53 protein-coding genes (1 of these 53 cut by a window edge) are annotated in these 56,616 nt (G+C 70.7%); 22 read left to right on the top strand and 31 right to left on the bottom strand.

Annotation, left to right across the window (positions count from 1 at the left end; all coding sequences use genetic code 11):
• Positions 1-1,429: the 3' portion of a GMP reductase gene (gene guaB1, locus CFN78_RS08895; RefSeq protein ID WP_094862151.1), read on the top strand. It extends 11 nt beyond the left edge of the window; 1,429 of the gene's 1,440 nt are visible here — the last part of the coding sequence; its start codon lies off the left edge, out of view; its stop codon occupies positions 1,427-1,429.
• A 214-nt stretch (positions 1,430-1,643) separates the two neighbouring features.
• Here guaB1 and CFN78_RS08890 read toward each other — a convergent pair whose 3' ends face one another.
• Both CFN78_RS08890 and CFN78_RS08885 read right to left on the bottom strand, forming a co-directional pair.
• A complete protein-coding gene (locus CFN78_RS08890) occupies positions 1,644-3,053 on the bottom strand; it encodes a PhoH family protein (protein WP_094862150.1) in 1,410 nt (469 codons plus the stop codon).
• A 492-nt stretch (positions 3,054-3,545) separates the two neighbouring features.
• Positions 3,546-4,325, bottom strand: a complete 780-nt coding sequence (locus CFN78_RS08885; RefSeq protein ID WP_094862149.1) for an isoprenyl transferase — start codon at positions 4,323-4,325, stop codon at positions 3,546-3,548.
• 86 nt (positions 4,326-4,411) lie between these two features.
• Between CFN78_RS08885 and trhA the strand changes: the two genes are divergently transcribed.
• A complete protein-coding gene (gene trhA, locus CFN78_RS08880; protein WP_420807864.1) occupies positions 4,412-5,089 on the top strand; it encodes a PAQR family membrane homeostasis protein TrhA in 678 nt (225 codons plus the stop codon).
• Here the strand turns inward: trhA and CFN78_RS08875 are convergent.
• A complete protein-coding gene (locus CFN78_RS08875; protein ID WP_094862147.1) occupies positions 5,086-5,358 on the bottom strand; it encodes an AMED_5909 family protein in 273 nt (90 codons plus the stop codon). The two genes, trhA and CFN78_RS08875, sit on opposite strands and share 4 nt — an antisense overlap.
• Entirely contained in the window at positions 5,358-5,624 is a 267-nt protein-coding gene (locus tag CFN78_RS08870; protein WP_094862146.1) for a hypothetical protein, read from the bottom strand. The genes CFN78_RS08875 and CFN78_RS08870 overlap by 1 nt, the downstream gene beginning before the upstream one ends.
• Positions 5,625-5,855: 231 nt before the next feature.
• Here CFN78_RS08870 and CFN78_RS08865 point away from each other — a divergent pair, with 231 nt between their 5' ends.
• From CFN78_RS08865 to CFN78_RS08845, 5 genes are all read left to right on the top strand, one after another.
• Positions 5,856-6,599, top strand: coding sequence for a DUF5919 domain-containing protein (locus CFN78_RS08865; protein WP_094862145.1), 744 nt, complete (start codon positions 5,856-5,858; stop codon positions 6,597-6,599).
• Positions 6,600-6,607: 8 nt separating this feature from the next.
• Positions 6,608-7,078 (top strand): NUDIX hydrolase, encoded by a 471-nt coding sequence (locus tag CFN78_RS08860; protein ID WP_094862144.1) that lies wholly within the window; start codon positions 6,608-6,610, stop codon positions 7,076-7,078.
• Positions 7,079-7,235: 157 nt separating this feature from the next.
• Positions 7,236-7,556: an FIG domain-containing protein gene (locus CFN78_RS08855; protein WP_094862143.1), complete on the top strand. Its 321-nt coding sequence runs from the start codon at positions 7,236-7,238 to the stop codon at positions 7,554-7,556.
• A gap of 38 nt (positions 7,557-7,594) precedes the next feature.
• The gene (locus CFN78_RS08850) at positions 7,595-7,846 is read left to right on the top strand and encodes a hypothetical protein (RefSeq protein WP_094862142.1); all 252 of its coding nucleotides are present in this window, start codon (positions 7,595-7,597) and stop codon (positions 7,844-7,846) included.
• A 111-nt stretch (positions 7,847-7,957) separates the two neighbouring features.
• Positions 7,958-8,422 (top strand): hypothetical protein, encoded by a 465-nt coding sequence (locus CFN78_RS08845; RefSeq protein WP_094862141.1) that lies wholly within the window; start codon positions 7,958-7,960, stop codon positions 8,420-8,422.
• 13 nt (positions 8,423-8,435) lie between these two features.
• On the opposite strand, the gene CFN78_RS08840 is transcribed toward CFN78_RS08845, so the two are convergent.
• A complete protein-coding gene (locus CFN78_RS08840) occupies positions 8,436-9,029 on the bottom strand; it encodes a TetR/AcrR family transcriptional regulator (RefSeq protein ID WP_094862140.1) in 594 nt (197 codons plus the stop codon).
• A 125-nt stretch (positions 9,030-9,154) separates the two neighbouring features.
• Here CFN78_RS08840 and CFN78_RS08835 point away from each other — a divergent pair, with 125 nt between their 5' ends.
• Complete coding sequence (locus CFN78_RS08835; protein ID WP_133116309.1) at positions 9,155-9,805, top strand: hypothetical protein; 651 nt, start codon at positions 9,155-9,157, stop codon at positions 9,803-9,805.
• A 15-nt stretch (positions 9,806-9,820) separates the two neighbouring features.
• On the opposite strand, the gene CFN78_RS08830 is transcribed toward CFN78_RS08835, so the two are convergent.
• From CFN78_RS08830 to mca, 6 genes are all read right to left on the bottom strand, one after another.
• A complete protein-coding gene (locus CFN78_RS08830) occupies positions 9,821-10,819 on the bottom strand; it encodes a CPBP family intramembrane glutamic endopeptidase (protein ID WP_094862138.1) in 999 nt (332 codons plus the stop codon).
• A 2-nt stretch (positions 10,820-10,821) separates the two neighbouring features.
• Positions 10,822-12,810: an acyl-CoA dehydrogenase family protein gene (locus CFN78_RS08825; protein ID WP_165777491.1), complete on the bottom strand. Its 1,989-nt coding sequence runs from the start codon at positions 12,808-12,810 to the stop codon at positions 10,822-10,824.
• A 76-nt stretch (positions 12,811-12,886) separates the two neighbouring features.
• The gene (locus tag CFN78_RS08820) at positions 12,887-13,462 is read right to left on the bottom strand and encodes a hypothetical protein (RefSeq protein WP_094862137.1); all 576 of its coding nucleotides are present in this window, start codon (positions 13,460-13,462) and stop codon (positions 12,887-12,889) included.
• A gap of 110 nt (positions 13,463-13,572) precedes the next feature.
• Positions 13,573-15,576 (bottom strand): thioredoxin domain-containing protein, encoded by a 2,004-nt coding sequence (locus CFN78_RS08815; RefSeq protein WP_094862136.1) that lies wholly within the window; start codon positions 15,574-15,576, stop codon positions 13,573-13,575.
• A gap of 38 nt (positions 15,577-15,614) precedes the next feature.
• Positions 15,615-15,944 carry a hypothetical protein gene (locus CFN78_RS08810; protein ID WP_094862135.1) on the bottom strand — a complete coding sequence of 110 codons (330 nt, stop codon included), beginning with the start codon at positions 15,942-15,944 and terminating at the stop codon, positions 15,615-15,617.
• Entirely contained in the window at positions 15,941-16,840 is a 900-nt protein-coding gene (mca, locus tag CFN78_RS08805; protein WP_094862134.1) for a mycothiol conjugate amidase Mca, read from the bottom strand. The genes CFN78_RS08810 and mca overlap by 4 nt, the downstream gene beginning before the upstream one ends.
• Before the next feature lie 181 nt (positions 16,841-17,021).
• Here mca and CFN78_RS08800 point away from each other — a divergent pair, with 181 nt between their 5' ends.
• From CFN78_RS08800 to CFN78_RS08785, 4 genes are all read left to right on the top strand, one after another.
• Positions 17,022-17,462: a DUF4307 domain-containing protein gene (locus tag CFN78_RS08800; protein ID WP_240519346.1), complete on the top strand. Its 441-nt coding sequence runs from the start codon at positions 17,022-17,024 to the stop codon at positions 17,460-17,462.
• A gap of 197 nt (positions 17,463-17,659) precedes the next feature.
• Positions 17,660-18,157 (top strand): transcription elongation factor GreA, encoded by a 498-nt coding sequence (gene greA / locus CFN78_RS08795; protein ID WP_094862132.1) that lies wholly within the window; start codon positions 17,660-17,662, stop codon positions 18,155-18,157.
• Between the two features lie 88 nt (positions 18,158-18,245).
• Positions 18,246-19,430 (top strand): FAD-dependent oxidoreductase, encoded by a 1,185-nt coding sequence (locus CFN78_RS08790; RefSeq protein ID WP_094862131.1) that lies wholly within the window; start codon positions 18,246-18,248, stop codon positions 19,428-19,430.
• Between the two features lie 80 nt (positions 19,431-19,510).
• Positions 19,511-20,311 (top strand): MBL fold metallo-hydrolase, encoded by an 801-nt coding sequence (locus tag CFN78_RS08785; RefSeq protein WP_094862311.1) that lies wholly within the window; start codon positions 19,511-19,513, stop codon positions 20,309-20,311.
• 4 nt (positions 20,312-20,315) lie between these two features.
• Here the strand turns inward: CFN78_RS08785 and CFN78_RS08780 are convergent, their stop codons facing one another.
• Positions 20,316-20,795 carry an Lrp/AsnC family transcriptional regulator gene (locus CFN78_RS08780; protein WP_094862130.1) on the bottom strand — a complete coding sequence of 160 codons (480 nt, stop codon included), beginning with the start codon at positions 20,793-20,795 and terminating at the stop codon, positions 20,316-20,318.
• Between the two features lie 176 nt (positions 20,796-20,971).
• Between CFN78_RS08780 and hppD the strand changes: the two genes are divergently transcribed.
• Complete coding sequence (gene hppD / locus CFN78_RS08775) at positions 20,972-22,159, top strand: 4-hydroxyphenylpyruvate dioxygenase (protein WP_205660476.1); 1,188 nt, start codon at positions 20,972-20,974, stop codon at positions 22,157-22,159.
• A gap of 145 nt (positions 22,160-22,304) precedes the next feature.
• Complete coding sequence (locus CFN78_RS08770) at positions 22,305-22,580, top strand: hypothetical protein (RefSeq protein WP_094862128.1); 276 nt, start codon at positions 22,305-22,307, stop codon at positions 22,578-22,580.
• 1 nt (position 22,581) lies between these two features.
• Here the strand turns inward: CFN78_RS08770 and CFN78_RS08765 are convergent, their stop codons facing one another.
• From CFN78_RS08765 to CFN78_RS08745, 5 genes are all read right to left on the bottom strand, one after another.
• A complete protein-coding gene (locus CFN78_RS08765) occupies positions 22,582-23,739 on the bottom strand; it encodes a cystathionine gamma-synthase (protein WP_094862127.1) in 1,158 nt (385 codons plus the stop codon).
• Between the two features lie 97 nt (positions 23,740-23,836).
• Positions 23,837-24,427, bottom strand: a complete 591-nt coding sequence (locus CFN78_RS08760) for a hypothetical protein (protein WP_133116308.1) — start codon at positions 24,425-24,427, stop codon at positions 23,837-23,839.
• Between the two features lie 121 nt (positions 24,428-24,548).
• Positions 24,549-25,226: a hypothetical protein gene (locus CFN78_RS29495; RefSeq protein WP_205660468.1), complete on the bottom strand. Its 678-nt coding sequence runs from the start codon at positions 25,224-25,226 to the stop codon at positions 24,549-24,551.
• 172 nt (positions 25,227-25,398) lie between these two features.
• A complete protein-coding gene (locus tag CFN78_RS08750) occupies positions 25,399-27,090 on the bottom strand; it encodes a DUF4064 domain-containing protein (RefSeq protein ID WP_094862125.1) in 1,692 nt (563 codons plus the stop codon).
• Positions 27,091-27,326: 236 nt separating this feature from the next.
• Positions 27,327-28,697: a cystathionine beta-synthase gene (locus CFN78_RS08745; protein WP_094862124.1), complete on the bottom strand. Its 1,371-nt coding sequence runs from the start codon at positions 28,695-28,697 to the stop codon at positions 27,327-27,329.
• A gap of 190 nt (positions 28,698-28,887) precedes the next feature.
• Here CFN78_RS08745 and CFN78_RS08740 point away from each other — a divergent pair, with 190 nt between their 5' ends.
• The gene (locus tag CFN78_RS08740; protein ID WP_094862309.1) at positions 28,888-30,108 is read left to right on the top strand and encodes an acetyl-CoA C-acetyltransferase; all 1,221 of its coding nucleotides are present in this window, start codon (positions 28,888-28,890) and stop codon (positions 30,106-30,108) included.
• Positions 30,109-30,162: 54 nt separating this feature from the next.
• Here the strand turns inward: CFN78_RS08740 and CFN78_RS08735 are convergent, their stop codons facing one another.
• Entirely contained in the window at positions 30,163-31,422 is a 1,260-nt protein-coding gene (locus CFN78_RS08735) for a YeeE/YedE family protein (RefSeq protein WP_094862123.1), read from the bottom strand.
• A gap of 148 nt (positions 31,423-31,570) precedes the next feature.
• Between CFN78_RS08735 and CFN78_RS08730 the strand changes: the two genes are divergently transcribed.
• Positions 31,571-32,032, top strand: coding sequence for a hypothetical protein (locus CFN78_RS08730; RefSeq protein WP_094862122.1), 462 nt, complete (start codon positions 31,571-31,573; stop codon positions 32,030-32,032).
• Positions 32,033-32,100: 68 nt separating this feature from the next.
• Here CFN78_RS08730 and CFN78_RS08725 read toward each other — a convergent pair whose 3' ends face one another.
• Positions 32,101-32,931 (bottom strand): Bax inhibitor-1/YccA family protein, encoded by an 831-nt coding sequence (locus CFN78_RS08725; protein ID WP_094862121.1) that lies wholly within the window; start codon positions 32,929-32,931, stop codon positions 32,101-32,103.
• Between the two features lie 541 nt (positions 32,932-33,472).
• Between CFN78_RS08725 and CFN78_RS08720 the strand changes: the two genes are divergently transcribed.
• The 4 genes from CFN78_RS08720 (at position 33,473) to CFN78_RS08705 (ending at position 39,174) form a co-directional block, all read left to right on the top strand.
• On the top strand, positions 33,473-34,909 hold the full coding sequence (locus CFN78_RS08720; RefSeq protein ID WP_240519345.1) for a collagen binding domain-containing protein: 1,437 nt from the start codon (positions 33,473-33,475) through the stop codon (positions 34,907-34,909).
• A gap of 3 nt (positions 34,910-34,912) precedes the next feature.
• Positions 34,913-35,656, top strand: a complete 744-nt coding sequence (locus tag CFN78_RS08715) for a class F sortase (protein ID WP_094862120.1) — start codon at positions 34,913-34,915, stop codon at positions 35,654-35,656.
• A gap of 158 nt (positions 35,657-35,814) precedes the next feature.
• Positions 35,815-37,809 carry an SDR family oxidoreductase gene (locus tag CFN78_RS08710; RefSeq protein WP_094862119.1) on the top strand — a complete coding sequence of 665 codons (1,995 nt, stop codon included), beginning with the start codon at positions 35,815-35,817 and terminating at the stop codon, positions 37,807-37,809.
• Positions 37,810-37,959: 150 nt separating this feature from the next.
• Complete coding sequence (locus tag CFN78_RS08705; RefSeq protein ID WP_205660467.1) at positions 37,960-39,174, top strand: coiled-coil domain-containing protein; 1,215 nt, start codon at positions 37,960-37,962, stop codon at positions 39,172-39,174.
• A gap of 58 nt (positions 39,175-39,232) precedes the next feature.
• Here CFN78_RS08705 and CFN78_RS08700 read toward each other — a convergent pair whose 3' ends face one another.
• On the bottom strand, positions 39,233-40,564 hold the full coding sequence (locus CFN78_RS08700) for an amidase (RefSeq protein ID WP_094862118.1): 1,332 nt from the start codon (positions 40,562-40,564) through the stop codon (positions 39,233-39,235).
• A 127-nt stretch (positions 40,565-40,691) separates the two neighbouring features.
• Between CFN78_RS08700 and CFN78_RS08695 the strand changes: the two genes are divergently transcribed.
• A complete protein-coding gene (locus tag CFN78_RS08695; RefSeq protein WP_205660466.1) occupies positions 40,692-41,135 on the top strand; it encodes a DUF1579 family protein in 444 nt (147 codons plus the stop codon).
• Between the two features lie 105 nt (positions 41,136-41,240).
• Here CFN78_RS08695 and CFN78_RS08690 read toward each other — a convergent pair whose 3' ends face one another.
• Both CFN78_RS08690 and CFN78_RS08685 read right to left on the bottom strand, forming a co-directional pair.
• Complete coding sequence (locus CFN78_RS08690; RefSeq protein ID WP_094862116.1) at positions 41,241-42,578, bottom strand: class II 3-deoxy-7-phosphoheptulonate synthase; 1,338 nt, start codon at positions 42,576-42,578, stop codon at positions 41,241-41,243.
• 361 nt (positions 42,579-42,939) lie between these two features.
• Entirely contained in the window at positions 42,940-44,343 is a 1,404-nt protein-coding gene (locus CFN78_RS08685) for an aminotransferase-like domain-containing protein (protein WP_205660465.1), read from the bottom strand.
• A 152-nt stretch (positions 44,344-44,495) separates the two neighbouring features.
• On the opposite strand from CFN78_RS08685, the gene trpD reads away from it, so the two are divergent.
• Positions 44,496-45,590, top strand: coding sequence for an anthranilate phosphoribosyltransferase (gene trpD / locus CFN78_RS08680; RefSeq protein ID WP_338065515.1), 1,095 nt, complete (start codon positions 44,496-44,498; stop codon positions 45,588-45,590).
• Positions 45,591-45,666: 76 nt separating this feature from the next.
• Here trpD and trpA read toward each other — a convergent pair whose 3' ends face one another.
• From trpA to CFN78_RS08635, 9 genes are all read right to left on the bottom strand, one after another.
• On the bottom strand, positions 45,667-46,494 hold the full coding sequence (gene trpA / locus CFN78_RS08675; RefSeq protein ID WP_094862114.1) for a tryptophan synthase subunit alpha: 828 nt from the start codon (positions 46,492-46,494) through the stop codon (positions 45,667-45,669).
• Positions 46,491-47,765, bottom strand: a complete 1,275-nt coding sequence (trpB, locus tag CFN78_RS08670) for a tryptophan synthase subunit beta (RefSeq protein ID WP_094862113.1) — start codon at positions 47,763-47,765, stop codon at positions 46,491-46,493. The genes trpA and trpB overlap by 4 nt, the downstream gene beginning before the upstream one ends.
• Positions 47,766-47,832: 67 nt before the next feature.
• A complete protein-coding gene (locus CFN78_RS08665) occupies positions 47,833-49,227 on the bottom strand; it encodes a cation:proton antiporter (protein ID WP_094862112.1) in 1,395 nt (464 codons plus the stop codon).
• A 41-nt stretch (positions 49,228-49,268) separates the two neighbouring features.
• The gene (locus tag CFN78_RS08660; protein WP_240519344.1) at positions 49,269-49,769 is read right to left on the bottom strand and encodes a flavin reductase family protein; all 501 of its coding nucleotides are present in this window, start codon (positions 49,767-49,769) and stop codon (positions 49,269-49,271) included.
• 180 nt (positions 49,770-49,949) lie between these two features.
• Positions 49,950-51,488 (bottom strand): tryptophan halogenase family protein, encoded by a 1,539-nt coding sequence (locus CFN78_RS08655; protein WP_094862110.1) that lies wholly within the window; start codon positions 51,486-51,488, stop codon positions 49,950-49,952.
• Between the two features lie 399 nt (positions 51,489-51,887).
• Complete coding sequence (locus CFN78_RS08650) at positions 51,888-52,559, bottom strand: response regulator (RefSeq protein ID WP_094862109.1); 672 nt, start codon at positions 52,557-52,559, stop codon at positions 51,888-51,890.
• A gap of 88 nt (positions 52,560-52,647) precedes the next feature.
• The gene (locus CFN78_RS08645) at positions 52,648-53,520 is read right to left on the bottom strand and encodes an ArsR/SmtB family transcription factor (protein WP_094862108.1); all 873 of its coding nucleotides are present in this window, start codon (positions 53,518-53,520) and stop codon (positions 52,648-52,650) included.
• Between the two features lie 344 nt (positions 53,521-53,864).
• A complete protein-coding gene (locus CFN78_RS08640; protein WP_094862107.1) occupies positions 53,865-55,145 on the bottom strand; it encodes an MFS transporter in 1,281 nt (426 codons plus the stop codon).
• A gap of 120 nt (positions 55,146-55,265) precedes the next feature.
• Entirely contained in the window at positions 55,266-56,321 is a 1,056-nt protein-coding gene (locus CFN78_RS08635) for a TauD/TfdA family dioxygenase (RefSeq protein ID WP_133116307.1), read from the bottom strand.
• Between the last annotated feature and the right edge of the window lie 295 nt (positions 56,322-56,616).

Genomic DNA, 56,616 nt, shown 5'->3' with positions numbered 1-56,616 from the left:
GAATGACGACCACCCGCCGAACGACCTCACCTACGACGACGTGTTCCTCCTGCCGAACCGTTCCGCCGTGGAGTCCCGCTTCGACGTGGATCTGTCCACAGTAGACGGTACCGGCGCGACGATCCCGATCGTCGTGGCCAACATGACGGCGGTGGCGGGCAGGCGGATGGCCGAGACCGTCGCCCGGCGCGGCGGTCTGGTGGTGCTGCCGCAGGACGTCGATCCGGTGGCGGTCACCGACATCGTGGCCTGGGTGAAGGACCGGCACACCGTCTGGGACACCCCGCTGGTGCTCACCCCCGGCGACGCCGTCGCCGACGCCGTCAACCTGATCGGCAAGCGCGCCCACGGCGCCGTCGTGGTGGTCGGCGGGGACGGCAGGCCGGTCGGGATCGTCGACGACGCGGCCTGCGCGGGCGTGGACCGTTTCGCCAGGCTCGGCGAGGTCTGCGATACCTCCGTGCTCACGCTGCCACTGGACACCCCGCCGCGCGAGGTGTTCGAACGGCTGCACCAGCACGGTGGCGCGCTCGCGCTCGGCGTGGACGCCGACGGGGTGCTGCGCGGTGTCCTGACGGCCGTGGCGGCGCTGCGGGCGGACATCTACGAGCCCGCGGTGGACGCGGGCGGCAAGCTGCGCGTGGCGGCGGCCATCGGGGTCAACGGCGACGTCGGCGCGAAGGCCGAGGCGGTGCTGCGCTCCGGGGTGGACGCGCTGGTCGTGGACACCGCACACGGGCACCAGGAGAAGATGCTGTCCGCGCTGAAGGCCGTGCGCGCGGTCTCGCCGCGGGTGCCGGTCGTCGCGGGGAACGTGGTGACGGCCGAGGGCACCCGGGACCTGATCGAGGCGGGCGCCGACGTGGTGAAGGTCGGAGTCGGGCCGGGCGCGATGTGCACGACGCGGATGATGACCGGCGTCGGGCGTCCGCAGTTCTCGGCGGTGGCCGACTGTGCCGCGGCGGCGCGGGAACTCGGCAAGCACGTCTGGGCCGACGGCGGCGTTCGCCACCCCCGTGACGTCGCGCTGGCGCTGGCGGCTGGCGCCTCGGCGGCGATGGTCGGCTCCTGGTTCGCCGGTACCCACGAGTCGCCCGGCGACCTGCGCTACGACGAGCAGGGCAAGCCGTACAAGGAGTCGTTCGGCATGGCGTCGAAGCGGGCGGTCGGCGCGCGGACGCGGACGGACAACGTCTTCGAACGGGCCCGCAAGGCGCTGTTCGAGGAGGGCATCTCCTCGTCCCGGATGGCGCTCGACCCGGCACGTCCCGGGGTGGAGGATCTGCTCGACTCGATCGGCTCCGGTGTGCGTTCGGCATGCACCTACGCCGGCGCCCGCACCCTCGACGAGTTCCACGAGCGGGCGCTGCTCGGCGTGCAGTCCGCGGCCGGCTTCGCCGAAGGCCGCCCCCTCCCCACCGGCTGGTAACCCACACGCCTGGGCATGCCGTGTCGGGCGCCTGGGCATGCCGTGTCGGGCGCTTGGGCATGCCGTGTCGGGCGCCTGGGCATGCCGTGTCGGGCGCTTGGGCATGCCGTGTCGGGCGCCTGGGCATGCCGTGTCGGGCGCTTGGGCATGCCGTGTCGGGCGCCTGGGCATGGGCGGGGCGTGCCGGCGCACGCTCCCGCCCACGCCCTGAGGGTTACCCGTGGTCCTCCAGCATCTCGGTGACCAGCGCGGCGATGGGGGAACGCTCCGAGCGGGTCAGCGTGACGTGCGCGAAGAGCGGGTGGCCCTTCAGCTTCTCGATGACGGCCGAGACACCGTCGTGCCTGCCCACCCGCAGGTTGTCGCGTTGTGCGACGTCGTGGGTGAGCACCACCCGCGACGCGGTGCCCAGACGCGAGAGAACGGTCAGCAGCACGTTGCGTTCCAGCGACTGTGCCTCATCGACGATCACGAACGCGTCGTGCAGGGAACGCCCGCGGATGTGCGTCAACGGGAGCACCTCGAGCATGCCGCGGTCGAAGACCTCGTCGAGGACCTCCTGACTGACCAGGGCACCGAGGGTGTCGAAGACCGCCTGCGCCCAGGGCTGCATCTTCTCGCTCTCGGATCCCGGCAGGTAGCCGAGTTCCTGCCCGCCGACGGCGTAGACCGGCCGGAACACCACGACCTTGCGGTGCTCACGACGTTCCATCACCGATTCCAGCCCGGCACACAGCGCGAGCGCCGACTTGCCGGTGCCCGCGCGGCCACCCATCGAGATGATGCCGACGTCCGGATCGGCGAGCAGGTCGAGTGCCACCCGCTGCTCGGCGGAACGTCCGTGCAGGCCGAACGCCTCCTTGTCGCCGCGCACCAGCCGCACCTTCTTGTCCGCGGTGACCCGCCCGAGCGCGCCGGTGGTGCCGGCGAGCAGGCGGAGCCCGGTGTGGCAGGGCATCTCCGCGACGTCCGGCCTGCCGAAGTCGCCCATGTCCACGACGTTCTCGCGGAACAGCGCGTCGATCGCCTCCTGCGGCACGTCCACGTCGGCCATGCCGGTCCAGCCGGACGGCGTGACGTCCTGTGCGCGGTACTCGTCGGCGTCGAGTCCGACGGCACCCGCCTTCACCCGCAGCGGGATGTCCTTCGTCACCAGCGTCACCGAACGCAGTTCCGCGGCCAGGTTCAGCGCGCACGCCAGGATGCGGTGATCGTTGGCGTCGGTGCGGAAACCGGGCGGCAGCACGGTCGGGTCGGAGTGGTTCAGCTCGACGTGCAGCGTGCCGCCGTCCTCCCCGATGGGAATGGGGGCGTCGAGTCTGCCGTGGGTACGGCGCAGGTCGTCCAGCCTGCGCAGGGCCTCACGGGCGAACCAGCCGAGTTCCGGGTGGTGGCGTTTCGCCTCCAGTTCGCTGATCACGACCAGCGGGAGTACCACCGAGTGCTCGGCGAACCGGGACATCGCCCACGGGTCGGACAGCAGCACCGAGGTGTCGAGCACGTAGGTGCGGTGCTCTTCTCCATCGCTGGACGGGGTGACGGGTGAGATCGAGGCTTTCTCAGCGCCAGGAGCGCTGTTCGAAGAACAACCGGCGGCCTTGCGGGGCGAACGCTGCGCAGACACGGCATCTCCCTCGTGGGCGTGGCACCACGCCCGCACTCGCTGGGCCGGGCACTACCCTGGCTGTCCGTTCGAACCGGCGCTGGTGCGTCAGTCCGTGCGGCCACGAGGGCCGGGTGCCGGCCCCCGCGTGCGTATCGTGAACGGTTTGGCAGCGCACCGCGCTCCCGTTCCACCCATCACAGCCACGACCAGGGCCTCCCGCGACGATCCGCATTGGGCACGAACCGTCACTTCGGAAGCTACCTGTGGATCGTCCGGCTCGCAGGCAGCCACACAGGTGATTCGCCGATTCGTCATCTCACGGTAAGTCGCGGGATACCGCGAGCAGATCATTGGACACCCACCGTGATCGCATTTGCGAAAAGTCCGCCCAACCGGCCGGAATACGTTGGGGCCGTGTTCCGACCGTTACCGGTGGCGTGCTCGCTGACCAGGCATTTCATTCCCGCTTAACTTCGCGGACGCCGTTTCCCTCGCCCTGCCGGGGGATATTCAGCCGCCGTAACGCCGGTGCCGCACCGCATAGTCACGGACGGCCCGCAGGAAATCGACCCGGCGAAATGCGGGCCAGTACGCCTCGGTGAACCAGAATTCCGAATGCGCCGACTGCCAGAGCAGGAATCCGGAGAGCCGCTGCTCCCCCGAGGTCCGGATGATGAGGTCCGGATCGGGCTGCCCCGAGGTGTAGAGGTGCTCGGAGATGTGGTCGACGTCGAGGATCTTGGCGAGTTCGTGGATGGTGGTGCCCTCGTCGGCGTGCTGCTTGAGCAGTTTCCGCACCGCGCCGGCGATTTCCTGCCTGCCGCCGTAGCCGACGGCGATGTTGACCTCCATGCCGTCGCGCCCGTCGGTGCGCAGGGCGGCGGCGGTGAGCCGGGCGGCGGCCTCGGTGGGCAGGACGTCCGGGCTGCCGACGATGCGGATGCGCCAGGGCGCGTCCGGTCCGGAGAGTTCGTCGACGATGTCCGGGATGATCTGCAGCAGCGCGGCGACCTCGTCGGAGGATCGGCTGCGCACGTTGTCGGTGGAGAGCAGCCAGAGGGTGACGACCTCGACGTCGGCCTCCCGGCACCAGCTCAGGAAGTCGAGGATCTTCTTCGCGCCGACGCGGTGGCCGTGGGTCGGATCGGCGAACCCGGCCTCGCGGGCCCAGCGGCGGTTGCCGTCGAGGATGACCGCGATGTGGCGGGGGTGTCTGCCCGACGCCTGCTGGATGAGGCGGCGGGAGTACACGCTGTAAACGACGTCGGAGAGAAAAGACCGGAGACTCACGACTGGGCAGCGTAGCCACTCTCGGATCGGAGTGGGTCGGCCCACGTGGGCTGGCTTTCCACCTACGGTCCCGTAGCCTCGGTGTGGTGAGCGTAGTGACCGAACCCCGCCCGGCAGGCGGGCCGGAGTCCCGGCCCAGGCTGCGCGGCCACATCCACTTCTGGTCCTTCTTCGGCGCCGTCGCCGCCGGAGCGACGCTGATCGCCCTCGCGGCGTCCACGGTGTCCGGTTTGGCGGCTTTGGCGACCTCCGTGTACGGCGTGACCGTGCTCGGGCTCTTCGGGGTCAGCGCGCTGTATCACCGCAAGATCTGGAGCCCCACGGCCTACCAGTGGATGAAACGCGCCGACCACTCGATGATCTTCCTGTTCATCGCCGGGACGTACACGCCGTTCACCCTGCTCGCGATGGAGAAACCCACCGGCTACGTCGTGCTGGGCGTGGTCTGGGGCGGGGCGATCCTCGGCGTCGGGCTGAAGCTGCTGTGGCCGAGAGCGCCGCGCTGGCTGGGCGTGCCGATCTACATCGCGCTCGGCTGGGTCGCCGTGTTCGTGCTGCCGGAACTGCTGGCGAAGGCCGGCGTGGCCGCGCTGGTGCTGCTGCTCGTCGGAGGGCTGTTCTACACCGTCGGGGCGATCTTCTACGCCGTGCGCTGGCCGAACCACTGGCCGGAGACCTTCGGCTACCACGAGTACTTCCACGCCTGCACCGTGCTCGCCGCCGTCTCGCACTACATCGCGATCTGGCTGGCGATGTACGCCTAGCGTGCGGTTTCGGCAGGCGACCGCTCGATGCGCCTGCCGAGTTCGTCGGCGAGGTCCCGTTCGTACTGCGCGAAGTAGAGCGCTTCGTGGTGGTGCCCGCGATCGACGTCGGCGACCTGGCGGTAGATCCGGGCGCTGTACAGGCGGAACGCGCGCCACCTTGCCGGCGGCGCGGCGGGGTCCGGGCGCATGGACAGCAGCACCTCGTGCGCCCGGAACAACGTCGACGGCACTTCCTCGGCAGGCCCGCGCTCGGTCGTGGCCGCCATCAACGGCTCCCCGTGTCGCCGATCGGCAAGTGCGACCGTCGGTCGCCAGGACGGTCGAGGAAGTCCGCCAGTTCGGTCGCGCCGGCACCGATCTCACGCAACAACCGGACGAAACCCGGCCACTCGGCCGGACTCCGCGGCGGCAGAATCGCCATCCCGTCCGGATCCAGGTCGATCACCAGCGCGGCCTGATCCGTCACACAGCCGAGGAACCGCATTCCGGCGACCGCCTCCGGCCCCGGCACCCACCGCACATCGAAAACCACGTCTGCCCCTCCGTCCTCTGTCACCGCCGTGAATGTCCGAACGCGACGTCGATGAGAACCGCGGGTCGATAGCCTCACCGGTCACCCGCACTGCCCTTCGCGTCAGTCACGCACTTCCCTGGCGTGCCGTCAATCTTTCGTCGACTCACAGGACGTGGACACCGCGTATCAGGACTTCTCAGGACGTCTTTGGTACGGTCAAAGACGTCCCTACAAGTCCTGCGGGTGAGTATGCCGAACGAACGACTCCGAGACACGTTGCTACGCAACGGCTTGACGCTGCAACAAGTAGCGGAAGTTACCGATGTCGATCCCAAGACCGTCGAACGCTGGATCACCAAAGGCCGGATACCGTACCCGAAACACCGGCACAAGATCGCCGCCATGGCCCGTGAGAGCGAAAGCTACCTCTGGCCGGATTCCGTTTCGCCGGAACGCAAAGCCCAGACAGCGGCGGCCGAACTCGTGAGCATGTTCCCTCATCGCAACGCCATTCCCACCGATCTGTGGGACCGGATCATCGGCAAATCCGAGAAGACGATCGATGTTCTTGCCCACGCCGCACTCTTCCTCGTCGAGCGACCACGTTTCACCAAAGACCTGATCACAAAGGCAGAAACCGGAGCGAAGATCCGCCTACTGTTCGGTGACCCCGACAGCGGCAGCGTCAGGATTCGCGGTGAAGAAGAAGATCTCGGAGACGGCACCCTGAAGGCCCGTATCCACAACGCCTTGACCTACTACCGTCCCCTGCGAAACGTCGATGGCGTCGAGATTCGCTTCCACGACACCACGCTCTACAACTCGGTCTTCCGTTTCGACGACGAAATGATCGTCAACACTCACGCCTACGGCCTTCAGGGAGCCCATGCGCCTGCGCTGCATCTCCGCAGGCTCTCGGTCGGCGGACTCTTCGAGACCTACGCAGAGAGCTTCGAAGCCGTTTGGAATCTCGCCAAGCCCGCCGTCTTCTAGGAGGCCACATGGCGCGCGTCGACTACTACAACGAGCCCAACCCACCCAAGGCCAACAGCATCGCGGTTGCGGTGTCCGCGTTCATCCAGGACGGCGAAGAGCGCATTCTCATGATCCGGCGGACCGACAACGATCTGTACTCGATCCCCGGCGGCCAACTCGAACTCGGCGAGACCTTGGCACAGGCCGCCGTGCGCGAAGTCCATGAGGAGACCGGCGTCCAGTGCGAAGTCACCGGCGTCATCGGTCTGTACTCGAACCCCAACCACGTCATCGCGTACGACGACGGCGAGGTCCGTCAGGAATTTTCGATTTGCTTTCGCGCCCGTGAAACCGGCGGGGTCATACGCACAAGCGATGAGAGTCGCGAAGTTCAATGGGTCGCAATCAGCCACTTGGCGCAGCTTTCAATTCACCCGTCAATACAGCTACGCATAGCACATGCGACGGGCGGTAGCATTGCAACATATTACACCTAGATTCCACACCGAATCCCGACTCGATCAATGACTGTTCGACACGTTCGCGGAGGTGTTCCGGTCGATGCGGGAGCGTGGCAGGGACGTCGCGGCGTGAACGATCTCGGCGAGTTGCTGTCCGTCACACGGGAAGGCCGCTGAGATCGGTGCCCGCCTGATGATCGGTTCGCCTCCCGGCACCATCAGCGCCGAAGGCGACCGCGACTATGTGACCGAATTGGACGTCGCGATTCAGTACCAGATCCGCGACCACCCGCACCGGGCGACACCGGGGCTCGCCTGGGTGGGCGAAGGACGCACCGGCGCCTGCGTCATCCTCGCCAAGCCATGGGACCTGGCCGCCGATATCGTCATGGCCCGCGAAGCGTGCGCCGAGGTGTATTCGTCGGACGGCGGGACGTACTCCTCCGAATCACCCGGGACAGTCGCCGCTTCGAGTTCCTCGCTGGGCGAGCGACTCGTGTCTTTGACGCGGTAGGCCGCCGTCCGCGAACTACGCGAGGAAACCGGTATCGAATGCGAAGTCAGCGGTCTCGTCGGCATCACTCCAATCCCGGCCACGTCATCGCCTACGGCGACGGTGAGGTCCGGCAGGAGTTCTCGATCTGCTTCCGCGCGCGTGCCATCGGTGAAGAACCCGAACGAGCCCAGAGCAGGGAAGTGCACTGGCTGGACGCGGCCCGGATCGCGGACACCGACATCCATTTGTCGATCGAGACGCGGGTGAAGCACGCATTGGATCGCCGCGATTCACCTTTCTACTCCTGATTCCGTTCCGGCGATCCGGCCGCGCCGGGTTTCACGCGGACGGCAGGTTCGTGAGATCGTCGGACCCGTGCGTGCCCTTCTCCCGTGTCCGGCGACGATCGAGCGTGAACGATGACCTGGACGTCCGGCGAACACCCGCGTGCCCGGCTCGGCCACTACGCCGGCGAGTGGCGGGAGGGGCAGACCAGAATCGCGGGCTTCGACGTCCAGGATATTCCGGTCCCCCGTCCGGCATCCGGGATCACCACCGGCTCGGTCTTCTGCCGCCAGTGCGGCGAGGAGATCACCGTCAGCGTGGCGGCGAGTGCGATCGCCCAGCGGTGGCGGCGCCGCTGGACGTCGGCGACCTTTCTGGCACTGCTCGCCCTCGCCGCGATGCTGGCCGTGGACATCGCCTTCATCGCGTCCGGCCGGGATCCGGAACTGGACTTCTTCCTGCTCTGCATGGCGACGGCCCTGATCGGCGCCGCGGCGTTGCTGTGCCGGCGGCGCTGGCGCTTCGAGGACGGGGTGCGCAGCCCGCAGGCACCCGTCCTCCCTTGGGTACAGCGGAAACACCGGCTGCTGAACCAGTGACCGGACGGCCCGGTCAGGCGCCCGGGGACAGTGTGGCGCGGACGGCGAGAACGGCCCGTTCGCTGTCCAGCACCAGACTGTCCACACGGGACTGATCGGACAGCCCCCCGGCGGCGAGCAGCAGACCGTCGAACATGACGAGCATGACGGCGGCGAGGCGGGCGGCCGCCTCGCGGTCGGCGTCGAGTTCCGGGTCGGCCAGCGCGAACCGGTCGGCCAGCGCGGCCAGCAGCCGGTCGTACTTCTCCCGGCCGTGTGCCGCCATCTCCGGGTTGCGCATCAGGGTCACGGTGAGCTGGAGCTGGGCGAGCTGCTCCCCGGACGCCTGGTCGGCGACGACGGCGCGCAGCAGTCCGCGCAGGCAGTCCGCCAGGGTGTCGCCGGTGGACCGGCCGATCAGCAGCACCAGCCGTTCGGTGCAGTCGGCCAGCACGGCGGCGAGGATGTCGTTCTTCGCCTTGAAGTAGTAGTGGATCAGTCCGAGCGGCAGTTCGGCTTCCTGCGCGATCGCCCGGGTCGTCATCGCCTCGACGCCGAGCCTGCCCACGACGGTGCCCGCCGCGGCGACCAGTTGCGCGCGGCGTCGCGGTCCCGCCCCTCGGCCCATGCCGCACAGCCTAGGCCTCGCCCGGCTCGCCCGGCTGGTGGGACGTTCACCAGCCCGGCCTATGGACACCAGGTCACCCACCCGCTACAAATTAGGTCGTTCGACCAACCAAAAAAGGGATGACGATGACGACACCACCGAACGGCCACCGCACGAGAGGCGGCACGCTCCGCAGACTCGGTGCGCTCGCACTGGCCACCGCCGCCACCTTCGCCGGGACCGCGGTCGCCGGTGCGGGCACCGCGAACGCGGACACCATCAACTGCTGGGACGCCCCCGGCGAATGGACCCCCGATCCGGCGAACCCGACCTGGGGCTGGGGCAATTACCGTTGGTACCAGTACGAATTCTCCAACCCCGTCGTGACGCCGGCCTTCAACGTCAGTGACACCCGGATCGTCACCAACCAGCTCGGCGAACCGGTCACCGCCACGTTCACCTCGCAGCAGTCGCAGACCTTCTCCATCGACGTGGGCGCCACGATGACCGCCAAGCTCACCGAGTTCCTCACCGCCTCGGTCAGCTCGAGCATCACCCGGTCGCGGACCACGTCGATCGGGGTGGCGACCACCGCCCCCGTCCCGGCGAGGACCACGGTCAAGGGTGAGTACGGGGTGGAGGCGTTCGACGTCACCTACGACGTGAAGACCTATCAGCGCGGTCAGTACCCGGGACTGTTCGGCGGGATCACCGAACGGTGCCACGACGACGGCCCGGACACCCGGACCACGAACGCCCCGACGGTGAACGAGGGCTGGCGCATCTCCGCCGTCTGAGCCGGACGGGCCCCGTCACGGTCGGCGCGCGGGGAGCCGATCGTGACGGGCACCGGCCCAGTCCGGCGGACGCAGGCCGAGCGCGGTCACCGGAACGCGGCCGTCCGGGGTGGTCGCCAGTTCACGGCGGGCGGCGCGGCGGTCGATCCACCAGGCGTAGCCGAGGATCGCCAGCACGATCGGCAGCACACTCCCCGGCGGAACCTCGCCCGCCTGCTCGAAATCGGAGTCACCGCCCAGACCGGAAGCGAGCACGGCGAGCGAGTTGTTCATGACGTGCATCGCGATCACCGCCTCCAGCCCGCCGGTGCGGATGGTCAGCCAGCAGCCGGCGATCGCCAGCGTCACCAGGAACGCCCAGGCGATCGGGTCGGTGTAGCCGTGCAGCGACAGGAAACCCGCCGAGGTGACGAGGATGCCGACCCACGGCAGGCGGAACCAGGACGAGAGCGTGCGCAGCAGCAGACCACGGAAGACGTACTCCTCGGCGGCGCACTGCAGCGGGACGACCAGCACCGCGATCGCCGCCACCGCACCGAAAGCGGGCCAGCCGGGGAACTCCGCGGCCTCCTGCCCCTCGGGCACCGGGGACAGCAGCACCACCGCGACCTGCGCGACGATCCACAGCAGCAAGGCCGTTGCCAGGCACTCGCCGAGCCAGGACCAGCGCAAACGTCCGCCGACGCTGCCCAGCGGCCCGCTCCGCGACAACCGGGCGGCCAACAGGGCGGCCGGGAGCACCGCGGCCAGCGGCAGGAACAGGCTCAGCTCCGTCATCCCCGGATTCGCCTCGGTCGCGGCACGCACCGCGCTTTCGTCGGCGAGCAGCGTCAGCGCGTCCCCGGCCGTGCGCCCGTCCACCAGCAGCGCGAGGTACTGCGCCAGCGTGGTCGCCAGGACCAGCGCGATCAGGCCCAGCGCAGCGAACAGCACCAGCCCGAGCAACGGCCGCCACCAGCGGTAGCCGGCCGTACGGGCGAGCAGGTCGTAGGGCAGGCCGGGATTCTCGGTCACGCTCAGCGCACCGCGGCGTCGTGCGCGCGCATCACGTCCTGTCGCCCGCGCTCCGCCCCGGCTGCGATCGGTGCGGCGGCGATGAACTGTTCGGGGATGGCGAAAGCGTCGACCAGGATGCTCGCGTGCGGGCGCAACTCCGCGCACAGCTCGTTCACGGTCGCCACGACGGCCTTCGACCGGGCCGAGGTGAGCCGTCCGTGTTCGAGGAACCAGGCCCGGTCCGCTTCGATGGTGGACAGCACGAACAGGTCACATACCTTGTCCAGCAAGGCTTTCGCCGCCGGATCGGCACAGCGGTCGACGCCCGCGACGAAGGCCTCCAGCAGGATCCGCTCCACGTGCGCGGACGCCGCGTGCAGCAGGTGATCCTGCGCGCCGTTGAACACCTCGAACGGATCCGCGTCATCATCGGACACCCGGCGCAGACGGGCGGCGGCCCCGTCGAGCAGGTGCTCCTCCCGGTCGCAGAACGCCTTCACCTGCCAGCCGCGGTCCAGCAGCGTGGCATCGTCGTCGTTGCCGGGGCCCGCGTCGACCAGCCGGTCGATGAGCTTGCGCGCGGCCGTGCGTTCCATGACGGTGCCGACGAACTGCTCGGCCACGAACCTGGCCGTGGCCAGCGGGCTGAGCTCCTCGAAGTGGTCCTTGTAACTGGTCAGCAGGCCCTTCGCGACGAGTTGCAGGAGCACGGTGTTGTCGCCCTCGAAGGTGGTGAAGACGTCGGTGTCCGCCTTCAGCGCGGGCAGCACGTTCTCCGCCAGATACCCCGCGCCGCCACAGGCCTCCCGGGCCGTCTGGATGGAACTGGTGGCATGCCAGGTGGCGAACGCCTTGACCCCGGCCGCCCGCGATTCGAGTTCCCGCTGCCGGTGCTCGTCGACCTCGGCGGAGTCGCCCTGGTTCGACAGGTCGTGCAGGGCGCCGACGAGTTCCTCCTGCGCGAAGTGCAACGCGTACGTCTTCGCCAGAGCGGGCAGCAGCTTGCGCTGGTGGGCTCGGTAGTCGAGCAGCACGACCTCGTCCGGGTCGCCCGGCCGGGCGAACTGCCTGCGAGCCTCGCCGTAGCGGACCGCGATGGCCAGCGCCCGCTTCGTCGCGTTGCCCGCGCTGCCCGCCACCGACACCCGGCCGCGGATCAACGCGCCGAGCATGGTGAAGAAACGCCTGCTGTCGCTCTCGATGGAACTGGAGTACGTGCCGTCGACGGCCACGTCGCCGTACGCGTTGAGCAGCGCCGCACGCGGAACGCGCACGCCGGCGAAGCTCAGCCGTCCGTTGTCCACGCCGTTCAGTCCGGCCTTGCGTCCGCAGTCCTCGATCCTCACCCCCGGCGCGGTGTTGCCGTTCTCGTCCCGGATCGGCACCAGGAAGGCATGCACACCACGGCTTTCGCCCTCGGTGACGAGCTGGGCGAACACCACGGCCATGCGACCGTCACGGGCGGCGTTGCCGATGTAGTCCTTGCGCGCCGCCTCGTGCGGGGTGTCCACGACGAACTCCGCGGACGCCGGATCGTAGGTGGCCGTGGTGCGCAGGTTCGCGACGTCCGAGCCGTGCCCGGTCTCGGTCATCGCGAAACAGCCGGGCAGTTCCAGATCCATGATCGGGCGCAGGTACCGCTCGTGATGCCGGGCGGTACCGAGAAGCTGCACGGCACCGCCGAACAGTCCCCACTGCACGCCCGCCTTGACCATCAGCGACAGGTCACCGAAGCCGAGCATCTCGAACGACACCAGCGAACCGCCGACGTCGTCGCCACCGCCGTACTCGGCGGCGAACCCGAGCCGCTGCCGTCCGCTCGCCGCGAGTTCGGCGAGCTGCTCGTACACCTGCGCCCGGTGCCGTTCGGTGTCGAGTTCGTGCGACTCGAGGAATTCCGCGGCGGCGACCTGGTCCCGGATCATCCGCCGTACCTCGGCCCACCGGCCGTCGAGAACGTCGGTGATGGCGCCCTGGTCGATCTTCTCCGGCACCGGCGGCTGGTTCATGCTTCCTCCGCAACGCTTGGCTACTCCCGCGTAACCAAGCCTGCCGCACCCGCGCCGATGTCGCTATGTGACGCGGTCAGCCCAGGTCAGGGCCCTTGGCGCGGAGATCGTCGACGGTGGCCATCGCTTCCCGCAGTTCGCCAAGCCAGGCGTCGGCGTGCTCCCCGACCAGCCGTACCGCCCACGCCAGCGCCTCCGAGCGGGAACGCGCCACCCCGGCGTCGACCAGTGTGTCGAGCACCAGGCGCTCCGGCTGCCGCAGCCGGGTCATCACCGGGACGGACGCCGTCGTGAACAGCTCGGTGGTGCCGCCCACCCTGGCACCCCAGGCGACCTTGCGCTGGTAGCGGTACTCGGCCTGGCGGGCGATCTCGATGCGTTCCTCCCTGGTCTCCTCGCGGAATCGGCTGATCCGGCCATCCTCGGCGGCACCACGGGCGGCATCGTCCGGCTGCTCGCCCTCGATCGCGGGCAGCTCACCGACCACGACGATCTCCTCGCGGTCCACGGTCACCTCGGGCGCCGCGGTGAACCAGCCCTCCGGCAACCTGCCCGCGAACCAGGCGCCCACGCCGTCCGCCGGGGGTGCCTCCGCCTGCTGCCTGCCGCGTCCACCGTTCCATCCGCGTCCGCCGTTCCAGCCACGTCCCATGGTCGCTCCTTGATTACATGATTACGTCACTACGAACGTTACGCCTGAATCAAGACCGTGAGGTGCCCGTTCACCACCAGCGGAACCCCGACCTGGAGGTGGCGGCGATGTCAGAGGGCGGCGGTGAGCTCTTCCGGCGTGGTGACCGGGCGGTCACAGACGTAGCCACGGCAGACGTACGCGGCGGGCGAGCCCGCGACCAGCGGGCGGCCGTCCAGCAACGGGACCCCGGCCGCCTCCGGTTCACCGGCCAGCACGATCGCCCCGCCGTGCACCCCCGCGACGGCGGCGCGCAGCAGCGAGGCCCGGGAGCCGGGATCCGCCCCGACCACGGCCACCTGCACCGGACCGGCCAGCGCCGCCTCGGCGACGGTCAGCCAGTGACCGGCGAACCGGGGCGCCTTCGCCGCCAGCGCGCCCGCCCGGCTCAGCGCACGCTCCGCCGCCTCCCGGTACCGCGCGGCGACGTCCGGCCCGGCCAGCGCGGACGCCGTCAGCAGCGCAGCGGCCAGCGCCGACGCCCCGGCGGGACTGGCGTTGTCGGTCGGATCGGACGGCCGGTGCACGAGCGCCTCGGCGTCGTCGGCGGTGTCGTGGAAGGCCCCCGGAACATCCCCGGCGAAGCGCTCCAGCGCGAGGTCCAGCAATCCAGTGGCGGCGGCCAGCCACCGGGGCTCACCGGTCGCCTGGTGCAGCGCGAGCAGGCCGTCCGCCAGGCAGCCGTGGTCCTCCAGCACTCCCGCCGCTTCGCCGACCACGCCACCCCGGGAGCTGCGCCGCAACCGTCCGTCGACGATGTGCTTGTCCAGCAACAGGTTCGCGGCGTCCACGGCCGCATCAATCCACTGTGGACGGTCGAGTGCCAGTCCGGCCTCGGCCAGCGCCGTGATGGCCTGTCCGTTCCACGCGGCGATCACCTTGTCGTCGAGTCCCGGTTGCGGACGGGTCGCCCGCTTCACCAGCAGCGTCTCCCGGACACGCCGGAAACGCCGCTCGTCGTCCGGGTCGCGTGGCAGTCGCAGCGTCGAGGCGCCCTCCTCGAAGGTGCCGTCCTCGGTGACGCCGAACAGCTCCGCCGCCCAGGCGGCGTCGGCGTCCCCGAGCACCGAGCGCAGTTCCTCCGGTGTCCAGACGTAGGTCAGGCCCTCGACCCCGTCGGTGTCCGCGTCGAGCGAGGCGGCGAACCCACCCTGCGCGGTACGCAGCTCGCGGACCAGGAACCCGGCGGTCTCCTCGGTGACCCGGCGGGCGAGTGCCGAACCCGTGCGGCGGGCGAGATGCGCGTAGGCGCGCAGCAGCAAAGCGTTGTCGTACAACATCTTCTCGAAGTGCGGTACGACCCATCCGGCGTCCACCGAGTACCGGGCGAAGCCGCCGGCGAGCTGGTCGTAGATGCCACCCCTGGCCATGGCGTCCATGCACGAGGTGGCCACCGCGAGCGCGTCCGCGGAACCGGTGCGCTCGTGGTGGCGCAACAGGAACTCCAGCACCATCGACGGCGGGAACTTCGGCGCACCACCGAAGCCGCCGTTCACCGGGTCCTGGTCGTAGCGCAGCTTCGCCGCCGCGCCCGCCACCGCCTCGGCGTCCACCACGGCCTCCTGCAAGGGGCCGGTCTGCTCGCCGATGTGCGCGAGGATCCGGCCCGCGCTCTCCCGCAGCTCCTCGCGCTGCTCGGCCCAGGCGCGGCCCGCCGCCTCCAGCAACTGGCCGAACGCCGGGATTCCCGGCCGCGGGGCGGGCGGGTAGTACGTGCCGCAGTGGAAGGGTTCGCCCTCGGGCGTGAGGAAACAGGTCATCGGCCACCCGCCGTGCCCGGTCATCGCCTGGGTGGCCGTCATGTAGATCGCGTCGATGTCGGGACGTTCCTCGCGATCCACCTTGATGTTCACGAAGCCCGCGTTCATCACCGCCGCGGTCGCCTCGTCCTCGAAGGACTCGTGCGCCATGACGTGGCACCAGTGGCAGGCCGCGTAGCCGATCGACAACAGGATCGGCACGTCCCGGCGTTTCGCTTCGGCCAGCGCGTCCGCACTCCAGGGCCACCAGTCGACCGGGTTGTCGGCGTGCTGGAGCAGGTACGGGCTGGTGGCGCTGGCGAGACGGTTCGGCATGCACCCAGCGTGTCAAACCGCGAGGGACCCGGCAGTGCCTAGGACTCGCGTTTCGGCACCGGCTCGACCCTGCCCTCGGCCGCTTCCGGCTCCTCGCGCTCCTCGGCGGCGGGTTCGCCCGGCTCCGCCTCGGTGGCGGTGGTCGCCGCACCGGGCTCGTCGAAGCTCTCCGGGACGCGCTTGAGGTGCTTGGTCATCGAGCGGACCAGCAGGACCACGGCGATGAGGAACAGGATCAGCACCAGCAGGCCGACCGGGGACGACTTGCCGAAGTCCTCACCCTGACCGCCACCGTCACCGTTGCCGGGCTGCTGCTGCGCCAGCACCGTCGCGACCGTGACGACGGGCGGACCCGCACCGAGAATCATCGCTCCACCTTCTCCTTGACGCCCGCGAACAGATCGTCCTCCGGCAGCGTGCTGTCCACAAGCGAGCGGACGAGTTCGTACTCCTCCGTCGGCCAGACCTTGCGCTGCAGGTCCCGCGGGACGGCGAACCAGCGGCTGTCCGGGTCGATCTGGGTGGCGTGCGCCCTGAGCGCCTCGTCCCGCTGCTCGAAGTAGTCGCCGCACTCGACCTGGGTGGTGACCCGCTCCATCACGTCGGCCTTGTCCGGGTCCCAGTTGCTGAGCCACTCCGCGTAGGGCGACTCGAGTCCGGCCTCGGTCAGCGCCTCGTGGAAGGCCGCCATCCGGGCGCGGGAGAAGCCGTGCATGTAGTACAGCTTCAGCGGCTGCCACGGCTCGCCCGCCTCGGGGAAGCGGTCGGGCTCCGGAGCGGCGTCGAACGCCGCGACGGAGATCTCGTGGCAGCGGATGTGGTCGGGGTGCGGGTAGCCGCCGTTCTCGTCGTAGGTGAGCACGACGTGCGGCCGGAACTCGCGGATCGCCTCCACCAGTGCGGCCGTCGACTCCTCCAGCGGAGCCACCGCGAAGCAGCCCTCGGGCAGCGGCGGCAGCGGCTCGCCCTCCGGCAGGCCGGAGTCGACGAAGCCGAGCCAGCGGTGCTCGACGCCGAGGATCTTGGCTGCGGTGGCCATCTCCTCGCGGCGCACCGCGGTCATGTTCTCGTGCACCTCCGGGCGGTCCATCGCCGGGTTCAGCACGCTGCCCGCCTCGCCACCGGTGCAGGTGACGACCATGACCTGGTGCCCGTCCGCGACGTACCGGGCCATGGTCGCCGCGCCCTTGCTGGACTCGTCGTCCGGATGCGCGTGGACGGCCATCAACCGGAGCCCGGAGGCCCGCCCATCAGAAACCGTCATGCCCGCCCGATCCCTTCTCACTGCTGTTCGTGTGCCCGGCCGCCGCGCCGGCGCCTGTGATGACGACAACCCGCGGGCCGGGCCCGCTGTTCCCGGAGCGGGCGCCGCACGGATACTCGACACGCGGGGTATCGGCTCCATTGTCCCCGTCCCTACGACAGGACCGACCGGGAGGCCCGGGGTGAGCACCACACCCGCCGAGCAGAGTGCCCGCGCCCTCCCCGAGGGGCGGTACGGGAAACCGCGTGGCGGCGGCACGCCGCGTCGGTTACGGGCGGTGGTTCTCGCCGTGGCGGCCGTCGCACTGGGGGGCGTACTGGCGTTCGTCGCGTACCAGAATCTGGGTGCGGCGCCGATCGAGGCGCAGCGGCGGAGTTTCGCCGAGGTCGGCCCGGATTCGATGGAGATCACGCTGGACGTGACGCGGGACGATCCGGCCCGTCCCGGTGTGTGCATCGTGCGTGTGCGGGATCTCAGCGGAGCGGAGAGCGGACGGCGTGAGGTGCTCGTGCCGGCCTCCGTGCCCGCCGTGTCGGCGGTGATCAGGAGCAGCGGCAAACCCGTCACCGCGGACGTCTTCGGCTGCTCATATGACGTACCGGACTACCTGTCAAGCGAGTAGCGGCCAACGGGGTGAAACCCGCGCTGAGCACCCGCGACGGCCGTTCGACGGCGGCGTCGCTACCGCGAATCGTGTTAGCCTGACCTACCGGCACGGCCCACGCGGGCCGTGTCTTTCCTTTATCTCAGCCGCGTTGGCATGCCATGCCCGCGCGGCAGCCGGTATGTACACCCATGTCCGGCAGGCCTAACGAGGAGATGGTGACCGTGAGCGACACCAAGGTGACCTGGCTCACCCAGGATGCCCACGACCGGCTCAAGCACGAGCTCGACGAGCTGATCGAGAACCGTCCGGTCATCGCCGCGAGGATCAACGACAGCCGCGAAGAGGGCGACCTCAAGGAGAACGGTGGCTACCACGCGGCCCGCGAGGAGCAGGGGCAGCAGGAAGCCCGTATCCGGCACCTCCAGGAGCTGCTGCGGACCGCCAAGGTCGGCGAGGCACCGGCCAACGACGGCACCGCCGAACCCGGCATGGTGCTGACCGTGCGTTACGACGGCGACGACGAAGACGAGAAGTTCCTGCTGGCCACCCGCGAGGAGGGGGCGGAGGGCGACCTCGAGGTCTATTCCCCCGACTCCCCGCTGGGCAAGGCGCTGATGGGCGCCAAGGAGGGCGAGGCTCGCGAGTACGAGCTACCCAACGGCGGCAAGCAGAATGTGACGCTGGTGAAGGCGGTCCCGTACCGCGGCTGATTCGCGGCGGGCGGCATCCGCTGTCACACATTCGCATCCCACTCCGTCCTGTGGTCGCCAGATCGGTGACCACAGGACGGAGTCGGTTATGCCGGAGAACGGCGGGAACAAGGAGATAACGGTGGTCGGCGGCGGTATCGCCGGCCTGGTGGCGGCCGTCGCCTGCGCCGAGCGCGGCGCGGCGGTCACCCTCCACGAGGCACACTCCACCCTCGGCGGACGCGGGCGCGCGACCGCTCCGCCACACGTCGCGCACGAGGGCCCGCACGTGTTCTACGACGACGGCCCGCACTGGACGTGGCTCGAGGAACGCGACCTGCTCGGTCACGCGGCACGTACGCCGCTGCTCGCCGTCGCGACCGGCCGGTACCGGCTGGACGGACGGATCCGGCGCGGGCTCAGCAGGGACCTGCTGCGGCTGGTGGCGGGGCGCGGCCGCACCGCCCCCGTGGACGTCGACTTCACCACCTGGGCGAGCGCGGAGTTCGGCGCCGAGGCCGCCCGGCAGGCCGCGAGCCTCATCGGCGTCGTCACGTATCTGCCCGATTCCGGTGTGCTGTCGGCGCGCTTCGTCTGGGACCTGATCCGGCGCGTGCTCGCCCCGTCGATCCCGGCGGTGCGGTACGTGCGCGGCGGCTGGCCCGCGGTGACCGGACGTCTCGCCGCGCGCGCCCGCGAACTGGGCGTGCGCATCGAACTGGACAGCAGGGTCACCGAACTGCCGTCGAACCCCACGATCGTCGCGACCGAACTGGCGAGTGCACGCCTGCTGCTCGGCGACGAGACGCTGCACTGGGACAGCGGCAGTTGCGTGCTGCTCGACTTCGCGGTGACCAGGCGGCGAGGCGATCCGTTCGTGCTGTTCGACCTGGACGAGGGCGGGTTCGCCGAGTGCTACTCCCGGCCGGACCGGACGCTAGCCCCGCGCGGTGAGGCGCTGTACCAGGCGAGCCTGCCGATCCGCGAGGGCGAACCACGCCGGGACGCGCTCGCACGGCTGGACACTCTCGTCGACGCACTGGTGCCGGGCCGACGGGACCGGACGACGTGGAGCCGCGACGCCGTCGCGCACCGGCGGGCCGGTGCGATCGACTTCCCCGGCCGGACCTGGCGCGACCGTCCCGCCGTGGATCGCGGGGACGGCGTCTTCCTGGCGGGCGACATGGTGGCCGCGCCGGGAATGCGCGGTGAGATCTCGATCAACAGCGCGACAGCCGCCGCGGACGGGGCGCTGGCGGCGGTGGGTGCGCCGCCGCGAACCGGTCGCCGCTGACCCGGCGATCTGCCGTTGCCCGGGCGGGCCGTCCGGCCACAATGGAGGTGACCGCGTCCCGCCGGCAGGGGGTTTCCGAGATGACAGCCGAACCGCCGATCTGTGCCGCCTGCGGAATGCAGTACGGCGAGCCGCGGGAGACCTGCCCGGTCTGCCTGGACGAGCGCCAGTACGTGCCCGCCGCGGGGCAGCGGTGGACCGACCTGACCGCCGTGCGGGAGAGCCAGACGGCCCGGATCGAGGACGAGGGACCGGGAATCACCGGGATCGGCAGCACGCCGGGATTCGCCATCGGGCAGCGGGCACTGCTGGTACGCACCGATGCAGGCAACGTCCTCTGGGACTGCACCGCGCTGCTCGACGACGAGATCATCGCCAGGGTGGCCGAACTCGGTGGACTCACCGGCATCGCGATCAGCCACCCGCACTACTACACGACGATGGTCGAGTGGGCCCGCGTCTTCGACGCCCCGGTGTACCTGCACGAGAACGATCGCGAATGGGTGGGACGGCCGGATCCGGCGATCGAGTTCTGGAGCGGCCGGGAGAAATCGCTCGGGCCGGACCTGACGCTGCACAACCTCGGCGTGCACTTCGCGGGCGGCACCGTGCTGCACTGGGCCGGCGGCGAACACGGTGACGGCGCGCTGCTGAGCGGCGACATCGTCCAGGTTATCCCGGATCGCACGCACGTCGGCTTCATGTACAGCTACCCGAACCTGATCCCGGAACGTCCGCAGATCGTCCGCCAGGCCGCGGAAACCTTGCGCCCATTGGCTTTCCAGGCGATCTACGGTGCCTGGTGGTCGGCGGTGGTCCGAAGCGACGGCAACCGGGTCGTGCAGCGTTCGGCGCGGCGCTACCTGGAGTACGTCCGCTGAGGGATCAGGCCCCGCGCGCGGTCCGCTCCAGCAGCGGACGGAACCGGGGCGGCACGGGGGTGGACAACGCGATCGAGGTGGACGTTCGGCGGACCTCCGGCACGCTGACCACCTCGTCGATCACCCGCTGGAGGTCGTCGTTCGAACGCGCGACCATCCGCACGAACAGGTCACCCTGCCCGGTGGTCGCGTGCACCTCGCAGACCTCGTCGATCGCCGCCAGCGCCTCGGCCACCTGGCTGCGCCTGCCCTGCGCGATCTCCAGCCAGGCGAACGCCGTCAGGCCGTACCCCATCGCCACCAGATCCAGGTCCGGCGGAAAACCGGCCAGCACTCCGCGTGCGGCGAGCCGGTCCAGCCGGGCCTGCACGGTGCCGCGCGCGACGCCCAGCCTGCGGGCGCATTCCAGCACCCCGAGCCGGGGTGAGTCGGTGAGCAGGAGCAGCAACTTCGAGTCGAGTTCGTCCAGCGGTCCGTCCGGCATCGAGCGTCTCCCAGCCGAGTAGTGCGCAGCCTGCCCAGTCTGCGCGGGGTTTCCGCGTCAGAACTGTACAGATCGCGCAGCGAAATCGACGGCTATTGCTCACCTTGCCCGGCAGGTCGCATGCTTCGACGACCGCCACACACCACGATCGAGGAGGCCGGGCCGTGACCAACACGATGGAACCGCACGCCGCGATGGACGACGTCAGCTTCGACCAGCTCCGCCAGCTCGTCGGGCTGGTCGACCACGACTCCTCGACCGACCCGTTCCCGGTCAAGGCGCTGGACGCCGTCGTGTTCATCGCCGGCAACGCCACCCAGACCGCGTGGTTCTACCAGGTCGCGTTCGGCATGCAGCAGGTCGCGTACTCCGGCCCGGAGACAGGAAACCCGGACCACAAGGCCTTCGTGCTCAAGTCCGGCTCGGCACGGTTCGTCATCACCGGCGGCGTGCGCCCCGACTCGGAACTGCTCGACCACCACCGCCGCCACGGCGACGGCGTGATCGACCTGGCGCTCGAGGTCGCCGACGTGGACAAGTGCGTCGAGCACGCCCGTTCGCAGGGTGCGACCGTGCTGGAGGAGCCGAACGACGTCACCGACTCGCACGGCACCATCCGCCGCGCGGCGATCGCGACCTACGGCGAGACCCGGCACACGCTGATCGACCGTTCCCGCTACGACGGCGTCTACCTGCCCGGCTTCGAGGCGAAGGAGGGCGCGGTCACCCGTCCCGAAGGCGCGCCGAAGCGGCTGTTCCAGGCCGTCGACCACTGCGTCGGCAACGTCGAGCTCGGCAAGATGGACTACTGGGTCGACTGGTACCACCGCGTGATGGGCTTCGTGGACATGGCGGAGTTCGTCGGCGACGACATCGCCACCGACTACTCGGCGCTGATGAGCAAGGTCGTCTCGAACGGCAACCACCGCGTCAAGTTCCCGCTGAACGAGCCCGCGATCGCGAAGAAGAAGTCGCAGATCGACGAGTACCTGGACTTCTACGGCGGCCCCGGCTGCCAGCACATCGCGCTGGCCACCAACGACATCGTGGCCACGCTGACGGCGATGCGTGCCGCGGGCGTCGAGTTCCTGTCGGTGCCGGACTCCTACTACGACGACCCGGAGCTGCGGGCCCGGATCGGCAACGTGCGCGTGCCGATCGAGACGTTGAAGGAGCACCGGATCCTGGTCGACCGGGACGAGGACGGCTACCTGCTGCAGATCTTCACCAAGCCGATCGGCGACCGTCCGACCGTGTTCTACGAGCTGATCGAACGGCACGGTTCGCTGGGCTTCGGCCTTGGCAACTTCAAGGCGCTGTTCGAGGCCATCGAGCGCGAGCAGGATCGCCGCGGCAACCTCTGACGACCGTCGCGGGGAAAGGCCGGTGGACGGGCGCCGTTCACCGGCCTTTCCGTGCCCGGAGCCGGTTTCCGTCACGGCGTCAGGTGACGTCCGCGTGAGGCGGGTACCCTGGGCACGACAACCAGCGACGACCCGGGAGAAAGCCATGCGACGGGGGCACACGGGACAGAGCCGGAGCGGCCGTTCGTCCGGCGTCGTCCCGATGGTCGCGGCGGTGGCGTCCGCCATCGCGCTGACCGGCGCCGCCTTCTACACCGTCGAGCAGGCCACCTGCGGCGATCCCGCGCAGTACATCCGGCACGACAACCACGTGGAACTGGTCGGCGGCTGCGTCGACGGCGCCGATCTCCCCGCCACCGGACCCGGTCAGGTCCGCGCGCCGGAAGCCGGCGCCGCCGAGCCGGCGAACTACCGCCCGTAGCTCAGTCGAGCGCCGTACGCAGGTCGGCGACCAGGTCCTCGCCGCTCTCGATCCCGACGGACAGCCGCACCAGGTCGGCGGGCACCTGCAGCGTGGACCCCTCCGTGCTGGCGTGCGTCATCCGGCCGGGGTGCTCGATCAGCGACTCGACGCCGCCGAGCGACTCGGCGAGGATGAACAGCGAGGTTCCGTCCGCGACGTCCAGCGCGGCCTGCTCCCCGTCGACGTGGGTGAAGGAGATCATCCCGCCGAAACGGCGCATCTGCTTGGCCGCGACCTCGTGCCCCGGATGCTCCGGCAGCCCCGGGTAGTAGACCGTGCCGACCTTGGGATGCGCACGCAGGGCCTCGACGACCCGTTCCGCGTTGTCGCAGTGCCGTTCCATCCGTACCGCCAGCGTCTTCACACCGCGCAGGGTCAGCCAGGCGTCGAAGGGGCCCGGCACCGCGCCCGCGGTGTTGCGCAGGAAGAACAGCTTCTCCCGCAGTTCGTCCGAGTTCGTGACGACCGCGCCGCCGACCACGTCGGAATGCCCGCCGAGGTACTTGGTGGTGGAGTGCAGCACGACGTCGGCACCGAGATCGAGCGGCGTCTGCAGGTACGGGGTCGCGAAGGTGTTGTCCACGATCAGCTTCGCGCCGGAGGTGTGCGCCACCTGTGCGAGTACCGCGATATCGGCGATGCCGAGCAACGGGTTCGTCGGCGTCTCACACCAGATCGCCTTCGTCTCCGGACGCACGGCCGCCCGTACGGCGTCCACATCGGACAGTCGCGCAACGTCGTAGGTGACGCCCCATTCGGTGAGCACCTTGTCGATGAGGCGGAAGGTCCCGCCGTACGCGTCGTCGCCGAGGACCAAGTGGTCGCCGGGACGCAGCATGGTGCGCAGCAGTGCGTCCGTCGCCGCCATCCCGGAGCCGAAGGCGAGCGCGTGCCGCGCCCCTTCGAGCGCGGCGAGCGCCTGTTCCAGCGCGGTGCGGTTCGGGTTGGCGGTACGTGAGTACTCGTACTCGCCCTCACGCAGCCCGCCGACGCCGTCCTGCGCGTAGGTGGAGGTCTGATAGATCGGCACGATGACGGAGCCCGTCCGCGGGTCGGGCTGCTGCCCGACGTGGATGGCGCGCGTCTCGAAGCCCAGGGAGGAGTGGTCGTCAACCATGCGGACCAGCGTACGGCCAGCCGGGTGACGGTGGCAGTGGCGTCGCGTGATGTGGACGCCGGGGCCGCCGCGGTGATCGCGGCGGCCCCGGCGCGCGTCACCAACTCTGGGGCTGCTGCGGGTATCCGGGCGGAGGCTGCAAGGGCTGCGACTGCGCGTAGCCACCTGCCTGTGGTGCCCGCGCCGCCGCGATCCAGCGGACGGTCGGCGGGACGATGGCGAGCACGAACGTCGCGATGGCGGGAACCATGAACACCAGCAGGATGGTGCCCGTCGCCCCGGCGACTGCCCCGGCCTGCGAACTGGTCAGCGAGGTGCTCGGCAGGGTGGATGCCAGCCCCCACACCAGCCCGCCGACGAAGTACACGACGGCGAACGCCGCCCCACCCATGACCAGCAGGCGTCCGGCGGGCTTGCGGGTGAACAGCAGTACCGCACCGGGCAGCAGCGTCAGCACCAGCACGATGTTCGAGATGAACGCGACGACCCCGTACACCTCATCGAAGATCACGTCGGCGTCGGCGAACTGCAGGAAGATGCCCAGCAGGTGGAACAACCCGCCGACGACGGCGAGCACCCCCGCGATGATCGCGGTGACGCCGCTCTCCCGCTGCGGCGGCATCGCGTGTGCGGGATGGTTCGGCATGGCGGGCTGACCGCCGGTTCCGGGAAATTGTGGGTAGCTCATGGTGACCCCTCGTCGTCCGTGACGCGACTCCCGTCCGGCCGGAATCGGCCGGACAGCACAGCGTAAGGCGATTCAGGGGCCGGTATCGGCGAAAGTCACCAAACCGGCATCGACGGATCGTTCACCAGTTCTGCGGCGGGTAACCGCCACCCTGCTGCCCGCCGGGCTGCTGCGCACCGCCCCACTGCTGGGGGTTCTGCTGGGGGTACTGGGCCTGCGGGTACTGCTGTCCGTGGGGGTACTGCTGCGGCTGCGGGTGCTGGGCTTGGTTCCACTGCTGCGGCGTACCGGGGTTGTGCCGGAGGTAGCGCATCGTCGGCGGGAGCACGGCAAGGATCAGCACCACCGGACCGAGCACGAGACCGGCGATCCGGACCCAGGCCTGGGGCACCTCGAAGGAGAACGTCAGCTCGAAGAAAAGACCGAACTGCCCGTCGTACAGGATCGCGGGTTCGAGCAGCACGGCCGCCACCCCCAGCAGCGAGCCGACGAGCAACAGGAACGCACCGGCGAAACCACGGAAGAAGGTGACGATCGCGCCCAGGATCAGGAACAGGCCCGCCCCGTAGTAGAGGCCGAGCATCGTGTAGCCGTTCGACTGGAGGTCGCTCAGCGAGGCGCCCTCGGGGATGTCGATCAGCCAGTAGGTCGGCAGGAAGGCGAGGACGCCGCCGAGCACGAGCCCTACCAGCCCGGCGAGGATCGCCGTCGCCCCGCTCGGCGGGCTCTGCTGCGCCTGGAACGCGTAACCGCCCTGCCCCGGTCCGGGCTGGGTCGGATAGCCGTACGGGTTGGTCACGACTCCCCTATCGCCTGACAGCACTCTGAACGGGATTCACCCTAGCGTTCCCAGGCCCGTGGAAAGGGCGTTCACGACGAAGTCGTGCGGCGAACCGGTCCAGGACGCGGCGATGCCCCCGGCCACTGTTCGGATTCAGGGCCGGGGGCATCGCCGGACTTCGCGTGTCAGGTCACCACTGCTGCGGGGGCTGCTGCCCCTGCTGCGGCTGACCGGGGTGGCCCTGGTCGCCGCCGGGCTGGCCGTAACCGCCGGGCTGGCCATAACCGCCAGGCTGGCCCTGGTCACCACCGGGCTGGCCGAACTGGCCCGGCTGACCGAACTGACCGGGCTGGCCGAAGCCGCCAGGGTCGCTGGGCGGACCCTGCTGACCGAACTGCGGCGGCTGCTGGCCGAACTGCGGCGGCGGGCCCTGCTGCGGGTAGCCGCCAGGCTGGCCGAAACCACCGGGCTGACCGAACTGCGGCGGCGGGCCCTGCTGGCCGAAGCCGCCAGGCTGGCTGGGCGGACCCTGCTGCGGGTAACCGCCAGGCTGACTGGGTGGACCCTGCTGCGGGTAACCGCCGGGCTGGCCGAAGCCACCGGGGTCGCTGGGCGGACCCTGCTGACCGAAACCGCCGGGGCCACCAAAACCTGACTGTCCGGGACCACCGGGACCACCGAAGCCCGGCTGGCCCGGTCCACCGAAGCCGCCGGGGGCACCCGGACCACCGAACCCGCCAGGCCCGCCGAAACCGGGCTGACCCGGGCCACCGAAGGCGGAACCCTTGTCGCCGAGGCCGATCATCTTGGCCGTGGCCGGGACGACGCCCAACACGCCCACGATGAGCAGCAGGAAGCCGAGAATCAGGTACAGCACCGGTGTGCCCGCACCGGGCACCTCGGTGCCGGGAGCGCTGGCTATCAGCGCCTCACCTTCGTCGGACAGGGAGGTGCCCGCCATCAACAGAATGGCGAACAGCACCACGAGGAATCCGCCGGCGGCGATGGCGATCGGCGCGATCTTTTTGAGCACGCCGGAAAGCTTGCCCGCGAGAGCGGTCAGGATGCCGCCGGCGAGGGCCGCGATCCCGCCGACCAGGATCATGATGATGTAGAACGAGAGCGTGCCGATCGAGGAGATTCCCAATTGGCCGAGGGCTTCGTCGACCTGATCGTCGCTGAGTTCCTGTGCCCCCTCGATGCCACCGGTGATGTCGGCGAAATCGATGATCCCGAACAGCACTATCACCAGGCCGATGAGCGCGGTAACGCCACCGACGACCGTGCCGATCATCTTGTTGGTGCCACCCGCGGGACCACCGGCGGGCGGCGGGCCACCGAACTGCGGCGGGCCGCCGAAGCCACCCGGCTGCGGCTGACCTGGCCCGGGTGGGGGCGCGCCGAAGCCGCCCTGTCCCTGAGACGGGTCGAAGCCGCCGGGGGGCGGTCCGCCGAAACCGCCCGGCTGCTGGCCGGGCGCACCGAAGCCCCCCTGCGGGTGCATCGCGCCGGGGTTGTCGGCCGCGCTCGGCGGCGGGGCGTACGGAATCGCGGGCGGCTGGGAGCCGGGGGGCACGAGCTGCGTGGATTCCGCGCCGGGCCCGTCCCCGCCCGCACCGCCCGTCGAGACGACCTGCGTCGCGCCGGAGTCGTCGCCCTGCTCGCCGGGCTTCGGGGGCTGGACCACCTGCGTGGGCTCCGGGGAGTCACCGAACTGGCTGCCCTGCTGACCACCCTCCTGCGGGCTCGCGGGCTGGACGACCTGGGTCGGTTCCGGGGAACCGAACGGGTCTTGCTGCGGGATTGGACCACTCGGCGGGCCCTGCGGCGGCTGCTGCTGGCCGCCACCCCAGGGCTGATTCGGTGGCTGCGGAGCACTCATGTGGGTCTTGAACCCCCTTGACGCGGACCTGTTTTGTATTCGGAAGCACACGCTATCGGATGCACGAATATGCTGCTCCGAACGCCCCGGCCGAGCGGCTCGCCGTCCCGAACCTCGGACATCGGCCGCTCCGGCACGTCCGGCCCGCTCCCGCTCCTCGCCCTACCGCCCGACACGGCATGCCCTACCGCCCGACACGGCATGCCGGGGCGCCCGACACGGCATGCCGGGTGGGGTCAGTGGCCGGCGAGGAAGGAGAGCAGGTCCTGGCGGGTCACCACACCGGCGGGCTTGCCGTCGACGAGGACGAGCGCGCCGTCGGCACCGGTCAGTGCCTTCATCGCGGAACCGACCTGCTCCCCGGCGCCGATCGTCGGCAGCGGGGCGGACATGTGGCCGGTCAGCGCGTCGGCGAGCGCGGCCTTGCCGGTGAACAGCGCGTCGAGCAGGTCCCGCTCGTTGACCGAGCCGACGACCTCCGCCGCCATGACCGGCGGTTCGGCGCTGACCACGGGCATCTGGCTGACGCCGAACTCGCGCAGCACGGACACCGCCTCGGCGACGGTCTCGCTGGGGTGGCTGTGCACCAGATCCGGGATCGGCCCGTCCTTCTTACGCAGGACGTCGCCGACGGTGGCACCGGAGGAGTCCGGCGGCAGGAAGCCGAAGGAGGACATCCACGCGTCGTTGAAGACCTTCGTCAGGTAGCCGCGGCCACCGTCGGGCAGCAGCACCACGATCACGTCGTCCGGGCCGCAGCGCTCGGCCAGGCGCAGGGCCGCGGCCACGGCCATGCCGCAGGAGCCGCCGACCAGCAGACCCTCCTCACGGGCGAGCCTGCGGGTGATGTCGAAGGAGTGCGCGTCGGAGATGGGAATGATCTCGTCGGCGACACCGCGGTCGTAGGTCTCCGGCCAGAAGTCCTCGCCGACACCCTCCACCAGATACGGCCTGCCGCTGCCACCGGAGTACACCGAACCCTCGGGGTCGGCGCCGATCACCTGGACCCGGCCCTCGCTGACGTCCTTGAGGTAGCGGCCGGTGCCGGAGATGGTGCCGCCGGTGCCGACGCCGGTGACGAAGTGGGTGATCCGGCCGTCGGTCTGCTTCCACAGTTCCGGACCGGTGGAGTGGTAGTGGCTGGCGGGGTTCTCCGGGTTGGCGTACTGGTTGGGTTTCCAGGCGCCCTCGATCTCGGTGACCAGCCGGTCGGAGACGTTGTAGTACGACTCGGGGTCCTCCGGCGCGACGGCGGTCGGGCAGACCACCACCTCGGCACCGTAGGCCTTGAGCACGTTGCGCTTGTCCTCGCTGACCTTGTCCGGGCAGACGAACACGCACTTGTAACCCTTGCGCTGGGCGACCATGGCGAGTCCGACCCCGGTGTTGCCTGAGGTGGGCTCGACGATCGTGCCGCCCGGCTTCAGTTCGCCGGACTTCTCGGCGGCCTCCACCATCCGCAGCGCGATGCGGTCCTTCACGCTGCCGCCGGGGTTCATGTACTCGACCTTCGCCAGCACGAGCGGCTCGAGCCCCTCGGCGAGGGAGTTCAGTTTCACCAGCGGCGTGCCGCCCACCAGATCCACGATGTGCTCGACGTATTCCACTCCGGCTCCCAGTGCTTACGAGTACCGGGATCTTCCGGCACTGCTGCGTTGCGACGTCCGTCCGCAGCCTAACCACCCCGCTCGCGGGGCCCGGCGCGTGACGGGTCTCGCGTTTCGGTTTGCCGCTCGTCCGGGGGGATGCAGGATGTGGTGACCAGCACCACCGCGCAGACCCAGAGGAGTGTCCGCCATGCCGGAAGCCGTGATCGTCTCGACCGCCCGCTCCCCGATCGGACGGGCGGGCAAGGGTTCCCTGGTGGGGATGCGGCCCGACGATCTCACCGTGGCGATGGTCAGGGCCGCGCTGGACAAGGTTCCGCAGCTCGATCCCGCCGACATCGACGACCTGATGCTCGGCTGCGGACTGCCCGGCGGTGAGTCCGGCTTCAACATGGGCCGCGCGGTCGCCGTCGAACTGGGCTACGACCACCTGCCCGGCTGCACGATCACCCGCTACTGCTCGTCCAGCCTGCAGACCACGCGGATGGCGCTGCACGCGATCCGCGCGGGCGAGGGCGAGGTGTTCGTCTCGGCCGGCGTGGAGACGGTGTCACGCTTCGCCAACGGCAGTTCGGATTCCTGGCCGGACACGCACAACCCGCTGTTCGCGCAGGCCGAGTCGCGTACGGCGGCGACCGCGGGGCAGGGTTCGGACTCCTGGACCGACCCGAGGGAGAACGGCCAGCTTCCCGACGTCTACATCGCGATGGGGCAGACCGCGGAGAACCTGGCGCGGCTGAAGAACATCTCGCGCGAGGAGATGGACGAGTTCGGCGTGCGCTCGCAGAACCTCGCGGAGAAGGCGATCGCCGACGGGTTCTGGGCCTCCGACATCACGCCGGTCACCCTGCCGGACGGCACGGTCGTGGACACCGACGACGGCCCGCGCGCGGGGGTCACCCTGGACGGTGTGGCCGGACTCAAGCCGGTCTTCCGCCCGGACGGCCGGATCACCGCGGGCAACTGCTGCGCGCTCAACGACGGCGCCGCCGCACTGGTGATCATGTCCGACACGAAGGCCAAGGAGCTCGGCATCACCCCGCTGGCGCGCGTGGTGTCGACCGGGGTCACCGGCCTGTCGCCGGAGATCATGGGCTACGGCCCGGTCGAGGCGTCGAAGCAGGCACTGCGGCGGGCCGGACTGTCGATCGGTGACATCGACCTGGTGGAGATCAACGAGGCGTTCGCCGCGCAGGTGATCCCCTCGTACCGGGACCTCGGCATCGACATCGACCGGCTGAACGTCAACGGCGGGGCGATCGCGGTCGGCCACCCGTTCGGCATGACGGGCGCGCGGATCTCCTCGACACTGATCAACTCCCTGCGCCACCACGACAAGCAGTTCGGCCTGGAGACGATGTGCGTCGGCGGCGGGCAGGGCATGGCGATGGTCCTGGAGCGGCTGAGCTGATCGGGGCGTGGCGGCTCGCGTACCGACGCGGGCCGCCACACCCGGCAGGGGCCGTCAGCAGGCGCTGTCGGAAGGGGCCGGGTTGCCGAGGCCGAACAGGGGCCGCAGCTTCAGGCCGATCCAGGTGCCGCCCAGCGCGACCGCACCCCACAGCCAGCCGTGCAGGCTGCCGGTGGAGATACCGCCGAGGTAGGCGCCGATGTTGCAGCCGCCCGCGAGCCGGGCGCCGACGCCCATCAGCACCCCACCGAGCACGGCGGCGAGCGCGGTCTTCCCCGGAATCGAGCGGTGGATCTTCCACGCCCCGGCGGCCGTGGCCGCGATCGCCGCGCCGATCATGATGCCGATGTTGGTCAGGCTGGTCTTGTCCGTCCAGATCGGACCCTGCAGGGACTTGGCGTTCGCCGCGCTCTGCCAGTACTCCCAGGTTTCCGGGTGCAGGCCGAACAGTTGCAGGATCTTGGCTCCCCACAGGGCGAACGCGCTCGTCACGCCCCAGGTGCCACCGGAGACGAGGAACACCGCACCGGCCAGCACCGCGAGCACCACCGCCCCGGCGAGCATCGGCCACGCGCCGCGGAGGATCCGAGCCGGACCGTGCGCGGTCGGCGCCGGGGCGACCGGCGGCGGCGTGCGACGGCGTTGCACGAAGCGGGTGGCCAGCACGATCCCGGCGAGCGCGGCGAGGGTGATCGCCCACGAACCGAACCAGCCGACGTGTTCGGCGAACACCAGTCCGGGTACCTCCGGCCAGCCGTCCAGCGCCGGGAACGCCCAGGTGTAGATCACCGACCCGGCCACGAAACCGCCCAGCGTCAGCACGATCGCCGACTGCCCGGAGCCGACGGCGAACAGTGTGCCCGAAGCGCAGGCACCACCGAGCTGCATGCCGACGGCGAACAGCAGCGCCCCGGCGAACAGTGCCAGCCCGATCGGCCCACCGGTCACCTTCGGCACGCTGCCGAACAGGCCGCTGCCGGTGCTCGCGACCAACGCGATCAATGTGGCCGTGGTGCCGAGCAGCAGGGTGTGCGCACGCAGGCCCTGACCGTTGCCGACGGCGATGAGCTGCCGCCAGGCGGAGGTGAAGCCGAACCGCGAGTGGAACAGCGCGAGCCCCAGTCCGAACCCGAGGCCCAGCAGCACGGCGAACTTCGCGCCGTGCGCGATGCCGACGTAGGCGCACAACGCGACCGCGAGCGCGGTGAACACCAGCAGCGGCCCGGTCCGGACCGGTTCCTCCGGGGCGGGTGCCGGGGTCGCGCACGAGGTGGGAAAGGCCGCGGGACGCGGTTCTCCTGCGGTGACGGCCATGGCTTCTCCGGGCTCGGCTGGACGTGGGTGTGCGGTCGACGGTAGGTCGCCGGACGGGGCGGGCAAAGGCGTCCCACGGAGTGCGACGCCACCCGCGCACCACCGTGTCCGTAGCCGTCATCGTGCCGAGTCCATACGCTGGTGTCCCATGAGGCGATTCCTGGCCGCACTGTTCACCCTCGCCGGCGCGGTGGCCGCCGTCGTGGCGACGCTCCGCCCATGGCAGGGCGAACGCACGGCGAGCGATCTGGCGCTGCGCGACCTGTTCGGTACCGGCGACGAGGTCGGCCCGGCGAACCTGTTCGGCTCGCTGGCCCTGCCACTGCTCGCCGGCGCGATCGTCGGCCTGCTCGGAATGCTGCTGCGCAAGCGTTTCCCGCTCGTGCTGGCCTTCCTCGCCTGCCTGGTACCGACCGCGCTGTGGGCGATCCGGGCCAGCGACGGCGCGTTCCACGTCCCCGGCGTGGGACTCGGCTTCGTCTGCGCCGCGGGCGCGACGGCGGCGTTCCTGCTCGCCGCGACCGGCCTGCCCGGCCGGGCCGCTCCAGCCGCGCCGGCGGAGGGCGAGACGCCCGCCGCGGGCCGCTGGTCGGCGCGCAAACCCGGCTGACGAAACGACGAGGGGTGCCCGGCGGATTCGCCGGGCACCCCTCGTCGCGTGTGTAGGTTCTGCCGGAGTCAGTCGCTCTGCAGGTACGACAGCAGGCGCAGGATCTCCAGGTACAGCCAGACCAGGGTGGTCATCAGGCCGAACGCGGCGAACCAGGCGAACTTCGACGGCATGCCGTCGCGGATCATCTGGTCGGCCATGTCGAAGTCCATCAGCAGGCAGAACGCCGCCACACCGATGACCACGACGCTGAACAGGATCGCCAGCGCACCGCCGTCACGCAGGCCCATGTTGACGCCGAACAGGCCCAGCACCAGGTTGAGCAGCATCAGGACGACGACGCCGCCCAGCGCACCCATGACCCACTTGCGCAGCTTCGGGGTGACCTTCACCGCGCCGGTCTTGTAGACGACCAGCATCACGCCGAACACGGCGCCGGTGCCGAGGATCGCCTGGAGCGCGATGCCGGGGTACAGCATCTCGAACAGGCCGGTGATCGCACCGAGGAAGACACCCTCAGCGGCCGAGTAGGCCAGCGTCAGCGGGCCGCTCGCCTTCTGCTTGAAGATGATGAACAGCGAGAGCCCGAGCCCGACGAGCATGCCGGCGATCATCACGCCGATGATCGGGCCCATGGCGTTGGCCGCGGCCTGGCCCTGCGCCCAGATCGCGGCGGCGATACCGGTGATGAGGGCGACGCCGAGGCTCATGCCGGTCTTCATCACGACGTCGTCGACCGTCATCGGACGGTCGCCGGAGGCCGCCGGGGCCTGCGGGGCACCGTGGCCCGGCACGCCGCCCTGCGGCTGGTTGAAGCCGAGGTTCGGCCCGTACTGACCGTGCGCCGCCGCATTGCCCTGCGGCAGATTGCGGAACGCGGGGTTGCTTGTGGAACGCACCTGATCCTCCTGGATCTACTGGCACCTGCTCGTTCTGGCACCTGCACTGGGTCTAACGACCGCACTGTCCGGCCGGTTCCCGTCGGGTAAAGCCGACTTTACCCACACCCTCCCACAGGGGGTGCGGACGCCGGGGAAACGCGATTTTACGTACGAATGGACCCTTCGGTGCCGCCGTCATACCTGTGGGCTATTGCCAGGGCCGGACCGCGCGAGCGAATATCACGAGGCGTGTCCGATCGGTCACCGCAGGCATCCTCCGGGGGACTGCGCGACGCGACGGCAGGGGACCCCCGATCAGGGCACCTCGGACGTCTCACCAGCAACGGGACGGGCGCGGCAGCAGCGGTACCGGCGCCGGTGGGAGACCGGCCCGGGGCGTGCCTGGCGCGCCGGAGCAAGAGCGCGGGACACCGAGCCGCGACACAGGGGGGGCCGTCCTCGCCGCACACCGGGATCCACCCGGCACAGGGCGGCGGCCGGCCCGCGGCACGGGACTCGACAGTACCGATTCACCAGGACTACGGAGGGGCAGCGAATCATGTGGCGGACAACGGGGCGATCGAGACGCCCGAACCGCGCCCGGCGCGGGCTGGCCGGGGCGCTCGGCGCCTTCCTGCTCGGCAGCGCCACCCTGGTGGCCACGGCACCGGCGGCGCTGGCCGAGGTCGAGGAGGCCATCGGGCACGAGACGAGCCCGGCCCAGCCGTATGCGGGCGCCCAGGGCGAGAGCGACTGGCTCGGGTCGTACACGGTGAACGGCAAGCAGGTGTTCTGCGTGCAGTTCCAGTTCAAGGCCCCGGACACCGAGGAGCCGTACGAACCGGGTGACGAACTGCTCACCAAGTGGGGCACCGCGCTGCCGGAGGACATCGCCGGGAACATCTCCTACCTGCTGCTCCGGCACGGCGACACGGACAACCCGGACGAGGCCGCCGCGCTGGCCCACCTGCTGCATTCCTGGACCTCGGCACCCCGCGGTCCCGCCGACCTCGACCCCGCGCTTGGCTTCGACAAGATCGCCTACGACGCGCCGTACCACCTGGAGAAGCTGCCCGAGGGCGCGAGAACGGCGGTGGAGACGCTGTCCGCGGACGCCGAGGCGAACCGCGGTCCCTGGTCGGCGACCGTCTCCGCGCCGGAGGGCGAACAGGTCATCGGCACCCCGGCCGAGTGGACCGTGTCGGTGACCAACGCGAAGGACAGCGGCGTCCCGGAGGTCCCGGTGACCCTGACCCTCACCGACGCCACGGCGGGCGGCGAGGAGACCGTCACGGTGGAGACCGACGAGGAGGGCAAGGCCGTCGTCGAGGTCACGCCCACCGGGGCTGCGCCGAAGGTCGCGGGTGCGATGAAGGCTCCCGCAGCCCGGCCGTACGTGCAGGTTCCGGTGGACACGAACACACAGCGGGTGGTCTCCACCGGCGGCGAACAGGACCTCGCGGCAGAAGCCGCCACCACCGCCCGCACCAAACCCGGCGCGGTCCGGGTGGCCAAGGTCGACACCAGGAGCGGCAAGGGCATCGCCGGGGTGGCGCTGCGCGTCACCGCCGCCGACCGGACCGCGCCCGCCACCGGTCAGGACGACCAGGCGCTGGTCGGAGCGGACGGCAAGCCCGTCGTCGTCACCACCGAGGGCGAGGATGGCGCCGTGTCGGTACCGGACCTGAAGGCACCGCAGGAGATCTGCGTCGTGGAGGTGAGCCCGCCGTCCGGCTACGACGACGGCTTCGATCCGGCGAACCCGCCGTCCGCCTGCGGCGAGGTGGTGCCCGGCGAGACGCTGGAACTGCGGATCGCCAACGCGCCCAACGAGGTCCCGCACACGATCCCGGCGGGCGCGGAGCCGGTCACGCTGGCCGGCGGTGCGACCACCACCGGCCCCTCCGGCGGCGCGCTGGCCGCGATGATCGGGCTCGCCGCGCTCGCGTCGTTGCTGGTCGGCCTGATCGCCCGCCGCCGGTTCGCCGGTCGCTGACCGATGCGTGCCGAAGCCCCGGCCCCGCGCCGCAGGACGGTCGCGCCCTACCTGATTGGCGCGGCCGCCCTGCTGGCCGCCGAACTCGTGGTGGCCGGGACCCTGCTGCTGCCGGACGGCACCATCGCCGGCCGTGCCCTCGCCGCTCCGGTGCCGCCGGCGGCGGCCGCGCCCGTCCTCGCCCCGCCCGAACCGGTGCAGCCGCCCGCCGAGCCGCCACCGCCTCCCACGGCACCCGCGCCGGAGCCGCAGGCGCCCGCCCCCGTCGCGGCCGAACCGCCGGCACCGGAGCCACCGCTACACGGCCAGCGTCCCGGCACGATCCGGCTGCCGGACGGGGGCACCGCGACGCTGGTGCGCCAGGAGGTCGTCGGACCGGAGGCGCTGCTGCCCGTCCCGGACGATCTGGGCGAGGCGACCTGGTGGGGTGCCGGGCTGGACGCGCCCGGCGGTGCCAGCCTGTTCGCCGGGCACGTGAACTGGCAGGGCCGCGCAGGGCCGTTCGCGGAACTGTGGAACGCCAGGGTCGGCGAACGCGTGACCGTGAAGGACACCGACGGCACCGAGTGGAACTACGACATCGCCCAGGTCTTCACCCTGCACAAGGACGAGTTGCCGCAACGGGCCGGCGAGCTGTTCGGCCAGGACGGTACCCACCGCGTGGTCCTGGTGACCTGCGGAGGCCGCTGGCTCGGCGGCTCGACCGGCTACGCGGAGAACCGCGTCGTCGTCGCCGAGCCCGTCTGAGGCGGCCGACCGGCGGTAGGACCTCGGTCACCCCGCGTGCCGGCTGGCCCGGCGACCCGCGCGAAAGCGCCCGGGTCGGGCACAATCTGCTCGGGCAGGGAAAACGGGCACGGTCGGCCACGACCACGCCCGGCGGAACAGCGGTGGAGGGGCGAGTCATGGCCACGTATCTCGTAACAGGCGCGACCGGACTGATCGGCAGGCACTTCAGCACGCTGCTGCTGGGGCGGGCCGACACGGAGACCGTGCACCTGCTCGTCCGCGACGCCTCGCGGGAACGCCTCGCCGACCTGGTCGCCACCTGGCCGCACCCGGAGCGGGTCCGGCTGGTCAGCGGCGACCTCGGTGAACCGCTGCTCGGCCTCGGCGACACCGACCGCGAGGAGCTGCGCGGCGCGGTCGACCACGTCGTGCACCTGGCCGCCCTCTACGACCTCACCGCCGACGACGACGCCAGCATCAAGGCCAACGTCGAGGGCACCCGCCAGGTCATCGAACTGGCCGCAGACCTGCGCGCGGGCTGCCTGCACCACGTCTCCTCGGTCGCCGTGGCCGGCGATCACGAGGGCATGTTCACCGAGGAGATGTTCGACGTCGGGCAGCGCCTGGTCACGCCGTACCATCGGACGAAGTTCGAGGCCGAGCGCCTGGTCCGCGAGCAGAACGGTGTGCCATGGCGCGTCTACCGGCCCGCGGTGGTGGTCGGCCACTCGGTCTCCGGCGAGATGGACAAGATCGACGGGCCGTACTACCTGTTCAACGCCATCAACCGGCTCACCTCGCTGCCCAACCTCCCGCTGGCGGGCCCGGACATCGGCGACACCAACATCGTCCCTGTCGACTACGTGGCCCGTGCGCTGCTGGAACTGGCCACCACCGAGGGTCTGGACGGACGCGCCTTCCACCTGGTCAACCCGGAACCACAGCCGGTCACCGCCGTCTACAACGCGCTGGCCACCGCGGCCGGGGCGCCGACGATCACCGCCGAGCTGCCGGACCCGCTGTCGAAGGGCCTCGTCTCGCTGGTCAGGCTGAGCGAGCACCTGCCGGGGGTGACCATCGCCCGCGACGCGGTGCTGGAGCGTCTCGGTATCCCACCGGTGCTGCTGGAGACTCTGACCCTGCCCTCGGTGTTCTCCTCGGCCGCCACCCGCAAGGCGCTGGCCGGGTCCGGCGTGGACGTACCGCGGCTGGAGGACTACGCCCCGGCGCTGTGGCGCTACTGGCGGGAGCATCTGGACCCGTTCCGGGCCCGCAAGCACGGGCCGCGCGGTGAGCTGGACGGCCGCCGTGTGGTGATCACCGGCGCCTCCTCCGGCATCGGCCGGGCCACGGCGCTGAAGGTCGCGGCGGCGGGCGGCGTCCCGCTGCTGGTCGCGCGCAGGCAGCACGAGCTGGAGGAGGTCCGCGACGAGATCCTGGCGGCCGGCGGGCACGCCTCGGTCTACCCGGCGGATCTGACCGACGAGGAGTCGGTGCACAAGGCAGTGGACGCGATGCTCGCCGAGCACGGCCGCGTCGACATGCTGGTGAACAACGCCGGACGCTCGATCAGGCGGTCGATCCGGCTGTCCTACGACCGCTTCCACGACTACGAGCGCGCCATGGCGATCAACTACTTCGGCGCGGTTCGGCTCATCCTGGCGCTGCTGCCGCACATGTCGGAACGGAAGTTCGGGCACGTGGTGAACGTGTCCTCGATCGGCGTGCAGGGCATCGCGCCGCGGTTCTCCGCCTACGCGGCGTCCAAGGCGGCCCTCGACTACTTCTCCAAGATCGCCGCCACCGAGACCCACGGCGACGGGATCACCTTCACCACCATCCACATGCCGCTGGTGCGCACCCCGATGATCCGGCCGACGAAGATCTACGACGCGTTCCCGACGAAGTCGCCGGACCAGGCCGCGGACATGGTGGTCACCGCCTTGCGGGAGCGGCCGAAGCACGTGGGCACGCCCACCGGTTACCTGATCCAGGCCGCCTACACCCTGGCCCCGGGCGTGGTGGATGCAGTGGCGTACCAGGGTTTCCGCGTGTTCCCGGACTCGGCGGCAGCGGGTGGCGCGGGCGGGTTGAAGATCGGCAGGGGTGATCGTCACCTGTCCAGGGCGGCGGTGGCGCTGGCGAAGCTGACCCGCGGGTTCCACTGGTGAGAATGCCGGTGCGGAACTGCTGAGAACGGCGGGGCGCACTGCGCCATCCGCGTGACCCGGGACGAGGATCGGCCAGGTGGGACCGAAAACACGGGTTGTTGAACCGTGGTGGCCGTGGAGAACACAGTGGACACAGGTACCGTCGGGCACATGGCGTCGGAGCAAGGCAACGGTTTCACCCCACTGCGTCGGGAATTCGACCAGGTGTGGCACGGGTTCGATCGCAACCAGGTGCGGCAGCAGATCGAGCGGGCGGAGTCGCATCTGCGGCGGCTGGCCGCTGATCGCGATGCCGCAATGGCCCAGGCGAGCACGCTGTCCCGGGAACTGGAGAACGCCCGCCGGGAGATGGGCAAGCTCCGCGCCCGGATCGAGGAGCTGAAACAGCCCCCGGAGCGGCTCGAGGACCTGGACGAGCGCATGCAGCGCACCGCTCACCTGGCACACGCGCGCGCCGAGGAGATCACCACCCGCGCCCAGGTCGCCGCCGAGAAGCACTGGAGCGCGACCACGGACGTGTCCGCCGCGCTGCGCGAGCGGTACCAGAAGTTGCTCACCGACCTCGACTCCCAGTCCGAGGCGCTGCGGGCCGAGCACGACAAGGCGCTGGAGGCGACCAGGGCCGAGGTGCAGCGACTGACCGTCGACGCGGCCCGCAGGCGCGAGCATCTCGATGGGCAGGCCGAGCGCAAGCGCCGGTCGATCGAGCAGGAGTTCGACGCGAACATGGCCTCGCAGCGCAGCGCGCTGGAGAAGCACGTCGTCGACCAGCGGACGGCCAGCAAGAACCAGGCCGAGCGTCGGCTGGCGGAGGCGAACGCCGAGGCCAAGCGCACCCTGGACGAGTCGGCCGCCCAGGCGAAGCGCACTCTCGACGAGTCCGCCGCCGAGGCCAAGCGCAGGCTCGACGAGGCGACAGCCGAGGCGGACAAGCGCACCGGGGTGGCGAAGCGCGAGGTGGAGCGGCTCGACGAGATCGGCGTCCAGGTGCGCGCCCGGTTGCGCGCCGCCGACGAGGCGCTGGTCAGCCACGAGGAGGCGCTCGCACCGCTGCCCGCGGAGAGCGCGAAGGCCGAGCAGGTCGCCGAGAGCGTCCCGGCCACGCAGGACGGTGGCAAGAAGGGCACCGGGCGGAGCGGCAAGAACGGCGCCGCGAAGAACGGTTCGCCTGGCCGTGGACCCTCCGGCAAGGCCTCCGACGGTGACGCGGGCTCCGGTTCGGACGCGGGCTCGGGGTCTGGCTCGGGCTCGGAGGCGTCCGGCGCGACCGTCAGCGAATCGGCAGCCGAGGAGCGCGGCGAGGACGACGCCCCCGCCGAATCGAGCAGCGAGCGAACGAAGTCCCTCGAAGCCGCCAAACGCTGACACCGCCAGCCCGGAACGCCCAACACGGGGTGCCCAGGCGCGACACGGGATGGGGTGGTCAGCCGGTGGGGGTGCGGGGCCAGGGGGCCAGGCCCTCGAGCTGGGCGGCGAGACCGAGCAGGCGCGCTTCGCCGCCGGGGGCGGCGACGAGCTGCACCCCGACCGGCAGGCCGCTGGGGTGCCTGCCCGCGGGCACCGACATCGCCGGGTAACCGGCGAGGTTCCACAGGCCGGCGAACCCCGCGACGCGGACCGCACGCACGGCGTTCGACGGCCACGAGCGCTCGTTCCACGGCCCGGCCTTCGGCGGCAGCGTGGCCAGGGCCGGCGTGATCAGTACGTCGTGCTCGGCGAAGAACTCGGCGGCGACGGCCTGCCAGCGCTCGGCGGTCTCGTCCCGGACCACGCCCGCCCGGCGCAGCGCACCGCCGACGCGCAGGTGCGCACGGGTGCGCCGTTGCAGCAACGCCCGGTCGTAGTGCTCGGCCTGCTCGTGCGGCCCGGCGAACCAGCGGGTCAGGATGCCGAGGACGGGGGCGACGCCGTAGCGCGGGGTGGCCCGTTCGACGTGGTGCCCGGCTCCGCCGAGCAGTTCGCCCACCCGTTCGGCGGCGGCGCGCAACGGCGCGGGGACGGGCGCATGCGTGAGCGGCACCTGGGTGGACACGGCCAGTCGCAACGGGCCGGGCTCGCGTACCCGGCCGAGTTCGGGCCTGTCCGCGAGCACACCGAGCAGCAGCGCCGCGTCCTCGACGGTGGTGGCCATGGAGCCGTGCGTCGACATGCCGAACCAGCCCGGCGAGCCCGTCTCGGGAATGACGCCACGCCCGGGTTTGACGCCGACGAGACCGCACATCGCGGCGGGCAGCCGGACCGAGCCCAGTCCGTCGGTGCCGTGCGCGACGGGCACCAGGCCGCCCGCGACGGCGGCGGCACTGCCGCCGGACGATCCGCCCGCCGCGTACGAGGGCTCCCACGGGTTCCGGGCGACCCCGTACGGGCTGTCGCTCATCGGCCAGACGCACAGCTCGGGGACGCGGGTGATGCCGACGACGACCGCCCCGGCGGCGCGCAGCCGGGCGGGTACGTCGCCGTCGGCGGTGGCCGGCGCACGTGAGGTCGCCCGCGAGCCCCAGCTCGCGTACTCGCCCTCGATCGCGGTGACGTCCTTGACGGCGACGGGCACGCCGGCGAGCGGGAGGTCCGCCAGATCGGGCCGCCGGACGAGGGCGCGCGCTTCGGCGACGGCCTCCTCGGCACGTACATGCCGGAACGATCCGAGGATGCCGTCGGCCGCGGCGATCCGGTCCAGCGCCCGTTCGGTCACGCTCACCGGGTCGAGTTCGCCGCCGCGTACCGCGGTCGCCGTCCGGGCTGCCGTCTCCGTCATGCCCGGACTCTAACCCGGCGGAACGGGCCACCGGCGTGCCAGCATGGACCCCCGGACGCGGTACACCGGTGAGCCCGCGAGCGCGGTGCTCCCCGGGTGCGGCGTCCCGCGACGACGGGAGGCGCGCGTGACCATTCTGCGGAACCTGCACGAGGCGGCCGGTGACTGGCAGGGCACCAACCTGATGCGGATGATGCCGGACGACGAGTACAGCCCGTCCGCGGCGACGGCCTCGGTGGGCGTGGCCGCGGGTGGCCACGCCGTGACGGTGGCATACACCTGGTCGCACGAGGGCGAACCGCAGGACGGGGTGCTGCTGGTGACGGCCGGGAGGGAACCGGGAACGGCGGCGGTGGCCTGGATCGACTCCTGGCACCAGAACCCGCACTGGATGGTGTGCGAGGGGCGGCTCGGCGACGACGGCGACATCCGCGTCGAGGGTTCGTACGGCCGGGACGCGGGCTGGCGGCTGCGTCTCGGCGCGGCCGGCGGCAGGAGCCTGCGGATCGCGATGGACAACCTCGGGCCCGGGATGGACTACCAGGTCGTCGACGCCAGCTTCAGCCGCTGACCCGCGGCAACCCCTGCCCGCGAACGGCCCCGCCCCGCAAGGGTTCCGTTCCGCGCGGAAACGCCTGGCGCGCAAGGGATTCCGCGGGGCCCGCGAACGGCCTGCTCAGAGCATCTGGGCGGCGAGGAAGGCGAGGTCGAGTGACTGACCGCGGTTCAGCCTCGGGTCACAGGTCGACTCGTACCGGTCGGGCAGGTGATGGAACAGGATCTCCATACCGCCGCCGAGACACTCGGTGACGTCCTCGCCGGTGAACTCGACGTGGATGCCGCCGGGGTGCGTGCCCGCCGCGCGATGTACCTCGAAGAAGCCGCGCACCTCGTCCAGCACATCGGCGAACAGCCGGGTCTTGTGTCCGGTGGGGCCGGTGAAAGTGTTGCCGTGCATGGGATCGCAGATCCAGACGATTGGCACGCCCGCCGCGTCCACCGCCTTCACCAGCTCGGGCAGGCGCTCCCGGACACGTCCCGCGCCCATCCGCGTGATGAACGTGAGCCTGCCGGGTTCGCCGCGCGGGTTGAGCGCCTCGGCGTAGGCCAGCGCCTCCTCCGGTGTGGTGGACGGGCCGAGCTTGACCGCCACCGGGTTGTTGATGCCGGACAGGTAAGCGATATGCGCCCCGTCGAGTTCCCGGGTGCGTTCCCCCGCCCAGATGAGGTGCCCGCTGGTGGCGTACGCGGCGCCGGTGGTGGGTTCGACGCGGGTCAGCGCCGCCTCGTAGTCGAGCAGCAGGCCCTCGTGGCTGGCGAAGAACTCGACCTGGTGGAGCTGCTCCGGTTCGGCCCCGCAGGCCCGCATGAAGTTGAGCGCGCGGTCGATGTCGCGGGCCAGCCCGTCGTACCGGGCACCGGCGGGTGAGTCGGCGACGAAGTCCTGGTTCCAGGCGTGCACCTGATCCAGGCTGGCGTAACCGCCGGTGGCGAACGCGCGCACCAGGTTGAGCGTGATCGCCGAGGACTGGTAGGCGCGCCACAGTCGTCGCGGGTCCGGTTCCCGGGAGCGGGCGGTGAAGTCGAAGCCGTTGACGGCGTCGCCGCGGTACACCGGCAGCGTCACACCGTCCTTGGTCTCGGTGCTGCCGGAACGCGGCTTGGCGTACTGCCCGGCCAGCCTGCCGAGTTTGACCACCGGCATCGAGCCGGCGTAGGTGAACACGACAGCCATCTGGAGCAGGGTTTTCAGCTTGTTCTTGGTGGCCTCGGCCGACATTCCGGCGAAGGTCTCCGCGCAGTCGCCGCCCTGCAGCACGAACGCCTCGCCGCGGGCGACGGCACCGAGCTGGCCGGTGAGCCGGTCGCATTCCTCGGTATAGACCAGTGGCGGCGCGATCGCCAGTTCGGCCAGCACCTCGCGCAGCGCGGCCTGGTCGGGCCAGTCGGGTTGCTGCCCGGCCGGGAGGTCTCGCCAGGATTCACCGGGCAGGTGGAGCAACTCGGAAGTCATCGCACTCTTCTCGCCTCTGGATGGGGGCAGCCGTCACGGCACCGGTTCGGGCCGGGATGCGCGTCCGGCGGATGACTCGGCAATTCCCCGTTCGCGGATTCGGTGTTGATTTATTCTGCACGAATATTATCGGCGTCGGGGCGCACCGGACAACGAGGAAAAACCGTTCCTCGCGGTAGTACCATTCTCGATCCGCACACCGACGACGGCCGAGAGCTGGGTGTATTCGTCACGGCCGAACAAGCACCCGGAGCAATTGGTACGGAAATCCGCAAGCGAATTGGTCTGCCGCCTCGGTATCCGTGCCGGACGCCCGATCGGATCCTTCGTCCGTACCTGAAACCGCTTGCGGCGGCGGGACTCACGCCGACAGCCTGCCGGGCAGGTCGCGGGACACCGCCCCGAGCGTCGCCAGCGCATCGGTCAGCACGGCCTGCGACGCGCCCGCGTAACCGATCGCCAGCGCCGGCTCGCCGGCACGCGCACGGTGGTAGTACCCCCCGCCGCGCAGCAGCACGGATCGCGCCTGCGCCGCGGCCAGCAGCCGGTCCTCCCGCACGTCCGGGGGCAGGGTGAGATACACGTGGGCACCGGCTTCGGCGCCGAGTACGCGGGCGCCGGGCAGGTATCGCGCCGACGCCCTGGTCACGGTGGCGCGGCGCGCCCGGTAACGAGCCCGGAGCTGACGCAGGTGCTGGTCGATCAGGCCGCTGCCGACGAACTCCGCGAAGGCGGCCTGGGTGAGGCTGTCCGGGACCGATCCGCCGCCCGCCGCCAGTGCGGGCACGGCACGCAGCACCGGATGGGCGCCGGCGAGCCAGCCCACGCGCAGGCCCGGCCCGACGAGCCCCCGTGCCGAGCCCGCGTAGACCACGTGCGCGGGCAGCTCCCGCTGTACGGCCAGCGGCCCACTTCCCTTGCCCAGCCACAGATCCCCGCCCAGATCGCATTCGATCACCAGGCCGTCCCTCGCCGCCGCCCAGCGGCCGAGCGCGGCGCGGCGTTCGGCCGCCAGCAGCACACCGGTCGGCATCTGGTGGGCCGGGGTGACGAGCACGGCGCGAACGCCGCTGCGGGCGAGCGCGCCGACGTCGATACCTCGCTCGTCGACGGGCACCGGTACCGGCCGCACACCGTTGCGGCGCAAGCGTTCGAAGTGCCGGTGCTCCCCAGGGTCCTCGACGGCGACCTCGGTGATCCCGGCGCGGGTCAGCGCGGTGAAGAGCAGGTCGAACGCCGTGGCCAGCCCGGAGGTCACCAGCACCTCGTCGGGCGCGGCCCGCACTCCCCTTGCCCGGCCGAGATACCGGGACAGCTCGGTGCGCAACAGGCCGGTGCCTGACGGGGGTGAATGGCCGAGCCCGCGCGCGTCGATCTCGCGCACCACCCGCTGGTACGCGACGAGCCATTCACGCCGGGGAAAGAGCTGCGTGCCGGCGGCGTCGACGCGCAGGTCCAGCCACGGTCGCGCCGAGCTGCCCCGTACCGGCGAACGCGGCCCCGCAACGGCCGCGACGTGCCCGGCGACACGGGTGCCCGAACCCTGTGTCGCGCGCAGGTACCCCTCGGCGATCAACTGCTCGTACGCCTGCACGACCACGCTGCGGGAGACGTCCAGATCCCCCGCCAGGTGCCTGCTGGACGGGAGCCGCGCGCCGGGCGGCAGCGCCCCGTCGGCGATCCGATGGGTGATGCCCGCCCGGATCTGCTCGGTCAGCGAGCGGCCGGACGCCCGGTTCACCTCGATGGTCAGGCACGCGGACACGGGGGCCTCACTTCCGATTCACGGCCGGGGCGGCCCGGCGGTAACGGTCGGCGGAACGCGAATGGACCGGAATACGTTCCGGCGATTGGTCTGGCCCCGTCATGTCGCCCACTGGAATCGTGAACGGGAATCCGATCTACGGAGGCAGGAACGTGAGCAGAGAACAGGAATCCGTGGAGAACGCGGACGCACGGTGGAACGCGACTCTGGCCACGCTCGTCGGCCGGGTGGATCTGACCGCGGACGACACCGAATGGGTCATGCACCGGGTGATGCGCGGCGAGGCCGAGGACGTACGCCTCGCGGCGTTCCTGGCCGCCCTGCGAACGAAGGGCGAGACCGTCGCCGAGATCGAGGGCCTGATCCGGGCGGTGCGGGCGCACGCGGTGCCGCTGCACATCCCAGGGAGGGCCGTCGACATCGTCGGGACCGGCGGGGATCGCGCGGGCACGGTGAACATCTCGACCGTCTCGGCGATCATCGCCGCGGCCGCCGGTGCCCGGATCGTCAAGCACGGCAACAGATCCTCGTCCTCCGCCTGCGGATCCGCGGACCTGCTGGAGGAACTCGGGGTCTTCGTGGACCTGCCGCCCCGGACGGCGCCCGCGATCCTCGAGGAGATCGGCCTGGTCTTCTGCTTCGCGCCGCTGTTCCACTCCGCGATGCGGCACGCCTCGGCGGTCCGGCGCAAACTCGGCGTCCCGACGGCGTTCAACCTGCTCGGCCCGTTGACGAATCCCGCCCTGCCCGCGGCTGCCGCGGTCGGGGTGGCGGACGAGCGGGTCGCGCCGCTGATCGCAGGCGTGCTCGCCGATCGGGGTGCCTCGGCGCTGGTGTTCCGGGGCGACGACGGACTCGACGAGCTCACCGTCACGACGACCTCGCGGATCTGGAACGTGCGGGAGGGCGCGGTCGACACGGAGACCTTCGACCCGCGCGAGGTGGGTATCGCACTGGCCGGTCCGGACGCACTGCGCGGCGGTGCCGCACCGGAAAACGCGGCGATCGCCAGGGAGGTGCTGGCCGGCCGGCGCGGCCCGGTTCGCGATGCCGTGCTGCTCTCCGCGGCGGCGGGGATGGCGGCGCTGGAACCGACCTCCGCCTCCGCCACCGAGCGGATCGGCGCCAAGCTCACACTGGCCGCCCGCGCGGTGGACTCGGGCGCGGCGGAGGCGCTGCTGGAACGCTGGACCCGGTTGACCTCGAAGCTGGCCGCCGAGCACGGCGTGAGCACGGTGCGCCGCTGAGATTCCCCTCGGCCGCCAGGGTTTTGCGGCGGTACCCGGCCCGCGGTCCGCCGACCGGCCGGAGCCGGGTGACCGGTCAGGGCCGGGCACGGACGCCGTCCGCGAGTTCCGCGGCGAAGGCCCGCACCGCCTCGACACCCGCTTCGGGAGTGGCGGCGTCCAGCAGCCTGCGGACGAAACCGGCGCCGACGATGACGCCGTCCGCGGCGGCCGCGATGTCGGCGGCCTGTCGGGCTCCGGAGACGCCCAGTCCGACACACACCGGCACCCCTGAGACGGCGCGAACCCGGTCGACGAGCGCGGCGGCCACCGCGCGCACCGCACCGCCGGTACCCGTCACACCCATCAACGAGGCCGCGTAGACGAAACCGCGTCCCGCGGCGGCCGTCAGTTCGATCCGTTCGGTACTCGACGACGGAGCTACCAGGAAGACGCGGTCGAGGCCGTGCCGGTCCGAGGCGGCGAACCAGCCGCTGCCGCCGGCCTCCTCGGGGATCAGGTCCGGGGTGACCAGTCCGCTGCCTCCGGCGGCCGCGAACTCCTCGGCGAAGCGGTCCACCCCGTAGCGCTCGATCGGGTTCCAGTACGTCATGCACAGCACCGGGACGCCGCGCTCCGCCAGCGCCTCGGTGACGCGGAAGACGTCGGTGGTCGTGGTTCCCGCCGCGAGCGCGGCCTCCGAGGCGCGCTGGATGACGGGGCCGTCCAGCACCGGATCGCTGTAGGGCAGGCCGATCTCCACGATGTCGACGCCACCGTCGATCATCGCGCGCAGCGCGGCGATCGAGCCGGGCACGCTCGGGAACCCGGCGGGCAGGTAGCCGATCAGCGCGGCCCGATTCTCCGCGCGCGCGGTGGCCAGGGCCGCCGCCACCCGGCCGGTACCGGTGCTCGTGACGTTCATGCTCGTTCCCCTTCGAAACCGAAGTACTCGGCGGCGGTGGACATGTCCTTGTCCCCGCGGCCGGAAAGGCAGGCGAGGATCAGCGGTTCCCGGCCCAGTTCCGCGCGGAGCGCGGGGGCAAGGCGGAGTGCTCCGGCGACGGCGTGCGCGCTCTCGATGGCGGGGATGATCCCCTCGGCCCGGCTCAGCGCCCGGAACGCCGCCATCGCCTCCTCGTCGTCGACAGGCTGGTAGGTCACCCGCCCGGCGTCGTGCAGGGCGGCGTGTTCCGGCCCGACCCCCGGGTAGTCGAGTCCGGCGGAGATGGAGTGGCTCTCCCGGGTCTGGCCGAACTCGTCCTGCAGCAGGTAGGTGCGTGCGCCGTGCAGCACTCCGACCGAACCGCCGGTGATCGAGCAGGCGTGCGCGGCCGAGGCGATCCCGGCACCGCCCGCCTCCATGCCGTAGAGCCGGACCGGGTCGTCGGCGAGGAACGGATGGAAGATGCCGATCGCGTTCGAACCACCACCGACGCAGGCGACGACCGCGTCCGGCAGGCCGCCGTACGCCGAAAGGGACTGTCTGCGCGCCTCCACCCCGATCACCCGGTGGAAGTCGCGCACCATGGCGGGAAAGGGGTGCGATCCGGCCGCCGTGCCGAGCAGGTAGTGCGTGGTGTCCACATTGGTCACCCAGTCCCGCAGGGCCTCGTTGATCGCGTCCTTGAGTGTGCGGCTGCCGACCTCGACCGGTTGCACGGTGGCGCCGAGCACTCGCATCCTGGCGACGTTGAGCGCCTGCCGTTCGACGTCCTTGGCTCCCATGTAGACATGGCAGTCCAGGCCGAGCGCGGCCGCCGCGGTGGCGGTGGCGACGCCGTGCTGGCCCGCGCCGGTCTCCGCGATCACTCTGGTCTTGCCCATGCGCCTGGCCAGCAGTGCTTGCCCGAGCACGTTGTTGATCTTGTGCGAGCCGGTGTGGTTGAGGTCCTCCCGCTTGAGCAGGATGCGGGCGCCGCTGTCCTCGGCGAGCCGTGGCGCCTCGGTGAGCAGGCTGGGCCTGCCCGCGTACCCGGTCAGCAGTGCCGCGAACTCGGCGTGGAAGAGGGGATCCGACCGGGCGGTGAGATAGGCGTCGGTGAGTTCGGCGAGGGTGGCCATCAGCGCTTCGGGCATGAACCGTCCACCGTGGACACCGAAGTGCCCTGACGGGTCCGGTCCGCCCGCGTCCGAGCGGAACGCCTCACCGACTACGTCAAGATAGTCCGTTGTGGACAGTTTGGGCACGGTCATCGTCATCCTCGTCCTGCGGGATCCGGCACCGGTCCGGCATGGTCGTCGAGTACGGGTGGAGCGGTGATCAGCTCGTGCGTGCCGGTTCGTGACCGGGAAGCAGTCCGTCGGCGAGCACCGGATCGTGGCGGGTGAACACCCGCATCAGCGGCCCGGTGGCTGCGGTCGTGATCACGGCGACCAGCACCAGGATGGTGAACCCGAGCTGGTTGATCAGGCCGTACTGCAGGCCGATGGTGGCGATGACGAGCTCGGTCACTCCGCGGCAGTTCATCAGGGTGCCGAGCTGGATCGCCTGTCGTGCGGGCATTCCGGTGAGCCTGGCCGCGCCTCCGGCGCCGACGAACTTGGTGACGGTGGCGGCGAGCAGGATTCCGGCCAGCAGCAGCCAGTGCCCGGCGTCGGCACCGAGCAGGCCGACCGAGGTGCCGAGCCCGACACCGGCGAAGAACAGCGGCAGCAGGATCGCGATGGTGAACCCCTGAAGCTGCGTGCTGATCCGCTCGACGACGGCGGAGTCGCGCGGGACGGCCGCGCCGAAGAGGAAGGCACCGATCACCGGGTGCAGTCCGATGACCTGGGTCAGCGCGGCGAAACCGATGGCGCCGACGGCGAGCACGGCCAGCAGGAGCTGTTCCGAGCGCATTCGCCGTACCAGCGCGACGAGGGCGGGACGAACGCAGAGAAAGGTCACCAGCACCAGTGCCACGGCCAGCCCGGCCGTGGTCGCGATGTCACCGGTGCCGCTGAGACCGGTGGCGGCGAGGATGACGGTCAGCACCGTCCACGCGACACCGTCGCCGATCGCCGCGCAGGACAGGGACATCGCACCGAGCCTGCTGCGATCGATGCCCAGGTCCACCAGGATCCTGGCGAGCACGGGCAGCGCGGTGATCGACAGGGCGAGCCCGAAGAACAGTACGTACGCGGTCCGCGAGGCGCTGCCACTCGCCAGCATCGGCTGGGCGGCGAGCGCGATACCCACCCCGGCGGCGAACGGGAGCCCCATCCCGCCGAGAACGGCGGCGCCGACGGTGCGCTTGCTGCCGATGTTGTCCGTCCGCAGTTCGCAGCCGAGCAGGAACATGAACACGATCAGGCCGAGTTGTGCGGCCTTGTCCAGGCTCTCCAGCACGTCGGCGGGAAACAGCCAGTCCTGCGCGCCGGGCCAGACCAGGCCGAGCGCGGACGGCCCGAGCACCAGTCCACCCAGGATCTCGCCCAGTACCGGCGGCTGTTTCCAGCGGCGCAGCAGAGCCCCGAACATGTGGCAGACGAACAGGATCACCGCCACGGCGAGCAGGAACCTGGCCACCGGGTCGACTCCCTCGCGGCCGTCACCGGCACGGAACAGCGCCGGGCCCCACATCGTGGCCGCGCCGATCAGGATCACCAGGCCCGCCGCCATTCCCAGCCACGTCCGCCGGCTCCGGCCGGCCGCGATCACGGACACGCTCGTCATCTGGTCACTTCCTCGGTCGGCGGGCCCGGGGCGGGTCCGGCTCAGGCGGTCGGCGCTTCGTCGGGCAGGGCGGCGAACCAGCTCGAGAACGTCCGCATGCCGTACAGCAGAGGAACTTCCGGTACGTGTTCGACGCCGACCACACGGCCGAACACGACGACGTGATCGCCCACCGCGACGGTGTCGGCGACCTCGCACTCGGCGAGCGCGAAGGCGTCGTCGGTGAGCCAGGGCTGGCCGACGGTGCCCGAGCGGCACCAGCGCACCCGGTCGAAACGGTCGGCCGCCCGGGAGGCGAAGGTCTCCGCGGCCCTGCGGCCACGTTCGTGCAGCAGGTTCACCGCGAAACCGCCGCTCTGCCGCAGCGCGGCGAGGGTTCCGCTGCCGGTGTTCAGGCACACCAGCAGGGTCGGCGGCGACAGCGTGACGCTCGCCAGCGAGGTGCAGGTGAGCCCGTGCGGCCTGCCCTCACCGTCGATGGAGGTGATGACCGTGACGCCGGTGCAGAACGCGCTCATGAAGTCGCGCAGGGCAGCGGGCACCGGTCGCGCTCCGATCGGAGACGGTGCCGCACCGGGATCCGGCTGACGGGAGACGGTTTCCATGAGTCGGTTCGCCCTTCGGTCGCGGGAAACCCGGCGGCCTGCGCGGGGCCCGGCCGCCGCCGGGTGACGGCCGGGAGAGCCCGGCCCGGCGGGAGCTTCCCGCCGGGCCGGGGTTTCTCAGTCGTTGATGCTGGCGAGGTACTCGTAGCAACTCGGCAACGCGGCCACCATCGCCTCGCCCTCGGCCTTGAGGTTGGCGAACTCACGCCGGGCGTTCGCCGGGTCGAGGTGCTTGATCGCCGGCCGTGCTCGCGGCGGGATGTTGCCCAGCCCCAGGTTCATCGCGTTCCACGAGTAGTTCTCGAAACCGTGGTAGCGCGGGTAGATCGTCTCGTCGTCGAGCAGGTGTGAGCCGGAGAGTTCGAGCCGCTCGGCCAGTCCGGCAGGCATCTCGCGGATCTTGGCCTCCTTCCAGTACGGCGTGTCCTCGCGCTGCGCGGACTTGTAGTGCAGGACCAGGAATTCCTTGACACCGTCGACGACGTGACCGACGCGATCGTTGTAGTCACGCATGAGCCGCGGGTCCCAGCGCTCGTCCGGGAAGTGCTTCACGAGCTGCTCCACGGCGTGCTGGATGAAGAAGATCCCGGTGGACTCCAGCGGTTCGACGAACGCGCTGGACAGGCCGATGGCCACACAGTTCTTCACCCAGGACTGCTTGTTCCGGCCGATCCGCATGCGGATGTGGTTGGCCTGCAGGTCGTCCCGGCCGGGGGCGACGGCGTCCCGCAGTTCCTGCTCGGCCTCCTCCGGGGTGATGAACTGGTCGGAGTAGACGTATCCGTTGCCGTTGCGGCGGAACAGCGGGATCGTCCACATCCAGCCGGCGCTCATCGCGGTCGCCGTGGTGTAGGGGTTCATCTCGGTGGCCTCTTCGCGCGGAACGCGCAGGGCCACCGCCCGGTTGTTCGGCAGCACGTCGGAGAACGAGTCGAACTCGCCGCCCATCGTCTGGTTTATCAGCATGCCGCGGAAGCCGGTGCAGTCGATGAAGAGGTCGCCCTCGATCTTGCCGTGGGACTTCGTGTCGACGTGGGTGATCCAGCCGCGCTCGTCCTGCCCGACGTTCTCCACGTTGTCGACGATGTGCCGCACGCCGCGGTCGGTGCCGTACTTGGCGAGGTACTGGGCGACGGCGTCGGCGTCGAAGTGGTAGGCGTAGGGGAACTGCGCGCGCTGTTCTTCCAAAGTGGACTTTCCGAGCGAGCCGTCGAGGCCGGCGGCGAACAGCGAGCCGTCCATCATTCGCGGCGAACGCTTGTTGTCGCACAGCGCGGTGGTGATGAAGCACTGCCGGTCGAAGGGCATGCTCCGGTCACCCAGCTCCAGCCACCAGTCGGCCATGGTGAACCCGTCGACGGTGCGCAGCCGTTCGAACGGGTGGTAGAAGTGCTCGCCCGGCTTGCTCCAGTTCTCGAAGCGGATACCCAGCTTGTAACCGCCCGCGCACTTGGGCAGCCAGTCCGCCTCGTCCAGGCCGAGGTAGTCGAAGAAGTGCCGCAGCGTGCTGAAGGTCGCCTCGCCGACACCGATCCGGGACACCTGCTCGGATTCGACGAGGGTCACCCCGATCCGCTCGCCGAACGCGGCTTTGAGATAGGTGGCGGTCATCCACCCTGCGGTGCCACCGCCCACGATCACCACGGACCCGATCATGCTGAACTCCTCTGTCTGATGGTGTGCCGGCGAATGGTGAGCCGGAAAATGGCGTGAAGACATGCCGGACCGGGCGGTGCCGCATCGTGCGGGCACCACCGGACCGGAGGGAAATGTGCTTGTGTGGTCGGAATTTCTCAGTGCGGGTGAACGGGAGCCCTGGCCCGGGCCGTACCCCGCCGGAGCCTGGGAGGCGGCGATCCGGGCAGGCGCGAACCACTCGTCCGCCGTCGGGAGGGAACCGGATCGAGGGTGGAGAACCAGCCGGTGAACACGGCGCGACCACCCCCAGTGGATCCGGTATGAGACGTTCTTTCGTGGAGTCCGCCCGGCTGACCGTGGTCCCGCCGGAAGCGACAACGGCACCATAACCAGGCCGCGCGGCGGGACACCACGCTGTTAAGTCTCTGTCGAAAGGCGCAACGCCGCGGCGTCGAGATGGGCGAGCACGGCCAGTACCCGGCGGTGCCCGGTCACCTCGGGGGTGAGCCCGAGCTTCGCGAAGATGCCGCTGATGTGCTTGCTGACGGCCGTCTCGGTGACGAACAGCGCGCCTGCGATCCCGGCGTTGTCGCGGCCCTCCGCCATCAGGCCGAGAATCTCCCGTTCCCGCGGGGTGAGCGCCCGCAGCGGATCGTCCTGCTTGCGCCGGACGAGCAGCCGGGAGACCACCTCGGGGTCGATCGCCGTGCCCCCGCCCGCCACCCGGTGCAGCGCGCCGAGGAACTCGTCGACCCGGGACACCCGCTCCTTGAGCAGGTAGCCGATGCCGTCGGGCCCCTGCCCGAGCAGGTCGGCCGCGAATCCCTCGTCGACGTAGGCGGAAAGCACCAGGACCGGCAGACCCGGGATGAGCCTGCGGGCCTCCAGCGCGGCCCTGATTCCCTCGTCGGTGAAGGTGGGCGGCAGGCGGACGTCGGTGACCGCCGCATCGGGCCGCTCCCGTTCCAGCAGTGCCAGGAACTCGGGCACGTTGGCCACCGCCCCGGCGACCTCGATGCCGTCGGACTCCAGCAGCAGCACCAGGCCCTCGCGCAGCAGTGCGTCGTCCTCCAGGATCAGCACCCGCATCAGTCTCGCTCCAGTCCGCGCGTCGTGGGAGCCCGATCGTCCGGGACAGCACAGGATACCGCCGCCCCCACAGCGCGACGACGGGCGATCAGCCGTGCAGCAGCGCGCTGCCCAGCGGCGTCAGCGTGTGCTGCGCTCCCCGGGTGGTGCGCGAGGTGGCGATCAGCCCGGCGGCGCGCAGCACCCCGGTGTGCTGGCTGACGGCGGCGGCGGAGATGCCGATCTCCCGGCCCAGCTCGCCGGTGGAGCGGCTTTCGGTCAGGTTGCGCAGGACGGCAGTGCGGGTGCGGCCGACGAGCGCACCGAGGGCACGTTCGTTGACGCCGTCGTCGTTCCACAGGCCGGAGACACCGGCGAGATCGAGCGGGATCGGGTACGCGAGCACCGGTTGCGGACCGTCCGGCGTGCGATCGACGAAGGTCGCCGGCTTGTCGAACCGGAACAGCGAGGGCGTCAGCACCAGGCCTCGACCGTCGAGATGGATGTCCGGCCGGTCCCGTCCGGGAATTTCGAGCACCGGCATCTTCCAGCGGATCTTCGGGTGCAGCGTCTGCAGCATCAGGTCGAGGCCGCCGCTGAGCGTGATCCGGCCCCGGGCGCCCCGGTCGGCCTCCAGCCGTCCGCGCACCCGGGACCAGAACGGTTCGACGGCCGTGTCGAAGAACGCGCGCACGTCACGGGTCAGCCTCTTCTGCTCGGCGGTGACCCGCTCGGCGCCCTCGGCGTTCTGCAGTGAGCGCTGGATGATGTGGTACTGCTCGAGCATCGAGGTGGTGGACCGGGCGATCTCGAGCGCGGCACGCACCCGATCGTCGGCGGCGACCCGATTCCGCCAGCCGCTGAACGCGTGGCCACCGGCACCCCGGCGCAGGAGGTCGAGAGCGAACAGCGATTCCGGCACCTGGCCCAGAATCGCCAACCTGGTGCAGGCCAGATCAGCGTCGGTGAAATGAATCTTCAACGCCGCTCCCCAGTGTGATCCCGGCGGTCTCCGCCGCCGGAATGGCGGACGCCGACCGGGAAGGTCACTGCGAAGTTACCAGAAAAAAATGATCCGCCGGTCGTCGTCGAGACACCTCCCGAAACGGTGGCCGACGATTACTCTATTCGGGTTTCACTCCATCAAAATACATATAGCAGCAAATCCCCTGTGCTACAGAACCTATCCGAAGGTAGGCACTCATCGGCCACAGCGCTCATCCGAGCATGCGTACTCGGCCTTCCGGGGGAACAGAACGGCACGGAACAGTCATTTCGACCAATGGCCGCACGATTTCACAAAATGTTCGACTGTTTTTGGTTACGCTAACGAACGGCGGTCTTCGCCGGAGCCTCGGGAGCGTCGCCGTCCACCGGATCGCCGGCGTACTCGTCGGACGCCGGAAACGTGCGCATCGTCGGGCTGGCCGTCACCGCGATCGCCAGGACCACCATCGCCGCCGCGCAGCCGTACACGGCGGGCCCGCGGCCACCCGATTCGACCAGCACACCCCCGGCGAGCGGGCCGAGCGCGCCGGCCACCCCCATGAACACCCCGATCGCCCCGGCCAGCCTGCCGCGGAGTTCGTCCGGGGTGATCAGCATCTGGTACGTGGACACGATCGTGGTGGCCGTCGGCGCCAGGAACGCGATCCCGCCGAGTACCACGCCGAGCCACACGCCCACCGGCACGATCGCCAGCAGTGGCACCAGTGCCGCCGACAGCCACAGCAACGCCACCAGCGCGAGGTACGGCGGCACCGCCGTCCGCAGCCGGGGCGCGGCGATCGCGCCGAGGATGCCGCCCGCGCCGAGCAGCACGCCGATCAGGCCGATCTCCCCCGGATCGACCCCGGCGCGCTGGGATGACGCGATCGCGACGAACAGCAGTGCGCTGAAGATCAGGTTGAACACCGCCGCCAGCACCAGGGTCGACCGGACCCGGGGGTGCCGCAGGATCCACCGCAGCCCGTCGGTCATCTCCCTGGCGACGCTGGTGCCCTTGCCGGTACGAGCGGGTTGCTCCGGCGCGCGCAGGAACAGCAGCGCCACGAACGACACCAGGTACCCGATCGCGTTGGCGGCGAAGGGAAACATCCGCCCCGCGCTGAGCAGCACACCGCCCAGCCCCGGACCGACGACGGTGGCGACGTGGTACCGCGCGGAGTTCCGCGCCACCGCCGTCGGCAACTGCTTGCGCGGCACCACCATCGGCAGCATCGCCTGTTCCGCCGCGGCGAACAGTGACATGAACACGCCCTCCACCACCGCGACGGCGAGGATGTGCGCGAAGTGCGTGTGCCCGAACCCGATCGCCACAGCCAGGCTACCGAGCGCGAGCGCACGTACCAGTTCCCCCGCCAGCAGCACGCGCTTGCGATTCCATCGGTCGACCAGCGCGCCGGAGGGCAGGCCGGCGACGAGCCGCGCCCCGGCGATCGCGAACTCGACCAGCGCCGCCTGGATCGCCGAGCCGGTGAGGAACAGGACCAGCACCGGATAGGCGAACAGTGTCGCCTGGGAACCGAGCTGGGACACGACATAGCTGGACCACAACAGGTTGTACTCGCGGTTCCTCGACAGTGGCCGAGGTGTTTCGCCGTTCATCCACGCCCATCCGTCGAGTCGGGAGCCCGGCGCCCGAGACGGCAGCCGGAACTGAGGGCGCGTCCGGTGTTTCCGTGGTCGCGGCGCTCGTGATCGGGAACCACCGGACGCGCCTCGGGGTCAGGCCTGGTGCCGCACGGCCCCGGCACGGACCAGCGCCGAGGCGCCGGCACCGATCTCCGGGTGCGAGATCCGCTCGGCCGGGCGCAGGTCGGCCCAGCCGATCGCGTCGCCCATGCTGACGAACAGTTCCCGCGGCGGCACGAACGGGGCTCGCCCGTGTGCGGTACTGATGTTGTCGACGATGAGCACCTCTCCGGCCTCGACGTCCACATCGAGTTCCTGGCCGCGGTAGGCGCCGTGCAACGCGGCGGCCACCTCCGGCTCCAGTTCGGTGCCGTCGGCGTAGAAGGTGTTGGTGGGCACACCCCACGGGCCGTACTCGTCGGCGAAGAACTCGCGCAGTTCCTCACGCAGCGCGCTGAGGTTGAAGAACGCCAGGTGGTTGAACCACGAACGGTGGCCGGTCTCCGGATGCGTGGCCACGGCCCAGCGCATCTGCCGGGTCTGCACGTGGTCCTCGGCGATCCACTCGACCTCGATGCCGTTGGCGGAACAGTACTCCCGCAGCCTGCCCGGGTCGTCGGTGCCGAAGGCCTCCTGCCAGGACAGGCCGAGCCCGGGCCGGTAGTTGCGCACGAGCAGGTAGCCCTCACGGTCGAACCGGTCGACGATCTCGGACGGCAACGCGGAGGCGACCTTGCGGCAGTCGGCGATACGGCTCGCGCCGCCTTCCGGGGCACGGCGCTTGCCGAAGAAGAACAGGTACCGCGGCACGGTGAGGTTGTAGGACTGCTCCGTGTGCAGGATGATCTCCTCGGCGGGCGGGTGGTCGGTTGCGGTGAACACCCCCGGGGCGAGTTCGGTGCGCGGCGAGGACCGTTCGGTGTAGTCGAGCGGCTTTCCCACCACACCGTTGACGAAGGTGTCGAGGTCGTCCCAGTCGCTCCACCGGAATCCGTTCAGCAGCACCGATCCGTGCTCGACGATGTTGCGGCGGACGAGGTCGCCCTCCGTCGCGCCGAACTCGGCGAGCGAACGGGGAGCGGGGCTCGACATGGCGAGCAGGAGCCCGTCGAACCGAGTTTCCGTGGTCACATTCTGCGTAGACGTCACGATGCCCAATCCTGTCCAGGGAAGCTGATGGTCTGATTGCCCGGCAGGCTCACCACACGGCTGCCGGTCTCCGCGTTCAGCATCTCCGTGCGCGGCGTCGGCGGCCAAGCTACTTCAGCGGTGACGAAACGAGCGGGCGACGGGATCGAGGAACCGTTTCGGGCCTCGGGCACAATCCGCGCGGCCTACCGATCAGTAGTAATTGTTCCGGACAATTCCGGCGATACGCGGGCCCTGCCGGTGAACGGTTCCGGCGGCGACGGGGAATTCGTGGCGAACGACCGTGGACGCGAAC

This window comes from Amycolatopsis antarctica, from assembly GCF_002262875.1.
GTDB classification, from domain to species: Bacteria; Actinomycetota; Actinomycetes; order Mycobacteriales; family Pseudonocardiaceae; genus Amycolatopsis; species Amycolatopsis antarctica.
Note: the sequence above shows the minus strand (reverse complement) of the source record. Positions and strands in the feature narration are given on the sequence as shown.

Excerpts from the sequence above, each read along its gene's own strand:
- hppD (WP_205660476.1), top strand. The coding sequence starts at position 20,972 with ATGGAACCGCACGCCGCGATGGACGACGTCAGCTTCGACCAGCTCCGC.
- CFN78_RS08820 (WP_094862137.1), bottom strand. The coding sequence starts at position 13,462 with ATGGGACGTGGCTGGAACGGCGGACGCGGATGGAACGGTGGACGCGGC.
- CFN78_RS08640 (WP_094862107.1), bottom strand. The coding sequence starts at position 55,145 with ATGAACGGCGAAACACCTCGGCCACTGTCGAGGAACCGCGAGTACAAC.
- CFN78_RS08815 (WP_094862136.1), bottom strand. The coding sequence starts at position 15,576 with ATGCCGAACCGTCTCGCCAGCGCCACCAGCCCGTACCTGCTCCAGCAC.
- CFN78_RS08825 (WP_165777491.1), bottom strand. The coding sequence starts at position 12,810 with ATGAACCAGCCGCCGGTGCCGGAGAAGATCGACCAGGGCGCCATCACC.
- CFN78_RS08655 (WP_094862110.1), bottom strand. The coding sequence starts at position 51,488 with ATGATCGGGTCCGTGGTGATCGTGGGCGGTGGCACCGCAGGGTGGATG.
- CFN78_RS08850 (WP_094862142.1), top strand. The coding sequence starts at position 7,595 with ATGCGAAGTCAGCGGTCTCGTCGGCATCACTCCAATCCCGGCCACGTC.
- CFN78_RS08715 (WP_094862120.1), top strand. The coding sequence starts at position 34,913 with ATGCGTGCCGAAGCCCCGGCCCCGCGCCGCAGGACGGTCGCGCCCTAC.
- CFN78_RS08735 (WP_094862123.1), bottom strand. The coding sequence starts at position 31,422 with ATGGCCGTCACCGCAGGAGAACCGCGTCCCGCGGCCTTTCCCACCTCG.
- CFN78_RS08855 (WP_094862143.1), top strand. The coding sequence starts at position 7,236 with ATGATCGGTTCGCCTCCCGGCACCATCAGCGCCGAAGGCGACCGCGAC.
- CFN78_RS08665 (WP_094862112.1), bottom strand. The coding sequence starts at position 49,227 with ATGACGAGCGTGTCCGTGATCGCGGCCGGCCGGAGCCGGCGGACGTGG.
- CFN78_RS08720 (WP_240519345.1), top strand. The coding sequence starts at position 33,473 with ATGTGGCGGACAACGGGGCGATCGAGACGCCCGAACCGCGCCCGGCGC.
- CFN78_RS08760 (WP_133116308.1), bottom strand. The coding sequence starts at position 24,427 with ATGAGCTACCCACAATTTCCCGGAACCGGCGGTCAGCCCGCCATGCCG.
- CFN78_RS08705 (WP_205660467.1), top strand. The coding sequence starts at position 37,960 with ATGGCGTCGGAGCAAGGCAACGGTTTCACCCCACTGCGTCGGGAATTC.
- CFN78_RS08810 (WP_094862135.1), bottom strand. The coding sequence starts at position 15,944 with ATGATTCTCGGTGCGGGTCCGCCCGTCGTCACGGTCGCGACGGTGCTG.
- CFN78_RS08865 (WP_094862145.1), top strand. The coding sequence starts at position 5,856 with ATGCCGAACGAACGACTCCGAGACACGTTGCTACGCAACGGCTTGACG.
- CFN78_RS08770 (WP_094862128.1), top strand. The coding sequence starts at position 22,305 with ATGCGACGGGGGCACACGGGACAGAGCCGGAGCGGCCGTTCGTCCGGC.
- CFN78_RS08765 (WP_094862127.1), bottom strand. The coding sequence starts at position 23,739 with ATGGTTGACGACCACTCCTCCCTGGGCTTCGAGACGCGCGCCATCCAC.
- CFN78_RS08750 (WP_094862125.1), bottom strand. The coding sequence starts at position 27,090 with ATGAGTGCTCCGCAGCCACCGAATCAGCCCTGGGGTGGCGGCCAGCAG.
- CFN78_RS08740 (WP_094862309.1), top strand. The coding sequence starts at position 28,888 with ATGCCGGAAGCCGTGATCGTCTCGACCGCCCGCTCCCCGATCGGACGG.
- CFN78_RS08710 (WP_094862119.1), top strand. The coding sequence starts at position 35,815 with ATGGCCACGTATCTCGTAACAGGCGCGACCGGACTGATCGGCAGGCAC.
- trpA (WP_094862114.1), bottom strand. The coding sequence starts at position 46,494 with ATGAACGTCACGAGCACCGGTACCGGCCGGGTGGCGGCGGCCCTGGCC.
- CFN78_RS08650 (WP_094862109.1), bottom strand. The coding sequence starts at position 52,559 with ATGCGGGTGCTGATCCTGGAGGACGACGCACTGCTGCGCGAGGGCCTG.
- CFN78_RS08790 (WP_094862131.1), top strand. The coding sequence starts at position 18,246 with ATGCCGGAGAACGGCGGGAACAAGGAGATAACGGTGGTCGGCGGCGGT.
- CFN78_RS08845 (WP_094862141.1), top strand. The coding sequence starts at position 7,958 with ATGACCTGGACGTCCGGCGAACACCCGCGTGCCCGGCTCGGCCACTAC.
- CFN78_RS08875 (WP_094862147.1), bottom strand. The coding sequence starts at position 5,358 with ATGGCGGCCACGACCGAGCGCGGGCCTGCCGAGGAAGTGCCGTCGACG.
- CFN78_RS08785 (WP_094862311.1), top strand. The coding sequence starts at position 19,511 with ATGACAGCCGAACCGCCGATCTGTGCCGCCTGCGGAATGCAGTACGGC.
- CFN78_RS08860 (WP_094862144.1), top strand. The coding sequence starts at position 6,608 with ATGGCGCGCGTCGACTACTACAACGAGCCCAACCCACCCAAGGCCAAC.
- CFN78_RS08690 (WP_094862116.1), bottom strand. The coding sequence starts at position 42,578 with ATGACTTCCGAGTTGCTCCACCTGCCCGGTGAATCCTGGCGAGACCTC.
- CFN78_RS08840 (WP_094862140.1), bottom strand. The coding sequence starts at position 9,029 with ATGGGCCGAGGGGCGGGACCGCGACGCCGCGCGCAACTGGTCGCCGCG.
- trpB (WP_094862113.1), bottom strand. The coding sequence starts at position 47,765 with ATGACCGTGCCCAAACTGTCCACAACGGACTATCTTGACGTAGTCGGT.
- mca (WP_094862134.1), bottom strand. The coding sequence starts at position 16,840 with ATGACGGTTTCTGATGGGCGGGCCTCCGGGCTCCGGTTGATGGCCGTC.
- CFN78_RS08835 (WP_133116309.1), top strand. The coding sequence starts at position 9,155 with ATGACGACACCACCGAACGGCCACCGCACGAGAGGCGGCACGCTCCGC.
- CFN78_RS08730 (WP_094862122.1), top strand. The coding sequence starts at position 31,571 with ATGAGGCGATTCCTGGCCGCACTGTTCACCCTCGCCGGCGCGGTGGCC.
- greA (WP_094862132.1), top strand. The coding sequence starts at position 17,660 with ATGGTGACCGTGAGCGACACCAAGGTGACCTGGCTCACCCAGGATGCC.
- CFN78_RS08780 (WP_094862130.1), bottom strand. The coding sequence starts at position 20,795 with ATGCCGGACGGACCGCTGGACGAACTCGACTCGAAGTTGCTGCTCCTG.
- CFN78_RS08700 (WP_094862118.1), bottom strand. The coding sequence starts at position 40,564 with ATGACGGAGACGGCAGCCCGGACGGCGACCGCGGTACGCGGCGGCGAA.